Raw genomic sequence first — 56588 nt, 5'->3', positions numbered from 1 at the left:
GACTGGGTGGTCCTGCTGCCCTGCGGCCCCCGCACCGCGCTGCGCGTCCTGCTGGAGACCGTACGGCCGCAGGCGCCGCTCGCCTTCCCCACCCCCGAGTGGGGCGGCTTCGCCCAGCTGTGCCGCGCCGCCCGCCTCCCGTACCGCGAACTGCCGCTCCCCCTGGGCCCGGACGGCTACCACCTGCCCAACGGCCCCCTCCCGGGCCCCACTTCGGCCGTACTGCTGAGCAGCCCGCACAACCCCTCCGCCCGCGTCTGGCCCGCCGAGGAGCTGCGCGCCCTTTCCCAACGGGCCGCGGAGGCGGGCGCGTTGCTGGTCTCCGACGAGGTGCACGGCGACCTCACCCACCCCGGCCACACCCACCCCGTGGCCGTCACCACCGTCGATCCGGCGCTGCGCCCGCACACCGTCACCCTCAACTCCGTCGGCAAGACCTTCAACTGCTCCGGCCTCCCCAGCGCCTTCGCCCTCGTCCCGGACCCCGCGCTGCGTGCCCGCTTCACCGAGGAGCTCGCCGGCTACGGCCTCTGGGAGGGCGGGCTGCTGGAGCAGACCGTCCAGCGGGCCGCGCTGAGCGAGGGCGGCCCCTGGCTGGACGCCCTGCTCGCCCACCTGAGCGCCGCCCGCGACCGGCTGACCCGCCTGCTCGGCCCGGCCGTGCGCTCCGCGCCGCAGTCCTCCTACCTGCTGTGGCTGGACGCCGCCGCCCTGGGCCTGCCGCCCGGGGGCGCCGAGCGGGCGCTGCTGGAGCGCTGCGCCCTGGAGGCCACCGCCGGGGACGTGTTCGGCCCCGGCGGCGCGGGCTTCCTGCGCCTCAACTACGCCCTCCCCGAGCCCCTGCTGGAGACCGTCCTGGAACGGCTCGCCCGGTTGGGAAGGAGCTGAGGGCGCCCTTCGCGCCCCGCGCACGGAACCCTTCCGAAAGCCGCCCGAAAGGCGACCGAAAGCGCCCCGCGATCCCCTGAGTCACCCGTTCGCACCATCTCTGACCTGCACAGACGAACGTCTACGCGATTTTTGCGGAGCGTCTTCGCATGCTCCGTAGCAGACTGGGCAAGGTAGTCCGGGCCCGCAATTCGTGATCCCGAGGATGGTGAGTCCGGTGATACCCGTCTCCCGCACCACACCCCCCGACCGGCCCAGCGCGCCGCCGCCCCAGAGCGGAGTGACTCCCCTGACGGAGTCCGGCGCGCGGAGCCACGTGTCGGGGGTCTGCTTCAAGATCGGACCGCCCAGGCTGGTGGGCGTCGAGGTCGAGTGGTTCGTCCACGACGACCGATGTCCGGAGCGACCCGTACCTCCGGAACTGATCCACTCCGCACTGGAGTCGCTGCCCCTGGGCGGCCCCGACGGCACTTCCCTCCCCTCCGGTTCGCGGCTCACGCTCGAACCCGGCGGACAGGTCGAGCTCAGCTCCCCGCCCGCCACGGGCCTGATGGCCTGCGTCGAGGACACCCGACGCGATCTGACCGCCCTGCGCGCCGCCTTCGCGGCCCGGGGCCTGCGCCTCACCGGAACCGGGACCGACCCGTTGGCCCGTCCGCGCCAGCTGGTGCTGGACCATCCGCGCTACGTAGCGATGGAACGTTTCTTCGACTCCGCCGGCCCCTGGGGCCGGATCATGATGACGGGCACCGCCTCCGTACAGGTCTGCGTGGACGCCGGCGACGCGGACGGCCCGCAGGCCGTCGCCCGGCGCTGGCGGCTGGTCCACCGGCTCGGCCCGGTGCTGGTCGCCGCCTTCGCCAACTCCCCCGTCCTGGACGGCAAGGCGACCGGCCACCGCTCCACCCGGCAGACCGTCTGGTCCCGGATGGACCCGACCCGCACGCTCGCCCCCGCCCCCGACCACGGCGATCCGGGCGAGGCGTGGGCGCAGTACGTGCTGGACGCCCAAGTGCTGTGTGTACGAAGGCCGGAGGGCCTCCCGTGGACGGCACCGCCCGGCCTCACCTTCCGTGACTGGATCCGCGGCGGCGGCGAACGCCCGCCCACCCTGGCCGACCTGGACTACCACCGCACCACGCTCTTCCCGCCCGTGCGCCCGCACGGCTACCTCGAGCTGCGGATGATCGACGCCCAGCCCGGCGACGGCTGGGTGGTGCCCGCCGCCCTCGTCACCGCGCTGCTGGACGACCCCCTGGCCGCCGAGGCCGCGCTCGCCGCCCTGGAACCGCTCGAGCGCCTGGAGCGCCGAGGGCACCCGGAGCGCCCCGACGGCCGGGAGCACCCGGCCGCCCGCGCCCCGCGCAGCGAAGCCTGGCGCCGCGCCGCCACGCTGGCCGTCGCCGACCCCGAGTTGCGCCGCGCCACCCTGGCCTGCTTCGCCGCCGCCGACGCCGCGCTGGGCCGCCTGCCCGGCGCCGAGCGACTGCGCGCCACCGTCGCCGCATTCGCCGAGCGCTACCCCGCGCGCGGCCGCTGCCCGGCCGACGACCAGCTGGACGCCCTGCGCGCCGGCACCCGACGCACTCCCCCCGAGGAGCCCGCACCATGACCGACGTCAGCCCCCGCACCGACCTCTCCCAGGGCCGTCCCGACGGCCTCCCCGAGAGCACCGAGGCGCTGCGCGACACCATCGCCGCCGAGCTGCTGGCCGCCCGCGCCCGCACCGCCGCCCTCACCGACTGCGTCGACGACCGCGACCTGACGGCCCAGCACTCGCCGCTGATGTCCCCGCTGGTCTGGGACCTCGCGCACATCGGCAACCAGGAGGAACTCTGGCTGCTGCGCAACGTCGGCGGCCGCGACCCGATGCACCCGGAGATCGACCCGCTCTACGACGCCTTCCAGCACCCCCGCGCCGAGCGCCCCACCCTGCCGCTGCTGCCGCCCGCCGAGGCCCGCCGCTACGCGGAGGACGTGCGCGGCCGGGTCCTGGACCTGCTCGCCGCCAGCCCGCTGGAGGGCGCGCCGCTGCTGACCGCGGGCTTCGCCTTCGGGATGATCGCCCAGCACGAGCAGCAGCACGACGAGACGATGCTGATCACCCACCAGCTGCGCCGCGGCGAGCCCGCCCTGGCCGCTCCCCCGCCCCCGCCGGCCCCGGCCGACGCGGTCACCCTGCCCGCCGAAGTCCTCGTCCCCGCAGGCCCGTTCACCATGGGCACGGACACCGAGCCGTGGGCGCTGGACAACGAACGCCCGGCGCACACCGTCGAACTGCCCGCCTACTTCCTGGACACCACCCCCGTCACCAACGCCGCCTACCAGCGCTTCATCGAGGACGGCGGCTACGAGGACCCCCGCTGGTGGACGCCCGAGGGCTGGGAGCACCGCCTGCGCGCCGACCTGAGCGCCCCGCTGTTCTGGCGCCGCGAGGACGGGCAGTGGCTGCGCCGGCGCTTCGGCACCGTCGAGCCCGTACCGGCCGACGAGCCGGTGCTGCACGTCAGTTGGTACGAGGCCGACGCGTACGCCCGCTGGGCGGGGCGCCGCCTGCCGACCGAGGCCGAGTGGGAGAAGGCCGCCAGACACGACCCGGCGACCGGCCGCTCCCGCCGCTACCCCTGGGGCGACGCGGCCCCCGGCCCCGAGCACGCCAACCTCGGCCAGCGCCACCTGCGCCCGGCCCCGGCCGGCAGCTATCCCGAGGGCCAGTCCCCGTACGGCGCACGGCAGTTGATGGGCGACGTGTGGGAGTGGACGGCCAGCGACCTCGACCCCTACCCGGGGTTCAGGGCCTGGCCGTACAAGGAGTACTCGGAGGTGTTCTTCGGGCCCGAGTACAAGGTGCTGCGCGGCGGCTGCTTCGCCGTGGCGCCGGTCGCCTGCCGGGGCACCTTCCGCAACTGGGACTACCCGATCCGGCGGCAGATCTTCTCGGGATTCCGCACCGCCCGCGACGCGGAGCGAGCCTGATGTGCCGTCACCTCGCCTATCTGGGCGAGCCGTTGGCACCTCAGGACCTGCTGGTGACACCGTCGCACGCGCTGTACCGGCAGTCCTGGGCGCCCCGGGAACAGCGGCACGGCACGGTGAACGCGGACGGCTTCGGCCTGGGCTGGTACGCGGACGGCGACGAGGTGCCCGCCCGCTACCGCCGCGCCGGGCCGATCTGGGCGGACGCCGCCTTCGCCGACCTCGCCCGGGTGCTGCGCACCCGGGCACTGGTGGCGGCCGTCCGCTCCGCCACCGCGGGCTGCGCGGCGGGCGAGGCGGCGGCGGCGCCGTTCGCGGCCGGACGCTGGCTGTTCAGCCACAACGGCGCGGTGGCCGACTGGCCCGGCGACCTGGGCGCGCTCGCCGCGCTGCTGCCGCCGGAGGAACTGCTGGCACTGGAGGCGCGCAGCGACTCGGCGCTCCTGTGGGGGCTGACCCTGCACCGGCTGCGCGCGGGCGCCACGCCCGGCGAGGCACTGGCGGGCACCGTGGCGGACGTCGCCGCGCACACCACCGCCCGGCTGAACCTGCTGCTCACCGACGGCCGCTCGATCGCCGCGACCGCCTGGGGCGACACCCTGTACCACCGCACCCTGCCGGGCCTCGGCACCGTGGTGGCCTCCGAGCCGTACGACGACGAGCCGCCCGACGACGAGCTGTACGACGACGGCCCTCGCGCCGACCAGCCGCCCGACGACGAGCTGTACGACGACGGCCCTCGCGCCGACCAGCCGCCCGACCAGCCGCGCGCCGACGGACCGCAGGACGGCGAGCCACAGAACGGCGAGCCACGGGCCGGCGGCCCGCGCTGGCAGCGCACCCCGGACCGCTCGCTGCTGCTGGTGGACTCCGGCGGCGTCACCGTCCGCCCGCTCCCCGGCCGCGACTGATCCCCCCGTTACCTGCCACCCCCCTTCAACCTTCACTTCCTGAACAGAGGACCGCCCCGCCATGGACACGTTCGATCTCATCCGACTGCTGCCCGCCGACCACTTCACCACCGCCCTGCACCACGACGTGCGCCAGGGCCTGAGCGCCGCCCCCAAGTGGCTGCCGCCGAAGTGGTTCTACGACGCCCGGGGCAGCGAGCTGTTCGAGGAGATCACCCGGCTGCCGGAGTACTACCCGACCCGCGCCGAACGGGCCATCCTGACCGCCCGGGCCGACGAGATCGCCGCCGCCACCCACGCCCGCACCCTCGTCGAGCTGGGCTCCGGCTCCTCCGAGAAGACCCGGCTGCTGCTCGACGCCCTGCGCGGGCTCGGCACCCTGGAGACGTACGTCCCGGTGGACGTCAGCGAGAGCGCGCTGACGGCGGCCGGCCTCGCCCTCGCCACCGAGTACCCGGGCCTGGCCGTACACGGCGTGCTGGCCGACTTCACCTCACGCCTCGGCGTGCCGCCCGGCGGCGGCCCGCGCCTGGTCGCCTTCCTCGGCGGGACCCTGGGCAACCTGCTGCCCGCCGAGCGCGCGGAGTTCCTGCGCGGCCTGCGCGCCTCCCTCGAGCCGGGTGACGCCCTGCTGCTGGGCACCGACCTGGTCAAGGACCCGGCCGTACTGGTCGCCGCCTACGACGACTCCGCCGGGGTGACGGCCGCGTTCAACCTCAACGTGCTCAACGTCCTCAACCGGGAGCTGGGCGCCGACTTCGACCCGGACGCCTTCGAGCACGTCGCGCTCTGGGACGCCGAACAGGAGTGGATCGAGATGCGGCTGCGCTCGCTGCGCGCCCAGACGGTGAAGATCCCGGCGCTGGACCTGCCGCTGCACTTCGACCGGGGCGAGGAGCTGCGCACCGAGGTGTCGGCCAAGTTCCGCCGGGAGCGGGTGGCCTCGGAGCTGGCCGCCGCGGGACTGCGGCTGGACCACTGGTGGACGGACGAGGAGGGCCGCTTCGGCCTCTCGCTCGCCTCCCCGGCGTAATTTGCTTGTTCACCTTACGAATTCTCGGAGCGGAAATCGACGAACTGACTTACAAGGGTTGAACGATTAGGGGTTACGATCTCCGCTATCCCGCTCAGCGTTGAGTACAGGAGCAGAGATCGTGAGTGTCAGCCAGCAGCCCTCCGGGGCGGTCGAGGCCCCCGCGCCCGGCCGCCTCGGATTCGTCGTCTTCATCACCGCCGCCGCGGCCCTCGGCGGCTTCCTGTTCGGCTACGACAGCTCGGTGATCAACGGCGCCGTCTCCGGGATCCAGCACAGATTCGGGGTCGGCGACGGCGTGACCGGCCTGATCGTCTCCTCCGCCCTGCTCGGCTCGGCGATCGGCGCGGCGCTGGCCGGCCGCTTCGCCGACCGGTACGGCCGCATCAAGGTGATGAAGGCGGGGGCGCTGCTGTTCGCCGTCAGCGCCGTCGGCTCGATGCTGCCGTTCTCCGCCTGGGACCTCGCCCTGTGGCGCGTCCTCGGCGGCGCCGCCATCGGCATCGCCTCGGTGATCGCCCCGACGTACATCGCCGAGGTCGCGCCGACCCGCTACCGGGGCCGCCTGGCCTCCTTCCAGCAGGCCGCGATCGTGCTCGGCATCGCGATATCCCAGCTGGTCAACTGGCTGCTGGCGCAGTCCGCCGGCGGCGACACCCGCGGCCACCTGCTCGGCCTCGAAGCCTGGCAGTGGATGCTCGGCGTCTGCGTCGTGCCGGCCGCCGTCTACTTCGTGCTCGCCTCGGTCATCCCCGAGTCGCCGCGCTACCTGATCCAGGCCGAACGCCTCGACGAGGCCCGCAAGGTGCTCGCCGACGTGGAGGGCGAGGGCGTGGACGCCGACGCGCGGATCGCCGAGATCCAGGGCCTGATCGCCTCCGACCACCGACCGCGCTTCCGCGACCTGCTCGGCGGGCGCTTCGGCCTGCTGCCGATCGTCTGGGTCGGCATCGGCCTGTCGGTCTTCCAGCAGCTGGTCGGCATCAACGTGATCTTCTACTACTCGTCGATCCTGTGGCAGTCCGTCGGCATCGACCAGAACAACTCGCTGCTGATCAGCTTCATCGGCTCGGTCATCAACATCCTCGGCACCGTGATCGCGATCCTGCTCGTCGACCGGATCGGCCGCAAGCCCCTCGCGCTGATCGGCTCGGCCGGCATGGCCGTCTCGCTGGGCGCGGCCGGCTGGGCGTTCTCCTCCGCCACCGGCAGCGGCGGCGACGTGACCCTTCCCGACCTCCAGGGCACCGTCGCGCTGATCGCCGCCAACGCCTTCGTGCTGTTCTTCGCCATGTCCTGGGGCGTGGTGGTCTGGGTGATGCTCGGCGAGATGTTCCCCAACCGGATCCGCGCCGCCGCGCTCTCCGTCGCCGCCTCGGCGCAGTGGATCGCCAACTGGGCGATCACCGTGTCGTTCCCGTCGATGTCGCGGTGGAACCTGTCGGCGACGTACCTGGTCTACGCAGCCTTCGCGGCCCTGTCCATCGTCTTCGTGGCGAAGTTCATGAAGGAGACCAAGGGCATCCGCCTGGAGGACATGGGCTGATCCGACAGTCCGACCGGCCCCGCACCCTAGCGCGATCCGCGCGGGTGCGGGGCCGAATCGTTCACTCTCTGCGGCGGCCCGGACACCTGGGGTACTCCTGTTCGCCAGGAGGGATGAGTCCTTGATCTTCGACCGGCTTCGCACCCGCAGACCCGCCGCCCCCACTGCCCCCACCGGCGGCTGCCCGTACGCCCACGCCCACCCGAGCGCGCCACCCCCGTTCAGCGAGCCCGAGCCGCGGAGCGTCCCGGAGCCCGCGCCCGCAGCGCCGCCGTTCACCGACCCCGAGCAGGCTTCCGAGTTCGTCCGGCGCTTCCACCGGGAGCAGCCCGCCGCCGGAGCACCCGAGGAGCGGCTGCACGCCGTCCTGGACGAGATCGGGCGCACCGGCACCTACGTCCACACCCCCGCCGAACTCGCCTACGGCGCCAGGCTCGCCTGGCGCAACGCCGCCCGCTGCATCGGCCGGCTGTACTGGCGCAGCCTGGTGGTGCGCGACCTGCGCCACCTCTCCTCCGCCGACGACCTGGCCGCCGAGTGCTTCGAGCACCTGCGGCTCGCGGGCAACGGCGGGCGGATCCGCCCGGTGATCTCGGTGTTCGCCCCGGACCGCCCGGGCCGCCCGGCCCCGCGCATCCTCAACCAGCAGCTCGTCCGCTACGCCGGCCACCACGTCGACGGCGCCGTGGTCGGCGACCCGGCGGGCGCCGCGCTCGCGGCCCGCGCCCGCGACCTGGGCTGGAAGTGCGCCGAGGACCGCTTCGAGGTGCTGCCGCTGCTGGTCCAGGAGCGCCCGGGCGAGCGCCCGTCCTGGTACGAGCTGCCGGACGACGCCGCGCTGGAGGTGCCGCTCACCCACCCCGAGCACGCCTGGTTCGCCGAGCTGGGCCTGCGCTGGTACGCGGTGCCCGCGATCAGCGACATGGCGCTGGAGATCGGCGGCGTGCGCTACCCGACCGCGCCCTTCAACGGCTGGTACATGGGCACCGAGATCGGCGCCCGCAACCTCGCCGACGCCGACCGCTACGACATGCTCGCCACCGTCGCCGAGCGCCTGGGCCTGGACACCTCCCACGACCGCACGCTCTGGCGCGACCGGGCGCTCGTGGAGCTCAACCTCGCGGTGCTGCACTCCTTCCAGGAGGCCGGGGTGACGGTGGCCGACCACCACACCGAGTCGCACCGCTTCCTCAAGCACGTCGCCCAGGAGGCGCGGCTGGGGCGGCCCACCCCGGCGGACTGGAGCTGGATCGTTCCTCCGGTCTCGGGCGGGCTGACGCCGGTCTACCACCGCTACTACGACCCGGTGGACCCGTCGCTGCGGCCGGCCTTCGTGGCCCGCGAGCCATGGTGAGTCAGCTGTGCGGGCGGGCGGCGAGGCGCTCGTAGCGCAGCGTCAGCCCGTCCAGCAGCGCCTCCAGTCCGGTCTCGAAGGCGCCCTCGTCGACCGCCCCCCGGTGCCCGGCCAGCCGGTGGGCCTCGCCCAGGTGCGGGTAGTCGGCGGCGTCGTACACCTCGGCGTCGGCGGGGAAGCCGGCCGCGAAGGAGGCGAGCGCGGAGCCGGTGACGAAGTAGCGCATCAGGGCGCCGATCCGGGTGGCCTGGCCGCGCGGCCACCCGGCGCCGACCAGGTGGCCGAAGACCGCGTCGGCCAGGCGCAGCGCGTTCGGCCGGCGCCCGGGGCCCTGGGCGAGGACCGGGACGATGTTGGGGTGGGCGGCCAGTGCGGCGCGGTAGGAGCGGGCCCAGTCGCGCAGCGCCTGCGCCCAGTCCTCGGGCTGCGGGGCGGGCTCGCCGAACATCGACAGGTCGACTTCCCCGATGACGCTGTCCACGACGGCGTCGAGGAGTTCGTCCTTGGTCGCGAAGTGGTTGTAGAGCGAGGGCCCGGTCACCGACAGCTCGGTGGCGAGGCGGCGGGTGGAGAGGGCGGCGAGGCCCTCCTCGTCGATCAGCCGCAGGGCGGCCGTGACGATGCGCTCGCGGTTGAGCAGCGGGGTGCGCGGGCGGGCCATCGAGAGGTTCCTCCGGTCGGGTGGGGTGGGGCCGATTCTGGCAGGTGCCCCCTTCCGCGCGGGGGCCGCCGGGGCTACAGTCACCGTAAAACTTGCAGCGCTAGTTTATCGACCGTCGAGCCGATCGAGGTGGCCCCGCCGTGAACCTGGAGTTGACCGAGGAGCAGAGCGCCGTCCGGGACGTGGCCGCCGCGTTCGTCGACCGCGAGATCGCTCCGTACGCCGGCGCCTGGGACCGCGCCGAGTCCGTGGACCGGGCGGTCGTCGGCAAGCTCGCGAAGCTCGGCTTCCTCGGCCTGACCCTCCCCGAGGAGTACGGCGGCAGCGGTGGTGACCACCTCGCGTACTGCCTGGTGCTGGAGGAGCTGGGGCGCGGCGACTCGGCGGTGCGCGGGATCGTCTCCGTCACCCTCGGACTCGTCGCCAAGTCGATCAATTCCCACGGCACCGGGGAGCAGAAGCGCCACTGGCTGCCCCGGCTCACCTCCGGCGAGGCGCTCGGCTGCTTCGCCCTCACCGAACCCGGCACCGGCTCCGACGCCGCCAACCTCACCACCCGGGCCGAGCGCGACGGCGACCACTGGCTGATCAGCGGCGCCAAGACGTTCATCACCAACGGCACCTGGGCCGACGTCGCCCTGGTCTTCGCCCGCACCGGCGGCGCCGACCCCGCGCTCAGCGGCCACCGGGGCATCACCGCCTTCCTCGTGCCCACCGACCTGCCCGGCTTCGGCCGCACCGAGATCCACGGCAAGCTCGGCCTGCGCGGCCAGGCCACCGCCGAACTCGCCCTCGACCGCGTCCGGGTGCCCGACTCCGCCCGGCTCGGCGAGGTCGGCAAGGGCTTCTCGGTGGCGATGGGCGCCCTGGCCAAGGGCCGGATGTCGGTGGCCGCCGGCTGCGTGGGCATCGCCCGCGCCTGCCTGGAGGCCGCCGTCCGCTACGCCGGGGAGCGCGAGCAGTTCGGAAAGCCCATCGCCGCGCACCAGCTCGTCCAGGAGCTGCTCGCCGGGATCGCCGTCGACGTGGAGGCGGCCCGGCTGCTCACCTGGAAGGTCGCCGACCACATCGAGCGGGGCCTGCCCTTCGCCACCGAGTCCTCGATGGCCAAGCTGTACGCGAGCGAGGCCGCCGTACGGGCCGCGAACAACGCGCTGCAGGTGTTCGGCGGGTACGGCTTCATCGACGAGTACCCCGTCGGCAAGTACCTGCGCGACGCGCGGGTGATGACCCTCTACGAGGGCACCAGCCAGATCCACCAACTGCTCATCGGGCGCGGGCTCACCGGCGTCAGCGCCTTCTGACCCCGTCCCTCCCCGCCTCTCATCGTCTCTCTTCGTCTCTTCGCCTCTCCGACTCTCCGACTCTCTTCGCTTTCGATTAGGAGCACGACGTGCGTCCTGTCTACTTCGCCGCAGCCCGCCGCACACCCATCGGCCGGCTGCGGGGAGCGCTCGCCACCGTCCGGCCGGACGACCTCTCGGCCACCGTGCTGCGCGCCCTGCTCGCCGACCTCCCCGCCCTGGACCCGGCCCGCATCGACGACGTCTACTGGGGCGCCGCCAACCAGGCCGGCGAGGACAACCGCAACGCCGCCCGGATGGCCGTCCTGCTGGCGGGCCTGCCCGAGACCGTCCCGGGCGCCACCGTCAACCGCCTCTGCGCCTCCGGCCTGGAGGCCGTCACCCTCGCTGCCAGGGCCATCGGCTCCGGCGAGGCCGACGTGGTGCTCGCCGGCGGCTGCGAGTCCATGACCCGCGCCCCGTTCGTGCTGCCCCGCCCGGACGAGGCGCTGCCGCACCGCATCGAGACCTACGACACCAGGCTCGGCTGGCGGCTCACCAACCCGAGGATGGCCGAACTGCACGGCGTCCTCAGCATGGGCGAGACCGCCGAGGAGGTGGCCCGCCGCCACGGCATCACCCGCGAACGGCAGGACGCCTTCGCGCTGCGCAGCCACCAGCGGGCCGCCGCCGCCCGCAAGGACGGGCACTTCGACGCCGAGCTGATCCCGGTCGAGCGCCCGGACGGCGTCACCGTCACGCGGGACGAGGGCATCCGGGAGGACACCAGCCTCGCCAAGCTCGCCTCGCTCAAGCCCGCCTTCCGCGCAGGCGGCACCGTCACCGCAGGCAACGCCTCGCCGATGAACGACGGCGCGGCCGGGCTCGTCCTGGTGAGCGAGGAGGCGCTGAACGACCTCGGGCTCCGGCCGCTCGGACGGTACGTGGCCGGCGCCTCGGCCGGGGTGCACCCGGACGTCATGGGGATCGGGCCCGTCCCGGCGACCCGCAAGGTGCTCGGGCGGGCCGGCTGGTCCTTGGCCGACCTGGACAGCGCCGAGCTAAACGAGGCGTTCGCGGCCCAGGCACTGGCCTCGGCGGACGGCATCGGGTTCAGCCCGGAGCAGGCCGAGGAGCTGGTCAACCCCAGCGGCGGGGCGATCGCCCTGGGCCACCCGCTCGGCGGCTCGGGCGCGCGCATCCTCACCACCCTGCTGCACCGGATGAACCGCACCGGCGCGCGGCGCGGGCTGGCCACGATGTGCGTCGGGGTCGGGCAGGGTACGGCCGTGCTGGTCGAGGGCGTCTGAACACCTGACGGCCCGACGGTGGTCCGAGGGACTCGGCAGTGACGGGCATCGCAGTGATCGAGGAAGCAGTGATCGGAGGAAGTGGCATGGCACGTTTCGAGGGCAGGGTCGCCGTGGTGACCGGCGCCGCGCAGGGGATCGGGGCGGCCACCGCCCGCCGGCTCGCCGAGGAGGGGGCGACGGTCGCCGTCCTCGACCTCACCGCCGAGCGGGCGGCGGGGACGGTCGCCGAGATCACGGCCAAGGGCGGCGCCGCGCGCGCCTACGGCTGCGACGTGGCGGACTACGACGAGGTGGAGCGGGTGTTCGCGCAGGTCGCGCAGGACCTCGGCGGGCTGCACATCCTGGTGAACAACGCCGGGATCACCCGGGACAACCTGTTCTTCAGGATGCCCAAGGCCGACTGGGACGCGGTGCTGACGGTCAACCTGACCAGCGCGTACAACTGCAGCCACGTCGCGCAGAAGTACATGGTGGCGCAGAAGTTCGGGAAGATCGTCTCGCTCAGCTCGCGCTCGGCCCTCGGCAACCGGGGCCAGGCCAACTACGCCGCAGCCAAGGCGGGCATCCAGGGGCTCACCGCGACCCTGGCGATCGAGCTGGGGCCGTTCAACGTCAACGTCAACGCGGTGGCGCCCGGGTACATCGCCACCGCGATGACGGCGGCCACCGCCGAGCGGGTCGGCGCCACGGCCGAGGACCACCAGAGCGAGGTCTCGGCCCGTACGCCGCTGCGGCGGGTCGGGCAGCCGGAGGAGATCGCCTCGGTGGTCGCGTTCCTGGCGAGCGAGGACGCCTCGTACGTCAGCGGGCAGACGCTGTACGTCAACGGGGGCGCGCGCTAGTCGTCCGCGCCGGTCGTCCGCACTGGGATCCTGCGCCGGTCGTCCCCGCCCGTCGTCCGCGTCGGCTGGTGTGTCGACCGGAGCAATATTACTGACGTGTCATCATATGGCCGTCCCTCGCGAGCGGTTACCTTCGCGTGGGGCGGCCTTTACCTTTTCGCGTGGCCGAACATGACCATGGTGCTGATCGAACGACCACACCGAATGACTATGGCATGATCATGCGGCGCTCGATGGGATGGCCCAACCGACCCGACCGACCCCGGTCGGGCCCTGCGTCCCAAGGAGTCCCATGGGCAGCCCCGCCACCCTTCGCCGCGCCCTGGCTCTGCTCGCCGTAGGGGCCACCGCCCTCACGGCCGGCACCGTCGCCGTCCCCGCGGCCGGTATCGCGACCGCCGCCCCCACCACGCACGACTACTCGGGCGTCCACGTGCGCCCGGCCTCCTTCGGCCACCACGACGCCCAGGGGCGCGTCGCCCCGCTGAGCACCACCGAGTGCGTCAGCAAGATCGGCATCCACTGCTACTCGCCGCTGCAGTACCGCACCGCCTACAACCTGAACCCCCTCTACAAGGAGGGCGTGACGGGCAAGGGCCGCACGATCGTCATCGTCGACTCCTTCGGCTCGCCGACCATCCAGCACGACCTGGAGGTCTTCGACAAGCAGTGGGGCATCCAGGACACCCAGGTCGAGGTCGTCAAGTGGGGCAACGTCCCCGTCTTCGACCCGAAGAACCCCGACCACACCGGCTGGGCCGGCGAGACCACGCTGGACGTCGAGTACGCCCACGCCATCGCCCCCGACGCCCACATCGTCCTGGTCGAGACCGGTGTCGCCGAGACCGAGGGCACCACGGGCCTGCCCGAGATGATGGACGCCGAGAAGGACCTCATCAAGAAGGGCCGCGGCGACGTCATCTCGCAGAGCTTCGGCGCCACCGAGAACACCTTCCCGGGTTACGACAAGGGCGACTTCAAGTCGCTGACCGACCTGCGCTACGCCTTCAGGGCCGCCGCCGACCGCGGCGTGACCGTGCTCGCCGCCTCCGGCGACAACGGCGCCACCGACGCGCAGTCCAACGGGTCCGACCTGTACCCGTTCAAGGTCAACTCCTGGCCGTCCTCCGACCCGCTGGTCACCTCCATCGGCGGCACCCAGCTCACCCTGGACGACAGCGGCAAGCGCACCGCGGCCGACAAGGTGTGGCACGACAAGTCGGGTGCGGGCGGCGGCGGCGTCTCCGGCATCTTCTCCCGCCCGTGGTACCAGACCGGCGTCGCCAACGTCACCGGCAACCACCGCGGCACGCCCGACATCAGCATGAGCGCGGCCGTCGACGGCGCCGCCTGGACGTACGAGTCCTACGACCCGACCGCGGTCGGCTGGCACCTCACCGGCGGCACCAGCGAGGCCACCCCGCTGTTCTCGGGCATCGTCGCCCTCGCCGACCAGCTCGCCGGCCACCGCATCGGCCAGATCAACGGTCGCCTGTACGGCCTGAGCATGCTCCCGAGCAAGTGGAGCGGCATCGTGGACGTCAAGGAGGGCGACAACGGCTGGAACGGCGTCACCGGCTACAACGCCACCGCGGGCTACGACCTCGCCAGCGGCCTCGGCACCATCGACGGCACCACCTTCGTCCACGCGCTCGCGGGCGACATCCAGGGTGACGAGAACGAGCAGTAGGCCGCAGCCCGTCGGCTCGATGACGGGTAACGCCTGACAGCGAACGGATGACAGATTTCACCATCTGTCATCCGTTCGCTGTTTGCTGTCTTCTGTCTTCTGTTATTCGTTCGCCGACTTTCGTCCGCTGTTACTTGCCCGCCGCCGGGGTGGCGACCAGCTGGGCGAGGTAGCGCTCGGCGGCGCGCAGCTTGCGGCCGTCGGGGCCCGGGAGGTGGGCGCGCAGTTCGATGATCTCGGGGGCGATGCGGACGGCCTCGTCCCGGTCGGTGATCTTGCGCCAGCAGGCTTCGGCGTTGGTCGCCGCCTGCTGGGTCTCCGGGCTGTCGGCGCCGCGCGAGCGCAGCATGGTCAGCGCCACCTCGCGGTAGATGATCGCGGCCTCGCCGAGGCGGCCCGCCAGGCGGCTCACATGGGCCCGGACCTGACGCACCTGCAGGACGGGTTCGGAGACGGCGCCGTGTTCGGCGATCGCCTCCAGCTCGAGGGCGAAGGCGAGGTCGGTGGCGGCCGCGTGGTCGCCGGCGTCGGCGCTGCGGACGATCCGTCCGATCACCTCGCGGTAGTCCTCGCGCGGCTCGGCAGCCGCCGGGGCGGGTGCCTCCTCGGCAGGCGTCTCGTCAGCGGGGACCTCGTCGGAGGGCACCTCGTCAGCGGGCGTCTCGTCAGCGGGGACGGCGTCCGACGGCTCCGGCACGGCATCGGCGGGGACGGCGTCCTGCGGCGCCGGCTCCTCCGGAACCTCGAGCTCCGCCTCCATCTCGGGTGCGGGCTCCGGGAGTTCGGGCTGCTCCTCCGGTTCGGGGCCCGGCTTCGCGAGGGTGACGCCGGCCGTGGGCGCGGCGTCCTCGGGGATCGCGTCGGCCGGGACGGGCTTGTCCAGGGACACCGACTCCGGCGCCCGCACGTCCTCCACCGGGCCCGCCTTCGCGAGGCTGACCGGACGCGACGGCCGGGGCGGGGTCGGCGGCACATGCGCCTTGACCAGGCTCACCGCTTCACCCACAACGCGCGGCCGGGGCGGCAGTGCGACCGGGGCAGGAGCCGAAGCCGGAACGGGTTCAACGACCGCGTCCCGGGGCTCCTCCTGACGTGGCGCCGGGAACGGCGGGGGCGTGAAGGGGACGGGCGCGGGCACCGGCGCCGGGACGGCGTCCGCCACCGGGGCGTCCGCCCGCCGGGCGGTGTTGCGGAACACCGGCCGGTCCTTGGCGTGGGTGGCGAGGATGACCACGTCCGGCCGCAGCACCGAGTACACCTGCTGGCGAAGCTCCTCCGGCGCCAGCACCTCCCCCGCGCCCGGGCGTCCGCCGTGCAGGGCCTCGATCAGGGCCCGGGTGAAGGTGCCGATCTGCTCCGGGTCCGGGCTGACGACCGCCCACAGCGGGATGCCCTCGCTCAACGGCGAGACGGTGCCCTGGAGGTAGGGCCAGGCGTTCTGGTCGGCGCTCAGGTCGGCGATGACGAGGGTCTGCCAGTCGGCGGGTCGGCCGCTCAGCTCGGCGGCGATCGCCTGCCAGGGCAGGCCCTCCTGCCGGGCGTCGCGCAGGGTGAGCTGGAGCTGTCCGCCGCGCTTGTCGGCGACGACGTGCCCGCCCAGGTGCACCAGCAGCGGCCCGGGGTGCAGGGCGGCGGCGCGCAGGTGGGCGAGGACGGTCTGCGGGTCGACGGCGCCGGGCAGGTGGACGGCGTCCACCCCGTCCGCGGCGAGCAGCACCTGCGGGGAGACGGCCGCCAGCATCGCCGACAGCACCGGCGCGTGACCGGCGCCGCCGCGCCCGCCCCAGGTCCGGCGGCCGGAGACGCCGTAGCCGCCCTCGACCACCAGCACGCGCCCGCGCGGCGCGGCCCCGAACCCGCCCGTCACCGTGGCGGTGGGAATCGGCGCGGGGGCCGGGCCCGCGGCGGGCATCCCCGTGAGGGTCCACCCGGTGGGCGGGGCGGTGGGCGGAACGGGGAGCGCGGGCGGCGGCTCGTACAGGGCAGCGGGCCCGGGCGGGTGCTCCTCGGCGAAGGGCGGCGGTACGGCGTCCCAGGGGCCCGAGTCCGAAGCCGGGTCGGGACCTCCGGAAACAGCAGTCGTCTCCGCCATTTTCTGGTCACCGCCCCGCCCCGCCGCTGTCGCGGCGTCTGATGCCCTTGCTGCGTGGTGCCTGCCACCACATTCCCGTTCTCGCCACCCTACGAGATCCCGGCGCGGGGGTTCCAGGCCGGGTGGCCGATCGGCGCGCCGCGCCGCGCTATCGTGCCGTCATGTCCGCCGCCGACGAGCCACTGCTGTTCCTCGACGTCGACGGCCCCCTGATCCCCTTCGGCCCGCCCCCGCCGGGCGGCCGCCCCGACTACCGGGGAGCGCACGGACGTCGGCCGCAGCCGGATGACAACCCCCTGCTCTCGCGGGCGAATCCGGCGCTCGGGCCCCGACTGCTGGGCCTGCCCTGCACCCTGGTCTGGGCGACCACCTGGGAGGACGAGGCCAACGACCGCCTCGCGCCCTGGCTGGGGCTGCCCCGACTGCCCTTCGTCGCCTGGCCGGTGGAGGACGAGGAGGGCCCTGCGGACCTGCACTGGAAGACCCGCCCGCTGCTCGCGTGGGCGGCCGGCCGGCCCTTCGTCTGGGTGGACGACGAGATCACGGACGCCGACCGGCGCTGGGTCCGCGCCCACTCCCCCGCCCGGGCACTGCTCCACCGCGTCGACCCCCAACGCGGCCTCGGGGATGCCGACTTCGCCGACATCGAGGCGTGGCTGCGCTGACCGGGGCCGCCGGTGTCAGTGGTACGGGTGATACTCGGGCGGCGGCGCCGCAGGGGTGTCGCGATACGAGCGGTACGAGGGGAGCGACATGGCCGAGGTGCTGGTCTTCCACCACGCGTACGGGCTGACCGAGGGCGTCCGCGGGTTCGCCGGGCGGCTGCGCGCGGCCGGGCACACCGTGCACACGCCCGACCTGTTCGAGGGGCGGGTGTTCGACGGCCTGGAGGAGGGCGTCGGCTACGCCCAGCAGGCCGGGTTCGCCACGATCGTCGAGCGCGGGAGCGCCGCCGCCCGGGAGTTGCCCGCAGGGCTCGTCTATCTGGGCTTCTCCCTCGGCGTCCTCCCGGCGCAGAAGCTGGCCCAGACCCGGCCCGGCGCCAGGGGCGCGCTGCTGCTCGAAGCCTGCCTCCCCGTCGCGGAGTTCGGCTCGGAGTTCGGTCCGGAACTCGGCGCCTCCTGGCCCGTGGGCGTCCCGGTCCAGGTCCACGGCATGGACGCGGACCCGTTCTTCGCCGGTGAGGGCGACCTGGACGCGGCCCGCGCGCTCGTCGAGGCGGCGCCCGCCGCCGAACTGTTCCTCTACCCGGGCGACCGGCACCTGTTCACCGACCCCGGCCTCCCCTCCTACGAGGAGCGGGCCGCGGCGCAGGTGACCGAGCGGGTGCTCGACTTCCTCGACCGCCTCGATCAGGTCGGGTAGTCGGGCACCCGCCCGGCTCAGGAGCCGGCGAGCAGGTCGCGCAGGAGGGCCACCGTGTCGGCGTCGAGCTCGCGGCCCGTGCGGCGGCTCAGTGCGTCCAGGCGGTTGACGGCGCGCAGGAGTTGGTCCCGCGCGCCGGCCGAGGCGTAGGCGTAGAACAGGTCGCGGTGCAGCAGTTCGACGTCCGGGGCCACGGCCAGGCCCCGGAAGACGGCGGCCTCGGCGCTGCGGTGGTCGCCGTACTGCAGGCGGCGGGCGGCCAGTTCGTGCGCGGTGTCGACGATCGCCGCGATCATGTCCTGGCGCTCCGACTCCGCCCAGCCGTACGCGGCGGGCGGGGCCTCGGCGAACGGGGCGCCGCGCACCAGGGCCAGGGCGTGGGCGAGGGCCGCGTCGGCGGTGGCGCTGGTGCTGCGCATGCCGCGCCGGTAGAGGCTGCGGAACTCGTCCCAGTCGCAGGTGACGGCCGGGCTGAAGGCGTAGCCCTCGGTGGAGTCCATCGGCAGGAAGGGCAGGCCCTCGGGCGAGGTGCCGAACCAGCCTGCCAGGTCGGCGAGTTTGGCCGGCAGCGGGCTTCCGGCCCCCGCGACGGTGGTGGGGTGCGGGTCGAGGTGGGCGGCGCCGGGGTGGAGGTCGTGGTCCAGGCCGACGTGGTCGGCGCCGGGGCGCAGCGCCAGGTAGACGGCGAGTTCGGTGAGCGAGAGGAGCGCTCCCGGCTCGGCGCTGCCCCGCAGGCCGGACACGTCGACGGGGCCGAGCAGGCGGATGCGCGGGGCGTTGCGGGTGGCGTGCGCCTCCGGGGAGCGGAGTATGGCCAGCAGGTCGTCGCTGTCGCTGCGTCCGGGGGTGGTGCGGGCGACGGGGGCGACGGCGGCAGGGCCGGGCTCCGGGCCGAGCTCCGGACCGGGCTCCGGTTCGAGGGAAGGGGAGACGGCGGGAACGGGCTCGGCGGGCCGCACCGGCTGAACGACGGGCACGGCCGCCGGGGCAGCGGCGGCGACGGGCTCCTCGACCGGGGACTCGACCGCCTCCGCCGCCTCGGGCGCCGACGGGGCCTCGGGCAGCCGCAGGCCCAGGGTGGTCTCGTCGGCCTCCGTCGCGGCCTGGCGGCCCTGGCCGTTGACGGCGTAGCGGGCGGGCCCGGCGGGAGTCGCCTCGGGCGCCGGCGGCGCGGGCACTCCCACAGCTGCTCCGGGAACCCCAGGTGCACCGGCCGCGCCAGGCGCCCCGCCCACTCCGGGCACCCCGGCCGCCCCGGGCGCGACCTGCGTGGACGCCTTCGTCAGCACCGGGGCGGGCGCGAGCGGGTCGGTGCCGGCGAACGGGCTGGCGCCGGTGCCGATGACCCGGGCGAGCATCCTCGGCCCGGCGGCCGGGCCCGACTCCCCGTCGATCGCCGAGACCGCCGCACCGGCCGGGCCCGCCCCGACGGCCGCCAGCACCGGTACGGCCCGTGGCAGTTCGGCGGTGTCGGTGTCCTGGTCGAGCCCTGGTCCGTCCAGGGTCCAGGCCGGGGCCGGGTACTGGGTGGTGTCCTCGGCGACCCTGAGCAGCTCGGCGACCTGCTCGTACTGGTGCCCGTCGAGCCGCTGGAGCTCGACGGTCAGGTGCAGTCCGGGGATGGTGGCCTGGCCGGTGGTCGGCAGGGTCCAGCGGGCGACCGGACCCGTGCCGCGCTCGGGGGCGCGGGTGATGACGGCCACGCAGGTGCGCGGGCGGGCGTCGAGGAGGCGGCCGAGCTCGGCGGGCAGCTCGCCGCCGGGCTGGTGGGCGCACAGGACGATCTCCGGCGTCCACGCCTCGTCGGCCTGGCCCCGACTGCGGGCCTCGCGCGGGCTTGCGGCGTCGGCGGCGACGAGGGTCGCCCGGGCCTTGGCGGTGCGCGGGCCGAGGGCGGCGAGCGCGGCCTCCAGGGTGGGGTGGCGGTGGACGCGTTCGGCGGCGGGGCCGCTGATCGGCACCTCCTCGGCGAGGTCGACGAGATGCAGGTGCAGCCGGTCGGCGAGCGGGCTGTGGGCCAGCTCGATGGCGAGGGTGCGCAGCACGTCCCGGGCGTCGTCGGGGTGGCCGGACAGGTGGAGCAGGCGGACGGCCTCCAGGTCGGCGAGCACCACCGAGCCGTCCGGCGCGGCGCCGAGGGTGACCAGCGCGGGGTAGGGCGCGGCGGTCTTGCGGGCCTGGGCGGCGCTGAGCAGGTCGGGCGCGTCGTCGCCGCACCACCAGACGTTGGCGGCGTGGGCGGCGCGGAACGGCGCGATGGGGGTGGCGGGGCCGGACAGGTGCAGTTCGACGGTGCCGGCGGGGGTGATCCGGGCGGCGACGATGGCGGGCAGGCGCTTGCCGCCGCGCACGGTGTTGCGGGCGAGGGTGCGCAGGGCGCGGTCGAGGAGGTCGAGGCTGACGCCGTCCTGGCGGGCACGCAGCTCGTTCTCGAAGGCGGCGGCCTCGGCCTCGGGCATGGCGATCCGGTGCCGGGGGCGGCGGGCGCGCAGCTGGGTGCCGCGCTTGTAGGCGACGGTGCCGATCATCATGGCGGCCAGCAGCACGCCGACGGTGGAGGCGGCGAGGGCGACGGTGTAGTCGTCGCTGGGCGCGGTCTCGGCGTGCGCGGCGGGCGCGGGGGCGGGCTTGTGCGCCGGTGCGGGCTGGGCGGGCGCGGCCTGCGAGGGCGCGGGGGCCGGGGCCTGCGTGGCGGGCGGCTGGGGCGCCTGCTGTTCCTGCGACGGCGCGGGCGCGGGCGTGGCCGGAGGCGCGGGCGCGGGCGTGGCCGGAGGCGCGGGCGTCGCCGGAGGGGCTGGCGTGGCGGCCCCCGGGACGGCGAGCACCATGCCCGGCGCCAGCACGTCCGGGTCGGTGAGCCGTTCCCCATCGGGCGCCTGCACGCCCTTGTTGGCCTCGTACAGCTTCGGCCACGCCTCCGCGTCCCCCAACTCCCGCTGGGCGATGGCGGAGAGGCTGTCGCCCTCCCGGACGGTCACCGTGGCGTGCCCGGCCGCCGCACCGCCCTCCGAGGGCGCGGGGGCCTGGGCGGGCGCGGGGGCCTGAGCGGGGTCGGCGGGCGCGGGCTGCGCGGGTGCTGGTGCCTTCGCCGCGTCCGGCTTGGCGTCCGCCGGCATCAGCAGCTCCCAGCCGGGCTGGATCGGCCGGTCCGCGTCGAAGCGGATTCCCGAACCGTCCATCACCCGGCCGTCGTTGAGCTTGGCGATCTCCACCCACCGCTCGCCCGAGCCGAGTTGGTGCTCGGCGATGGACCAGAGGCTGTCGGCGGGCCGGCTGTCGCGCACGGTGTAGGTGGGCTGCTGCTCGGCGGCGGGCGCCAGCGCGGGCGCCGAGTGGACGGCGGCGGGCAGTGCGGCGCGCGGCGCGGAGGCCGTCAACTGGGCCGGGGCGGCGGCGGAGTGGCCGAGCTCGGGGACGGCGGCGAACGCGGAGCCGGCCACCGGCAGCAGGGCGAGCACGGAGCCGACCAGCCCGGCGGCGATCCGCTGGCTCCAGCCGAAGGCGGGAATCCGCCGGGCGATCCGGCCGCGCAGCTGGGCGGGGATCTCCAGCAGGACGGACAGCGCGAAGCAGGCCCAGGCGAGCCAGCCGACGCCGACCAGCACCCACAGGAACAGCTGCCCGTCGTCGGCGCTGGTGAGCGCCTGGCCGACGCCGTTCGGCGCGACCTCGCCCATCCCGGCGACGGCCTGGGTGCCGTAGACCAGGAGTGCGGGCAGCCCGATCAGCAGGGCGAGCAGGGCGACCAGCGCGGCGAGCGCCGTCACCACCCCGGCGCCGCGCCCGCCGCCCGCCCGGCCCCGGCGGGCACCGCGATGGCCGGCGGGCGCCGCGGGCCCGCCCCTCGCGGTCCGGGCCCGGTCGTTGACACGCTGGTCGTCGACGCGCCGGTCATCGACGCGCTGGTCGTTGGCACGCCGGTCCCTGGCGCGCTGGTCCTTGGCACGTGGCGCGGCCATCAGTCGGTCTCCGCTTTCTCGACTCCGTGGACGAGGGTCGCACTGCCCTTGCCCGTTACCATCCGCTTTCCGAGCCCGGCCAGCAGCACCGGCTGGAAGGGCGCCTGCACCGTGACGGTGACGATCCTGCCGTCGTCCGAGAACGCGATGTCCCCGGCGCTGAGGCCCCCGCACACCGTCAGATAGGCGTTGGCCGCCTGGCGTACGTACTCCTGCTTGACCTTGACGCCCCGGCCCTGCAGCACCGCGGCCTGGTCCAGCTGTTGGCCGCCGACGCGGGCGGCCTCCTGGGCGCAGGCGTCCGTCCGTTCGGCGACGCGCAGCCGGCCGCCGACGTCGATCACCAGGGCGATGACGACCACCAGGCCGCCGGCGCACAGCGCCACGAACAGGGACACCGCGCCCCGGTCGCCCCGGCGGCGCCGCCGCAGCCGGGCGCGTGGGCGCCCCGCGCCGATCCCCACGGTCATCATGGTCATCCCGTCGACCCCATCCCGATCCCGCCCGCCACACCACGCCGTACCGTCCCACCGGCCCCCGCCGGCCCCCGCCGCGCGCCGCCCGGCACCGTTCCCGCCGTCCCCCGGGCGCTCTCCGCTTGCGTCTCCCCCGCCCGGGCGGTCCCCAATCCCCCCGCGCGGCCCGCGATCCGTCGCTCCACCGACGCCCCGCGCACCGTCACTGCCCCCGGTAGCGGTCCACCACGGAGGTGAACCGGCCCTCGAGGCGCTTGGTCACGCCCAGCCCGGTCGGCCCGCCGAGCAGATCGCTCAGTTCGACCTCGCACACCACGGTGACCGTCACCGTCGTGACGTTCCCGCCCGGCAGCACCAACTCACCGGTGGTGTAGTGCACTTCGCTGCTGCTGCACACCACGCCCTGCTGACTCAGCGTCGCCAGGGCCGACTCCCGGGCCGGCTTCTCCCGCGCCGCCGGGTCGCGCTGCAGCGAGGCCGTACGGGCGCCGGAGCGGGCCGCCGCCTCGACGGTGCCGGCCGCGGTCTGCACCCGCCCGGCGGCGACGGCCACCAGCACGAGGGCGACCACGCTCGGCGCGATCAGCGCGGCCTCGATCGCCAGCCCGCCGCCGTCCCTGCGCCTCAGCCGCCACCGGGGACGCCGCAGCCCCAGCCGCAGCCCCAGCCTCAGCCGCGCCCACCGCCCGCTCATCGCGTCACCACCGGAGGGATGAACCGCTCGCGCGGCGCCTCGGCGTACTGCCGGATGGTGGGCGCGTGCAGCCCGGGCAGCAGCAGCGGCGGGGTGACCTCCACCGTGACGCGGATGGTGTCGGGCGAACTGCCGTCCGTGAGCACGGAGTAGGAGTGGGCGCCCTGGCGCTCCAGGAAGTCCCCGGCCTGCCGGCGCGCCGCCTCGTTCTTGGCCTCGTCCGTCGCGTTCCCCTGCACCCGCCCGGCGTCCACGCCCTCGCGGGCGGCCGTCAGCGCCAACTGCCGTTCGTACCACCACAGGGACGCCTGGACGATCAGCAGCAGGAGGAAGAGGACGATCGGGAAGACGAAGGCCAGGCTCAGGCTCATCGACCCCCGGTCGCCGCGGCGGCGAGGACGGCGGATCACGACTTGGCGCCGCCTGCTGCGCCGCCCGCGGCGGCGCCACCGCCGCCGGGCATGTTCGGGTCCTGCTCGACCTTCTTGACCACCTTGTCCTTGAGCAGGTAGAGCGCGGCCGCGACGGCGCCCGCCACGAACACCAACGCGATGATGGCGAGGGCGAGTTCGATGCTGATGGCGCCGCGGTCGCCGCGCGCACGGGCGGCGCGCAGCCGGCCGAGGCGGAAGGTGAACAGCAGCAGCGCGAACTGCACCGGCAGCAGCAGCGGCCACAGGACGCTGCGCAGCGTCCTGGCGGCGGCCTGGTGGACGGTTCGGACGGTCATCGGGTCACTCCGGGGTCAGTTGAGCATCTGGTGGAGGGCGGGGAAGACGATCAGCACGGTCATCAGCAGGGTCAGCGCGGCCCCGGGGGCCACCATCCGCTCGCTGTCGGCGTTGGCCCGGGCGAGGTCCTCGGCGAGGAGTTCGCCGCGCAGCCCCTTGGCGCGGGCGCGCAGGGTGTCGTAGACGGCGGCGCCGTCGGTGCCGGAGATCCGCATGATGTCGGCCACGTCCTGGAGCGGGCTGAGCCCCAACTCCTCGGCGAGGGCGTCGAGTCCGGCCCAGGGAGGGAGGCGGTCGGTGGCCGCGCGCTCCAGGGCGTCGCGGATGCGCAGGAACACCACGCCCCGCCCGACGGAGGCCGCGCGGCGCAGCGCCTCGGCCGGTCCGCAGTCGGCGGCCCGTTCCATGGCGACGAGTTCGAGGTAGGCGGCGATGCCGTGCAGGTACTCGGTGCGCGCCTGCTTGGCCTCGCCGCGCACGATGGCGTCGGGGACGAACCAGAGCAGCCCGGCCAGCAGCGGGCCGACGACCAGCGGCAGGGCGAGGGAGAGGCCGAAGTCCATCATCGCGCCCAGCGCGCCCAGGTAGGCGGGCAGCACCAGGCCGAGGGCGGCGAACAGCAGCTTGTGCACCATGAACCGGGAGGGGCTGCGGCCGATCAGGGCGAGTTCGCGGCGCGGGACGCTGATCCCGCGGACCTCGAGGGTGCGCTCGCCGATCCGGTCGTACCAGCTCGGGCGGGCGTCCGGGTCCTCCGGCCGGTCGGCGGGGGTGCGGTGCAGCCGGTCCATGGCCTGGCGCAGGTCCGGTGGCGCGGGCCGCAGTTCGGAGATGAGCAGGGCGAGGCCCCCGGCGGCGACGGCGCCGGCCAGTACGGACCAGGGCGAGATCACCGGGCCTCCTCCATGTGCTCGGCGCCGTCCCCGGTGCGCACGCGCAGGCGGCGTCCGCTCTTGCTGCGGCGGTCCGGTACGAGCAGCCGGGGCACGGGCGGGTGGGAGGCCAGCGCCCGCATCCAGGCGATGATCGCGACGAACAGGGCGGCGACGACGGCGAGCACGACCTGGCCGAGGAAGGTGCCGTAGGGCCGGGTGTACTCGGTGTTGAACGAGCCGACCGTGACGACCAGCACGATGATGCCCACCAGCCAGCGGATGGTGGTGCGGTGCTTGGCCCGGTCGGCCTCGATGGCGCGGCGCTGGCGGACCTCCTCGCGCACCGAGTCGGCCATGTCGGACAGCGCCCGCGCCAGGCCGGGGCCGCTGTCCCCTGCGCGCAGCACGAGGGCGGCGAGCACCTTGTCGGCGGTGGCGTCGGCGACGCCGTCCGCGAAGGCGCGCAGCGCCTCCTCGGGCCGCCAGCGGGCCTGGAGGCGGGAGGCGAGTTCGCCGATCTCCTCCTCCAGGGCGGCGGGGGCGGTGCGGCGGCTGGTGACGATGGCCTGGTTGAGGCCGACGCCGAGCAGCAGCACGTCGGCGATGCGCTGGGTCCACTCGGACAGCGCCTCGAGACGCTCGATGCGGTGGGTGTCCGGGCGGGTGGTGTCGAAGAGCCAGGGCAGGCCGAAGACGCCGAGCGGCACCAGCAGCGCGGTCAGCGGGATGCCGGTGAACAGCCAGGCCAGCGGGGCGCCGACGAGGGCGACCGGCAGCTGGAGGCGGCGCAGCCGCACCATCCTGGGGTTGGCCGCGCCGGGGGCGCCGTACCAGAGGACGTGCAGGCGGGTCGCGAGCGGGTTGCGGTCCTCCTGCTCCTCGGGGACGGGCTCGCTGCCGCGGGCCCAGACGACGAGCGCGACGATCCCGGCCGTGACGGCGAGCCCGCACAGGGCGTAGAGCAGCATCATCGGGGGCCACCGCCGATCCGCAGCTGCAGCGGGGCGGCCCAACTGCCGTACCGGGAGCCGAGGAGCGAGGCGTCGAAGCCGGCGCGGCGCAGGTCGTCCAGGCACTGCGGCGGGGTGTGCGGGACGGCCCGGGGCTCGCCGTACTCGGGCCTGGGGCCGAAGACGGTGTTCAGCGCGGGGCGGCCGCTCTCGCCGAGGCCCGTGACCTCGAGGACGTGGGAGACGAAGCGGTGGCGACGGCCGCCTACGGCGGTCTCGTCGACCATGGTGACGTGCACGATGAGGTCCAGGGCGTTGGCGGTGAGCCGGTAGGCGAGGGCGTCGGTCATGTGCGAGCCGTACTCCAGGCAGAGTTCGGCGATGCGGTCGACGACCATGTGCGGCCCGCGGGCGTGCAGGGTGCACATCGAGCCGCCCTCGCCGTTGGTCATGACGCGCAGCATGGGGACGACCTCGCCGGAGCGGACCTCTCCGACGATGATCCGCGAGAGCGTCATCCGCAGGGCGGCGGGGATGAGGTCGCCGAGCGTCAACTCCCCTGCCAGGCGCCCGTCGACGCGTTCGCCGTTGCCCTCGCGGGCCTCCATGGGGACGACCTGGCGCAGGTGGCCGAGGGTGTGCAGCCAGAGCTCGAACTCCGACTCGAGGGTGCCGATCCGCTCGTCCGGCGGGATCTCGGCGGCCATGGCGCGCAGCAGGCTGGTCTTGCCGACGCCCTGGGTGCCGGTGATCATGACGTTCTTGCGGGCCCGGATGGCGGAGGCCAGGAAGGCGGCCAACGTGGCGTCCAGGGTGCCGAGTTCGACCATCTCGGGCAGGGTCGCGGAGGCGACCCGGTGGCGGCGGATGGCCACGTACGGGCGGGGCGTGACCTCGGTGAGCGCCTGGAGGCGCATGCCGCCCTCGAGGCGCAGGGCGAGGGTGGGGCTGGCGGTGGACAGGCTGCGTTCGCCGCCGCCGTGCTGGCGGGCGAGGTCCTGGAGGAGCTCGACGAGTTCGGCGTCGCTGTCGGCCACCGGCGGGACCTGGCGCAGGGGTTGGTGGACCTTGGAGACCCAGACGTCGTCGCAGCCGTTGATGAGGATGTTCTCGATCTCCGGGTCGTCCAGGTAGGGCTGGAGGCGGCCGGCCCGGAAGAGCAGGTCGAAGACGGCCTCGGAGAGGGCGCGGTCCTGGTCGCGGGTGGGCGGGATGCCGTGGGTCTGCGCGTAGGCGTCGGACCAGCGGGCGACGGCCTCCTCGATGAGGGCGCGGCCGCGCTGGCGGCGGGTGGCGCGGTCGGGTTCGGAGCCGGAGGCGGTGGTCAACCGGGCGATTTGCTGGTGGAGTTCGGCGGCGACCTGGCGCTTCAGCTCGCGGGCGACCTGCGGGTCGACGGCCGGTCGGGTGCCGGCGCCGCGCAGGTCGAGCGAGGGCAGCTGGGAGGGGACGGCCTCGGGTCGGCCCACGGCGGACGGGCTCACGGCCTGCTGGTTCACGGCCTGCTGGTTCACGACGGGCTGCGGCGCGGCGGGCTGCGGAGCCACCGGGCCCGGCCGGTACGGCTGTTGCGCGGCGGGCGCGGGCGCGGCGGCCGAGGCGGGCGCCGCCCAGGGCAGCGCGGCCGGGTCGGCGGAGGGGTGCTGGTGCAGGGGGCTACCGCGCACGGAGCACCTCCTCGGGGTCGTACGGCGGGTACTGCCCGTTCACGGAGTCCTGACGGCTCGTCACGACTGGTTGCTGGAACGGGTCGCGGCCCTCGGGGCCGCCCTGACCGGACTGGACGTGCGCCGGGAACGGCGCGGGCGCGGCCGGCTGCGGGGCCAGCCCGGCGAGTGGCGCCACCGGGCCGGTGGTGATCACCGGCGGGGTGTAGGAGGGCGGGCCGTAGGAATGCTGGGCGTAGGAGGGCTGGGCATAGGAGGGCGGTTCAGCCTGGCCGCCCGTCCCGTACGGCGACACCGGACCCGGCACGGGCACCGGCGACACAGGCATGGGCGAGGGCGGCGCGGGGGCGGGCGGCACGGGCATCGGCGCGGCGACCGGCCCGGGTATCGGCCCCGGCGCGGGGGCGGGGGCGGGGGCGGTGGCGGGCGAGCCCGCCGGCAGCGCCGCCGCGGTGGGCGCGAGCCGCTGGCGCCGACGGCGCACGAGCAGGTGCACCTCGTCCGCCGCCGAGCGAGCGGTGCGCATCAGCTCCGAGCGGACGAAGCGCCGGTCGGCGGTGTCCCCGCCGTCCGAGAGCACCCGGGCCGTCCGGACGGCGTGCGGCAGCACCCCGAGCACCGGCAGTCCGAACTCGCGGGAGACCTCCGCCCCCGGGTAGGGCCCCTCGGCGACCAGCAGCAGCCCGAGCGCGTCCGCCCCGGTGCCTCCCGCGGCGAGGTCCTCGGCGAGGGCGGCGAGCCGGGGCCGGGCCGAGCTGAGCCCGCGCAGGGTGGTACGCACGACGGCCGCCACCGCGTCGGCGCGGCGGGCCAGGACGGCGCTCGCCCCGGTGGTGCCGGAGCGCCCGAGGTCGACGATGACGTCGTAGCCCTGCGCCTCCAGCCCGTGCAGCAGTTCGGCGAGCGGCTCCCAGGTGTAGGCGAGGCCGGGGGCCTGGGCGGGGTCGGTGAGGCCGGGCAGCAGCAGGCGCCGGGCGTCGCCCTCGGGCGAGAGGTCGATCAGCTGCTCCCAGATGGTCTGGGCGAGCAGTCCGCGCCGGTCGGCGACGGCGAGGTTGCGCAGCCCGTACACGGCCTCGACGCGGCCCTCGAGGGCGCCGGCGAGCACCGCGCCGCCGTCCGGGTCGGCCTCGACCAGCAGGACGCGGCGGCCGGGCGGGAGCGGCCAGGCCAGCAGCAGGGCCAGGGCGGTGGTGGTCGCCCCGGGGGCGCCCGGGCCGCCGGCCACCGCGATCACGGCCATCAGGGGCCGCCCGTCGCGGCCGGGGGCTTCTGGGTCGCGGACGTCCCGGGCGCGGCGGTGCCGGTCGGGGCGGCACCGGTCGGGGCGGTGCCCGTGGGCGCAGCGGCAGGAGCGGTGGCGGCCCCGGTGGCGGCCGCGTCGCCCGTACCGGCCGCGCCCGCCCCGCCGGCCGTGGTGGCGCGCGGGGCCAGCAGCACCTGGATGCGTCCGGCGGCGACCCACTGGGCCAGCCGGGGCCCGTCCGCCGTGCCGACCGCGACGTCGATCACCTGGCTGCCGTCGGTGTCCACCCGCCCGACCGTGATGATCGTGGCGGGCAGCGAGTCGGCCCGCCCGGCGTCCGGGGTGTAGACCACGACGACCTGCATGCCGGGCTGGAGCCGGCCGGCGGGCAGCTGGGTGCGCTTGGCGGAGACGCCGACCACGATCTGCCCGGGCTGCACGCTGAGCCCCTGGGCGAGGTCGGCGCCGGTGAGCATGGCGCCGCGCTTGAGGTCGGTGGCCGCGCGCATGCCGACCACCCGGCCGCGGTCCTGGGCGGACAGCGGGTGCAGGGCCGGGTCCCCGGCGATGCGGGCGACCACCAGGTCGTCCTCGCTGATCACCTGCCCCCAGGGCACGTCCCGGGCGAGCGCGAGCACGGCCACGCGCTGGCCGGTGCTGTTGTAGAGGGCCGCGCCGCCGAGCCCGCCGGCGGCTATCAGCGCCACGGCCATCGCCAGCACCGCCGGTCGCCTGCGCCGGGCGCCCATCGCCCGGCCGGGGGCGTGGGGCGCGGTGCGGCCCTTGCGCCCACTGCCCTGCTCCTGCTGCTCGGGCACGGCCACGGACGCCGCGGCGCCCGCGGGTGCGCCGGTTCCCGGCGTCGCGAACGTACGGTTCTCCACCGGGTTCCGCCCCCTTCTTTCGTCGTCGCTGTTCGTCGTCGTTCGTCGTCGCTGGTCATCGCTGCTGGTCATCGCAGCTGGTTGATCGTCTGGTCCGGGTCGTCGCGGCCGCCTCCGGGCGGTCGTGGTCGAACCGCCCGGGCCGCCGGGTCAGTTGAGGACCTGCACCTCGGCCACCCTGAAGGTGAAGGCCCCGCTGTCCCGGTACAGGCCCCCGATGGTGAACTTCCTGGCCCCGGGCCCGGAGACGACCACGTCGGCCACCCAGGAGGTCCGCACCGAGGCGGCGAAGACCCCGTTCTTCCGGGCCCCCGAGCCGGTCTTGAACTCGGTCGGGCAGTCGGGGGACTTGGAGGCGCCGTACTTCGGGTCGTACGGCGTGCCGACGCCGTCGCACTCGACCTTCTGCCCGTCGAAGTCCCAGGTGACCTTCGCCAGGCGGGGCGTGACGGTGACGGAGGAGGCCCCGGCGCTGGCGGTCTTCGGCGCGGGCGTGCCCGAGTTCTCGACCCAGAGCCAGACCGGGCTGTTCACCACGGCCGTCTCCTTGGGCGCGAGGCCGGGGACGGGGTCGGGGAAGTGGATCTTGTGATAGACGAGGTCGCGGGCGACGTCCTCCGGGGAGACGACCTTCGGCGCCTTGGCCGCGTCCACGAACCTGACCGCCGGGTCCTGGTAGCCGCCGTTCTCGCCGAGGCAGATGACGGTGTAGACCGAGCCGTCGGCGTTGGTGTGCCCGTCCCAGACCCGGTCGCTCGGCGACGGCTGGGTGTCCAGCACCCGGTAGTAGCAGCCGTCGCCGCTGTCGAACCAGCCCCGTTCGGGGTCGTGGCACGGCCACTCGACGTTGTGGTAGCTGCACACCGGCACGCCGCCGCCCCCTCCCCCTCCGCCGCCACCCGGCTGGGTGGAGCCGGGGCCCGGGGTCCTGGTGCCGCCGTCGGCCCATTCGCAGATCAGATTCGGAAAGCACCTGTCGGCGCCGGCGTCCCCCGGGTCGTCCGCCATCGCCGGGACCGCCTGGGAGATCAGCAGTCCGGCGGACAGCGATGCGACGACCACCAACCGTGCGCCGGGTTTGCGTGAATTCAGCATGTCCGGCCCGCCTCTCGCTTGAAGTCGTAGATCAGCCAGTGCTCCTGGAACCTGTGCAGGGACGCCGTCGCGACGTACCGGCGCAGCGCTCCACTCGGTTCCCGTACGGCCTTGCTCGCGGCGTCGACCCGATGCCAGCCCGAAACGTCGACGCAGTCCTCGATCACGGCGGTCTGCGGATCGGATTTCAGGTCGACGGAGGTGACCACCGGGGAATTGCGCGGCGTTCCGGTCATGACCATTTTGGCGTCGCGGAGTTGACGCAGTCCCACCAGTGTGTCCGTCAGCGCCCGTCCGGAGGAGTACGCCTCCAGGGCGATCCCGTCCGAATCCGTGCTGCCGAAGGCGTCGGCCTGAGCCTTCCACCAGTCCTGATAGGTGCTCAGGGCAAGTCTGGACATGGCGCCTTCCGGACCGTCGGTGGGCGCCGTGGTGCCGGGCCGCGAACCACCCGAAGGAGTGAGCGGGTTCACGCCCGCAACGGTCGGCGCACCCGTCCCGAGACGATCGGCCGACCCTTCGGAACCACCGCTCGCGCACGCACCGAGCAGTAACACCAGAATCGCCCCACCGACCCCAATCGCCCCAGGGCGCAACACATTTCCGCGCTGCCGCATCGCCCCACCTCGTCGCGACCGAACCGATCCGTGAGTCACGGCCGCCTCAGGAATTCCGTCGTCCCGCCGGAGTTTCCGCCGGGGATCGATTCTTCGCCAACCCACCCCGACACGGCAACACCTCAGGCCCCCTGACCTTACGCGGAAGGCGGTTCGGTCGGGGCACTTTCCCGCCACAGGACGGCCAACAGTTCTTCGGAAAGCGACAATCCGGCCAATGCGCCCCGAACGGCGGCCCGATTGCGCATCAACAGGCGCCCGCCGTGCGGCGGAACGAGCAGGCGTGCGCCGGGCGCGGCGGAGGGCCGGGAGCCGTCGAGCAGGGCGGCCACGGCGGGCTGGAGGTCCAGCGGGGCGACGGCGGCGGGGGCGCCCGGGACGCCGTGGCGAAGGACGGTGGCCAGGGAGTGGCTGAACGAGCCCTCGTCGCCCGGGAGTACGGCGTCCCGGCCGCGTCTGCCGGGGGTGAAGCGGCCGACTCTGCCCCACAGCGGCACCCTCGGGTAGCTGAGCAGTTCGCCCGCGCCGTCCTCACCGCCGCCGCGTTCCAGCGCCGCCCAGGTGTCCTTGTCGACGACGGCGTCGACGATCAGCAGCGTCTCCTCGTGGTCGCCGTGCACCATCGCGCTGACCACCCAGTCCCAGGCCAGGCCCCGCCGGTAGGCGTTGTCGCCGGTGCTGCCGGCGGTGACGAGGGCGAGGCGGCGCCCGCGCGGGTCGGCGACCAACTGCCCGACCAGGCACACCACCAGCCAGCGGCCGGGGTGTTGGGCGGTGTCGCGCACGGCGGTGAGCATCGCGTTGGCGTCCGCGTCGGGCGCGACGGTGCCGACGCGGCAGCCGGCCGCGCCGGTGTCGAAGAACATCCCGGGCAGCACCTCGGCGAGCTGCCGCGCGCCCTGCGGCGCGTGCGCCGAGCCCCCGAAGGCCCGGTCGGGCCCGCCGTCCGCCCCGATCACCACCAGATCGACCCCGCCCGCCATGCGTCCGCCCCCTCCTGCTCGTGCTCCGTACCGCGCCGGCTGCGCGGCCCCGGGGCCCGTACGTCCGCCGCCGGGCAGGCTACCGCCCACGGGCCCGGTCCGGGCGGCCGCCGGCGGGGCTCACGGCCCTTCCGCTCAGGGACCATGGGCCCTATCGGCGCGCCCGCCGCCCGGAGGACGATCGGACGCATGGAGCGTGAGGACCGCGTGGAGACCCTGAGCGAGGCGGAGTGCCTGCGGCTGCTCAGCACCGTGCCCGTAGGGCGCGTGGTGTACACCGAGCACGCGCTGCCGGCCGTGCTGCCGGTCTCGTTCGAGGTGCTGGACGGGCGGCTGGTGCTGGCCCTGCGCCGGGACTGCGGCACCGCGCGGGGCCTGGACGGCACGGTGGTGGCCTTCCAGGCCGACCTGCTGGACCCGGTCACCCGGACGGGCTGGAGCGTGCTGGTGCACGGGCGCGCCGACGTGCTGCGGGGCGCCGAGCAGGTGGAGCGGGTGCGGCGCAGCGGGCTGCGGCCGTGGGTGGGCGGGTCTTCGCCGGTGTTCGTCTCCCTGGTGCCGGAACTGGTCAGCGGCCGGCGGCTGTTCCCGGCCGGGCGCGGCGCCTCGGGGTGGACCGCGCTGCGGCCCTGAGCTGTCGCCCTGAACTGCGGCCCTGAGCTGCCGTTTTCCGTCCGCTCCTGACAGATACCGGCGGGTAGGCATACGCTTCCGGCGTCCTGGCCCCGCCCCGGGGCCCCTCCCCCTCCAGGAGCGCACCGTGACGAGCTTCGCCTCCCTCGCCGAGCTGACCGCCGCCGTCGGCACCGAACTGGGCACCAGCCGGTGGCACACGATCGAGCAGCGGCAGATCGACCTGTTCGCCGAGGCCACCGGGGACCACCAGTGGATCCACGTGGACCCCGAGCGGGCGAAGGAGAGCACCTTCGGCTCGACCATCGCGCACGGCTACCTGACCCAGTCGATGATCCCGGTGCTGGCGAAGGAGTGCTACAGCGTCGAGGGCGTGCGGATGGCGCTGAACTACGGCTCGGACAAGGTGCGCTTCCCCTCGCCGGTGCCGGTGGGCACGGCGATCCGGGCCACGGCCGAGCTGGTGTCGGCCACCGAGGTGCCGGGCGGGGTCCAGGCGGTGGTGCGCTTCACCATCACCAGCGAGGCGGGGGCCAAGCCGCACTGCGTCGCGGAGACGATCACCCGGTTCTACGCCTGAGCGCCTGAACTCCTGAGCGCCTGAGCTCCTCCTGCGGGCCCGCGTACGCCGTTCGGCCCGCGCCCGGGCCTCCACCGGGTCCGAACGGCGCACGGCGAGTAACCTCCGACGAGATGGTTGTCGTACCGCAGTGACCCGCTGGTCACCGCGGTACGCGCCCCGGCACGCCCGGTAGCCGTGACCGTCCTTGGAGGAGCCGTGCCCCGCCCCGCCCCCTGGTTCTCCCGCCTCGCCGGTCTGTCCGCCCTCTTCGTCCCCCCGGCCACCCCCGCCGCCGCCCGCGCCGTCCCCGGCCTCGCCGGACTGCCCCGCGCGGCCTGGCACCGCGTGCGCACCGACGCCTTCGGCGCCGAGCCCCGGGGCGAGCGACTGGCCCGCATCCGCCGCTCCCCCCAGTTTGCCGACGGCGCCTTCCGCAACCCGCTGCCCACCCGGCGCCTCGTGTACGAGCGCAGCCCGCTGGAGATCACCCGGGCCCAGCTGACCGGCGACAAGACCCGCCGCTCGCCCGCCGCCGCCGTGCCGGTGCACCGCCTCCTGCCCGCCGACCTCGCCGCCCCGCCCGCCTCCGGCCTGCGGCTGACCTGGCTCGGCCACGCCACCGTCCTCGCCGAGATCGGCGGGCGGCGGGTGCTGATCGACCCGGTCTGGGGCGAGCGCTGCTCCCCGTTCTCCTGGACGGGCCCCAAGCGGCTGCACCCGGTACCGCTGCCGCTGTCCGAACTCGGGCCGGTGGACGTGGTGGTGGTCTCCCACGACCACTACGACCACCTCGACATGGCGACGGTGAGGGCCCTGACCGCGACGGAGGCGGTGTTCGCCGTGCCGCTGGGGGTCGGGGCGCACCTGGAGCACTGGGGGGTGCCGGCCTCGCGGATCGTCGAGCTGGACTGGTGGGAGAGCGCCGAGGTCGCCGGGCTGACCCTCACCGCCACCCCGGCCCGCCACTACTGCTCGCGCGGGCCCCGCACCAGCCCGCTGTTCCTGTGGGCCTCCTGGGTGGTGGCCGGCGGCGGGCACCGGATCTTCCACAGCGGGGACACCGGGTACTTCCCCGGGTTCGCCGAGATCGGGCGGCGGCTGGGCCCCTTCGACGCGACGATGATGCAGGTCGGCGCGTACAGCCGGTTCTGGCCCGAGGTGCACATGACCCCGGAGGAGGGCGTCCGGGCCCACCTGGACGTGGGCGGCGACCTCCTGATGCCCATCCACTGGTGCACCTTCAACCTCGCCATGCACCCCTGGGAGGAGCCCGCGGAACGCGTGGTCGCCGCCGCCCAGGCGCTCGGCGCCCGCCTCGCCGTGCCCCGCCCCGGCAAGCCCTTCGAACCCGCCGCCCCGCCGGCCCTGCGCCTCTGGTGGCGCTCCGTCGCGGCGGCCGCCCCGGGCGGCGCCACGCCGGAGCCCGTGGCGGGCGGACAACAAACAGACGTCAGCGAACAGATTTCATCCTCTGCCCACTGACATCTGTTCGGTGTCTTCTGTTCGCTGGTTTCTGTTCGCTGGTTTCTGTTTGCTGTTATCTGTTCGCTGAACCCCGTCAGCTGTCCCCGAGGACGTCCCGGAGCGTACGGGCCGCCTTGACCGTCCGGCTGGAGCCCGCGCGGGCGGCGAGGGCCGTCACCTGCGCGATCGGCTCGCGGTCGGGGGTGCGGCGGGCGGTGTCGGCGGCGACGGCGAGGAGGTCGCCGAGGCCCCGGGGCGCCGGGTCGGCCGAGGCGAGCACGGCGGCAAGCTGGACGGGGAGGAACGCGGCGAGGACCGACCAGACCGTGCGGTGGGCCCCGGTCTCGGCGGCCAGGGCGAGGGAGACCGCGAGCCGGTTGGTCTTGACCGTCCCCAGCGCCGTCAGCTCGCCCAGTTCCCTCCCGAGCAGGCCCGCGTCCAGGTCCCCGCGGGCGGCGAGGACCAGCAGGGCGTCGACGGCGCCGGTGCGGTCCTCGGCCGTGGCCGAGCCCAGGCAGTACGCCAGCGCCAGGTGCACGGCCAGCCCGGCCGGGCCGCCCGCCTCGGCGAGCTGCGGCAGCAGCCGGCCGGGGCCGCGCTCGTCGCGGTCGGCTGCCGCGGCGAAGTGGTCGAGCCAACGGGCCGCCAGCTCCTCCCGGTGCCAGGGCAGCATCGCGGCCCAGTGGGCGACGGGCCGCCACGCCCAGTCGTAGTTCCGCTTGGCCCGGGCGACGCTGGGTTCGGTGGCCGCGAGCAGCTCCCGGAACTCGGCGGCGAGGCGCTTGGCCGCGCCCGCGCCGATCCCGGGCTGGGCGACGGCCACCCGCCGTACGTCCTCGAACCAGTGCTCGCCCGGGCGCAGGCTGCGCCCGGCCGCCCTGGCCGGCTCGAACAGCACCCGCTCGGACGGCTGGGCGGGCAGGCCCCCGCCGCGCAGCCACTGCGCGAGCTCCTGCCCGGCCGGGGAGGTGAGCGCCCCGGCCGCCCGCAGCACGGCCTCGTCGGCCGGCAGCGGACCGACCCTCAGCAGGGCGGCGCTCAGGTCGGCATGGCCCGGCGCCATGCCCGCCGACTCGTACCCGGCGAGCCGGGCGACCAGCGCGGCGGGGTCGAGCGCCCCGGAGGCGTCGGTCGGGGTGGCGAGCAGGTAGGGCGGCCGGGTGGCCGTGACCTGCCAGGCAGCCTCCTCCAGCCGGGCCGCCAGCGCGCTGCCGTGCACGGTGGCGTACGCCGTGCGCAGCGGGGAGCGCTTCCTGCCGCGCAGGGCGTCCCAGAGCCGGTGCGGCGGCGTCTCCCCCGCGATCGAGGCGACGACGTACAGCACGTCGCGGGGCGTGCAGTCGCCCCAGTGGCCGCCGCCGTTCCACGGGTGGGCGCGGCGGACGGGCTCCAGCGCGGCGAGCAGCCCCTCCCGGTCCAGGTGGGTCCGGCGGATCAGCCCGTCCAGCACCCGCTCGAAGACGGCCACCTCCGGCCGCTCCAGCGCGAGCAGTGCGGACAGCTCCTCGGCGAGCTCGGCCGCCGAGGCGACGGGCTCCCCGAGCGGGAGCGGCACGGGGACGGGCGGGAGCACCTCCTCGGTGTCCGCCGCGACGCCGCCGCCGACCGGGGCGCCGAACAGCTCGCCGGCCCGCGCGTGGTACGCGGGGCCGAGCAGTTCGGCGGCCTGCCGCAGCTCGGGCAGCACCGCCTCGCCGGCCGCCCTGAGCAGGCGGGCGACCAGGTTGAGCGCCCGCTCCTGCACACCCGCGTCCGGGTGCCCGAAGGCTTCGGCCGCGGCCAGCGCCGCGGGCCCGGCCCGTTCGGGCGAGCGCCGGGCGGCCTTCTCCAGCCAGCCCAGCTGGGCGCGCACCAGCTTCTTCTCCGTGCGGAACAGCACCACGGCGGAGGCTTCGACCAGCGCCTCGGGCTCGATCAGCCCGGCCTCGTCCAGCCCGATCAGCACCTCCTGGGCGTGCCCGGCGAGCACCGAGGGCCCGTCCAGCAGCGCCAGGACGTCCCGCACCCGCGCCGCGTACTCCTCGGGCGTGGGGGCGAGCGCGCTCAGCACGTCCAGGAACGCCTTCTGGTCGGGCGTCTTCCCGCCGCGCAGCAGCCGGGCCAGGCAGCGGTCGATCAGGGCGGCGCGGTCCAGGTCACCGCCGGCGGCCAGGCCGGCGATCGCCGTCGCCCAGGAGTCGCCCGGGCCCCCGTTCCGGTTGCGGGACAACTCGTGGGAGACGTCGGAGAGTTCGAACAGCTGCGGGACGAGGACCGGGGTGTACGGGTCGGCCCGCAGCCGCTCCGCGAGCGCCGTGCCCCGGCGGCACTCCTGGAAGCCCTGCTCCAGCCAGGCGCGGACGAAGGTCTCGCTCGTCGGCACCGGGCAGCCGGTGCGCTTCACCACGGAGTCGACGAGCGGGTAGTAGAGCCACCAGCCCCAGCGCGGGGAGGGCCGCTCGGCGAGCCGGGTGGCCACCTCGATCTGCCACTCGACGGGCTGCGCCTCCACCAGTTGCGCCAGCTCGCGGCTGCGCGCCCAGTCGCGGCCCGTGAAGTCGCTGCCGGACATCCAGGTGGCGGCGCCCGCCGGGCCGGTGTGGCAGCCGGCGCCGGCCACCAGCAGCGCGCCCGGGACGGCGATGTCCTCGCGGGACCACTGGTCGCGCAGTTCCTTGCGCAGCGCCTTGAGCCCGGGCAGGGCGGCGCGGCGCTGGGCCGCGTCCATCTTGCCGACCAGGACGGGTATCCAGGATGTCCGCCCGGCCCTGACGGCCGCGAGCAGCCGCTCGGCGCCCTCCTCGGCCTCCATCACGGACAGCACCGCCCCCGTCTCCCTGCCACCGCTCATGCCCGTGCGCCCTGCCCGTTCTTCTCGCTCTGCCCGATCGTGCCGTGCACGTTCTTCTCGTCCTGCCGCACCATCGCGACCGCCAGCGCGTGCTTGCACGGCCCGCGCCCGCCGCGGTACTTGGCCCACCACAGGCAGGTGCAGCCCACCCGCCCGTCCGCGCCCGTGCGCACCCGCTGGATGTGGTCGTCCACGGTGACCACGGCCGTGGCCCCGCCGTCCTCGAGGCGCACCGCGCCCGCCTCGACCAGGGCCCGGGCGGCCCGCAGCCGGGGGTTGGCCGCCTCGGCCCGCCCGGCCTCGTAGGGGAGCCGGCGGTGGAAGTAGGCGGCCTCGGCGGTGTCGTAGCCGATCTGCCCGGCGGTGCCGAGCCGGGTGAGGGCGGCCCGCACCCGGTCGACGCCGATCCCGCACTGCTCGGCGAGTTCGGCGATCTCGATCCTCGGCTCCCAGGCGAGCAGCACCGCGACCAGCTCGGCGTCCTGCTCGACGGTGTCCTTCGCCAGTGCGCCGAGCACCCCGCCCTCGCCGGAGAAGCCGCGGGAGGCGTCCGGGGAGAGGGTCAGGGTGAGCCGCATCCCGGGCAGCACCACCTCCCAGGCCGAGGCGGCGGGTGCGGAGGAGGCCGCCGGCCCGTACACCCGCAGGGCGAGCGCGTGCCGCAGCACCCGTTGCAGCGCCACCAGCCGCTCCGGGCCGGGCAGGCAGACGGCGCCGGGCACCGGGCGGGTGGTGGGCCGCAGCGTCCGCCCGGCCGGGACGACCCAGCTCGCGCCGGCCCGCCCGCCGCGCGGCAGCGAGCGCAGGAAGCGCACGGCCTCGGCGGCGGGCAGTTCGGCGCGCAGGTCGAAGCCGGAGGCGATCACCTGCGTCTCGGCGAAGCCGCGCAGCCAGCGCTCGGGCAGCGGCACCTTCTTCTCGACCAGCGGCCCGTCGAAGGTGGAGACCTCCAGCGCGTCCGGCCCGACGGCCAGGTGCAGGGGGTCGGAGGGGCCGATCCTGGTCAGCGCCTCGCGCAGCGGGTTGTTGACGTCCACGTTGGTGGTGCCGTGGCCGATCTCGTCGCCGTCGAGGCCCGCCCGGAGGACGTCGAGGCGGGCGTAGACGCCGCAGCAGCCGGAGAAGGACTCGAAGCGCAGCCGGTCCCCGTTGGCGGTGACCACCGGGTCGAGCGAGGCGCGCAGCTGCGGCTGGTAGTACCGGGCGGCGGCGACGTCCGCGACCGCGAGCAGCGCGGCCGCCGCCGGCGCGGGGTCGGCCAGGAAGCCCGCGAAGAACCGCGGATTGGCCGCCGCCCCGAGGGGGGTGGCGCCACCGGAGGTGGCCAGGTCGAGCCGCCGGCCGCCGGCGCCGTCCAGGACGGCCGACGGGCGCAGGTAGGCGTACGCGTGTGCGGATTGCGTCATGGCGAGCACGTTAGGTGAGGGGGCCGACATCCCACCCTGCCGACCCTTCGACTGAAACAGGTTCTACCGTCCGGAGGTGCCCCGATCGTTACCCAGGTCACACCGCCCCGCCGCCCCCTTCTGTCACTATGAGCGGGTGACCGACCTGACCCACGACGGCATCCGGACCGCCGGCCCCACCGGATCGTTCGCCGGGCTGCTGGAGATCGAGCCGCTGGACAAGAACACGTTCCGGGGCCGCTGCCACGCCGGCGCCCCGATGCGGGCCTTCGGCGGCCAGGTCGCCGCGCAGGCCCTCACCGCCGCCGGGCGCACCTGCGGCGGGGACCGCGCCGTCCACTCCCTGCACGGCTACTTCCTGCTGCCCGGCGACCCGACCCAGCCGATCGACTACGAGGTCGAGCGCGTGCGCGAGGGCCTCTCGTACACCACCCGGCGCGTCACCGCAGTGCAGAACGGCGCGGCGATCTTCACCCTCTCCGCCTCATTCAAGCGCCCCGAGACGGCCGACGACCGCCACCGCGAGATGCCGGAGCTGCCCGGGCCCGAGAGCCTGCCCGACGCCTTCGCCCCCCTGGACGAGGGGCTGCGCGCCGCGATCACCGGCAGTGGGTTCCGTGACCTCGAGCTGCGCTTCGTCCCGTCGGACGCCCCGGGCGTGCCGCCCGCCGTGCCGGGGATGCCGCAGCAGTTCGTCTGGCTGCGCATCGCCTCCCCGCTGCCCGCGGGCGACCCTCTGTTGCACGTCTGCGCCCTCACCTACCTCTCCGACCTCACCCTCGCCTCCACCGCCGGGCTGCACCGCCAACCGAACTTCTTCCAGCGCACCGAGCCGCCCCGGCTGCTGATGGCCTCCCTGGACCACGCGATGTGGTTCCACCGCCCGTTCCGGGCGGACGAGTGGCTGTTGTTCGCCCAGCGCAGCCCCTCCGCCTCCGACGGCCGGGGCCTGTCCCTGGGCGAGTTCTACGACCGCGAGGGCCGGCTGGTCGCCTCCGCCGTCCAGGAGGCACTGATCCGCGAGCGGCGGTAGCGGCTGGCGGCAGCGGGCGAGGCAGCGGGCGGCAGCCAGCCGGCGGTACCGGCCGCCGGACACCGGTGACGGCCGTACGAACGGAAGGAGGCCGGTCGGCGTCATACTCCTGAGCGGCCCCGGCCCGTATCATGGTGCGGGTGACCAAGGTTGACCTGTCACCACGGCCGGTGGAGGCGATGTCTCCGCGCCAGCTCGAACGCCGCGACAGTCTCATCGCGGCCGCGCTCGCCCTGGTGAACGAGATCGGCGTCGAGCGGCTGCAGATGAAGCAGGTCTGCGAGCGCTCCGGAGTCGCCCTGGGGACGGCGTACCGCTACTTCTCCTCCAAGGACCACCTCCTGGCCGCGGCGATCGCCGAATGGCACCGGCTGCTGCTGGCGGACCTGGTGGCCGAGCTGCGCGGCCCGCGCGCCGGGCTCGGCGCCACCGACCGGGCGGTGCGGTTCGTCCGCGGAGGGATGCGCGCCTACCAGCGCCAACCCGAGCTCGCCCGGCTCCGGGTGGCCGTCGCCGCCTCCACCGACCCCTTCGCCAGCGAGGCCCTCCAGGGCATGGCCAGAGCCGACAGCGCCGCCCTCCAGGCGGTGACGGCCGAGGTGCCCGCGGCCGCCAGCGACCTGGTGCGGCACATCGTCGCGCACGCCTGGCAGGGGGAGCTGACGGCCTGGGTGACCGGCCGCACCACCCTGGGCGACGCCCGGCGCAGACTCGAGGACGTGGTGCGGCTGGTGCTGAACCCGTACGAGACGCCGTACCCGGCGCCGTACGACATCCAGCCGGCCCGCCCGTAGCACGGAAGGCGGGGGCGGCGGGGGCGACGGGACGTAAGTCCTCACCCGCCGCCTCTCCGGCGCGCCCTCCCGCCGCTCCCGGGAGGAACTGGACATAGTGCGACATGCCCTCTGAAAGCCCGCATGTCGAGAGGTCCGTCCGATGAGCAGCCAGCCCCCGCAGACCGAGCAGCGCGCGAAGGAGCCCGACGAACCCGCCGAGACCCTCCCGACCGACCGGTGGGTGTTCGGCGTCAGCGCCGTGCTGGTGCTCGGGGTCGTCGCCTGGGGCGTCTTCGCCCAGGACTCGCTCGGCAGCGCCTCCGGCACCGCGCTGGGCTGGGTGCTGCACAACTTCGGCTGGCTGTTCGTCGTCGCCGCCGACGTGTTCCTCGTCGTCACCGTGCTGCTCGCCTTCAGCCGCTTCGGCCGCATCCGCCTCGGGCGCGACGACGACGAGCCGGAGTTCTCCACCCTCGCCTGGGTCGCCATGATGTTCAGCGCCGGCATGGGCATCGGCCTGATGTTCTACGGCGTGGGCGAACCGCTCCAGCTCTTCGCGGCCCCGCAGCCCGGCTCCGGCCTCGAGCCGCAGAGCGCGGCGGCCGCCCAGCAGGCGCTGGAGTTCTCCCTCTTCCACTGGACGCTGCACCCGTGGGCGATCTACGCCGTCGGGGGCCTGGCGCTGGCCTACACCACCTTCCGCAAGGGCCGCGGCAACCGGATCTCCGCCGCGTTCGTGCCCCTGCTCGGGCAGCGCGGCGCGGACGGCTGGCCGGGGCGGGCCATCGACCTGCTGGCCGTCTTCGCCACCGTCTTCGGCTCCGCGACCAGCCTCGGCCTCGGCGCGCTGCAGGTCGCCGACGGGCTCGGCTACATCTCCTCCGTCCGCAGCACCCAGAACGTCCAGATGGTCATCATCGGGTCACTCACGGCCGCGTTCGTGCTCTCCGCCTTCTCCGGCGTCCACAAGGGCGTCAAGTGGCTCTCCACGGCGAACGTCGTCCTCGCCTCGCTGATCATGCTGTTCGTCTTCGTCTTCGGGCCCAGTGTCTTCGTGCTGGACTCCGTCCCCGCCACCGTCGGCGGCTACCTCTCCGACCTGCTCGCCATGTCCACCCAGACCGGGGCGCTGACCGACGAGAACTGGCTCGGCTCCTGGACGATCTTCTACTGGGCCTGGTGGCTCTCCTGGGCCCCCTTCGTCGGCACCTTCATCGCCCGCATCTCCCGAGGCCGCACCATCCGCCAGTTCCTGCTCGGCGTGCTGCTGGTGCCCAGCGGAGCCACCGTCATCTGGTTCTGCGTCATGGGCGGCACCGCCATCCGGCTCGTCACCACCGGCACCGCCGACCTCGTCGCCACCATCCCCCGGGGCGCGGAGGCGTCGCTGTTCGAGATGCTGGACGCGCTGCCGCTCGGCTCGTTCACCAGCGTCGTCGCGGTGCTGCTCGTCATGACCTTCTTCATCACCAGCGCCGACTCCGCCTCCCTGGTGCTCGGCTCCCTCTCCAGCCGGGGCTCCCTGCACCCGCGCACCTGGCTGGTGGTCGTCTGGGGCGTGCTGATGGGCGGGGTCGCCGCCGCCCTCCTGCTCGCCGGAGGGCTCACCGCACTGCAGAACGCCACGATCCTGGTCGCACTGCCCTTCGTCGTGGTGATGCTGCTGCTGTGCGTGTCCCTGGTCAAGGAACTGCGGGAGGACCCGGCCGCCGGCCCCTCCCGGTTCCACCCCGCGCACGGCCTGCGCGACGCCGTACGGGTGGCCGTCGGCGAGGCCCTCGCCGAGCGCCGGAGCCGCCCCTGACCTGCGTGTACGCCCCGCCCGGCACCGGGTTGGGGCGTACGCGGCCAACCGACGCCCAACCCCCGTCCGGACTTCACCCGCGCGTACCGACCGTTCACACCGCCCTGGAACCCTCCCTGACATGACCGCCAACCCTCCGGCGCCCTACGAGGAACAGCGCTTCCCGCTCCCCCAGCGCCACCGCCGCCTGCTCGCCTGCTCCGCCGTGCTCGCCTCGATCCTTCTGGGCACGCTCGGCGTCGGCGCCACCGTGGAGACCGTCCAGCACGGGATCACCACGACCGCCACCGGCAGCACGGGCAAGTAGGACCCCAGTACCGTCTTCAAGCACCGCTGGCCCCGACGGGGCGGCGGTGCTTTCGCCTTTCCCCGGGTGCTTCAGGCGTGGGGGCGGGAGTGGCGGCCGTTGCCGGGGGCGGGGCGGAGGTCGGGGGCCGGGGCGTAGCGGGCGGCCGGGGGGCGCAGGCGCCAGGTGGTGCGGGGGGTGGGGGTGATCAGGCCCAGGCGGTGGAGGAGGTCCAGGGCGTCGCGGCGCAGGGCGGTGCGGTCGGCGAGGTAGCGGGCCGGGAGGGCGTGGTCGTCGGCGATGTCCCCGAGGACGCCGTCTATCAGCGCGTCGGCGACGGGCACGTCCCCCTCCACCGCCTCCCCGGGCAGCGGCCGGACCTCCTCGACCAGGCGCTCCACCAGCAGCAGCGCCGCCCGGGCCAGGGTGCCGGTGCCGGGCAGGGCGAGGTCGGTGAGCTCCTCGGCGGGGTCGAGCAGTGCGACGCCCTCGGCCCGCAGTTCGGTCTCCAGGCCCAGGAACTCGGCCAGCGCCGCCGGTCCGCTCAGCCGGTGCTCGTGCAGCCAGGTGCGGCGGTCCTCGGGCAGGTCGGCGGCGAGCACGGCGGGGGTCTCGGCGAGCAACCGCCGTACGGCGGTGGCTGGTTCGGCCTCGCAGGCGCGGCGGATGAGGTCGGCGGGGCCGTCCGCGAGGGCGGGCGGACCGGCGGGCACGGCGCGGGCGAGTTCGCGGTCGACGGTGAGGACGAAGGCGCCGTCCGCCGGGTCCTCGGGCAGGTCGCCGAGGACCTGCCAGCTGGAGAGCGCGGCCAACGCCGCCGTGGTGTCGGCGGGCGCGGCCGCGAGTTCGGGGGCGGCGGCGCGCATCGCGTCGAGCAGGCGCCGGTAGGGCAGTTGCTCGGGCGCGTCCACCAACAGGGCCAGGGCGAGGGCGAGTTGGCCGTACGCGGCCGGGGTGAACGGCGTGCCGGTGGCGGGGTTCTCGAGGCGGCGGGCGCCGCCGGGCCCCAGGCCCGCCTTGCACAGGCGGGCGTGCCAGGGGCCGACGACCAGCCGGTAGCCGAGCAGGGTGTCGAACCGCTCGGTGAGCCAGTCGCGGTGACGGCGGATCAGCGGGAAACCGTCCGCGTGCGGGCCGGAGGCGGTGACGAGCGGGTGGGCGAGCAGCAGCCGCGCGGCGATCCGCCGTTCGGCCCCCGGAAGCTCGGCGGCGTTCTGGGCGACCCCCTCGGGGACGGAACGGTCCTGCGCGAGGCGCACGCCCGGCTGCGCCCGTTCGGGCCGGCGGTGCCGACCGGGGCGGCCCGGCTTGGCGCCCGAGCGGACGACGGGCAGCGCCGCCTCGTCGAGCCGGGCCCGCCTCAGGGCGCCCTCGCCCCGGGAGTCCTGGGCCTCACGGGTGCGGCGGCTGGCGCTGGCGTGGGCCGTCGGGCCGTGCCACCAGCTGACGTCGGGATCGGCGGGCGCTCCGGCGGCCGGGTCCGCCGGGGCCCCGAAGTGCCGGGCCGGGTACAGCCCGAAGGAGGCGGCGCACAGGTCGTCGGCGGTGCCGGGCGTGGCGGCGGCGAACCAGTGGGCCAGGCGCAGCAGGCCCGGGTCCGGCGAGAGCTCGGGGTCCAGGGCCTGCCCGGCGTCAGCGCGGGTCGGGGGCACGGCATCGGGTGCACCGTCAGCGGCGCCGCCCGGGCGGGCCGCTTCGCGTACGGCGACGGCGGCGTCGGTGGCCCCCACCCCGCCCTTGCGCCCGTCCGTCCGGCCGGCGGCCACCCGGGTGGCGCCGATCGCGTACTCCTGCTGCTCCATGTCGGGGACCAGACTAGACGCTGCCCGCGTCACCCGGTGGCACCAACGGAGGCCGTGGCGAAATGCGCACCCGGCCCTCACCGCCCGCCCCGGGCCACGCCGGGGTTACGCACCGGTAACCCCGGCTTTCGGCGGCCGGATCCGCTCCCCTAGGCTTTCGTTCCTCCCCCACCGTCCGGACTCGAAGGCGACCCGCATGACTCCTCGCACGACCACCCGTGCCGTCCTCGGCGCGCGGCTCCGTTCGGCCTCAAGCCTGCTGGGCGGGTACGCCGCCGCCTCCGCGACGCACCTGGGCGCGATCCTGTCCGGGTCCTCCGTGCTGCGCAACGCGACCAAGCCCGCCCTGATGCCGCTGCTGGCCGCGCACAGCGTGACGGCCGCCGCCCAGGAGGGGCGCAAGGCGCCGGAACTGCTGGCTCCGGCGCTGCTGCTGAGCGCGGGCGGGGACGTGCTGCTCCAGCTCAAGGACGACACCGCGTTCCTGGCCGGAATGGGCTCCTTCGCGGCGGCGCACGTCTGCTACGTGGCGATGTTCGTGCGGCGCGGCGCGCTGACGGACCGCCGCCGGGCGTTCGTGGTGGCGGCCGCGTACGCGACGGCCTGGGCGGCCGTGGTCGGGCGGCTGTGGCCGGATCTGGGGGACCTGCGCGTGCCGGTGGCCGGTTACAGCCTGCTGCTGGCCTCGACGGCGGTCGCCTCGGCCGGCCTGGGCCGGCGTACGGGCCTGGGCGGGGCGCTGTTCCTGCTCTCCGACACGCTGATCGCCACTCAGCTGGCGAAGTGGCGGGAGCTGCCGGGGCATCAGTTCTGGATCATGGCGACGTACGTGCTGGCGCAGTACCTGCTGGCCACCGGCATCCTGCGCCACGACGAGGAGGCGTCCGCGTAGGAGCGCCCGCACAGCGTCCGCCGCGCCGCCGGAGCCCGTGAGGGGACCGGCAGCGCGGCGGATGCGGCGCGGCGGGGGCGTCGGGCATCAGGCACCGCGCCGCCGGAGCAGCCAGAAGCCGCCGACGCCGCCCGCCACCAGGGCGAGCCCTCCGGCCAGCTCCGCCGGGTCCGCTGCGACGGAGCCGCCGAGGCCCGTCTGGACGGCGCCGTGCGGGGCGACCTGCTGGCTCCCGGCGCCGGACTGGCCGAGCGAGCCGGCCCACTCCCCGGCCGCCTTGCCCCAGTCGCCCAGGCCCTTGTCGCCCAGCCCCTTGTCGGGCGAGGAGAGGCTGCTGACCGTGACGGTGACGCTGGTCGAGAAGGCGCCGCCGTCCGGGCAGGTCCCGTCCACCTTGCTGTCCCCGGCGTGCTCGCCGGCCAGCCGGGCGGAGCCGGTGTGCTTGCCGTCCGCGCCGAGGGTGAGGGTGGCGGGGCCGCCCTCGAAGGCGGCGGAGCGGGCGGTGATGGTCTTGGCGTCGGGCTTGTCCGACTTCTCGCAGGAGACCGTGACCGTCACGGTCTGGCCCGGTGCGGCCTGGGACGGGCTGACCGAGGCCGAGCCGTCCCTGGCCGATGCGAGGGGGGCCGTCAGACCGGTCAGCACCGCGGCGCCGATCAGAGCGGCGGCGGCCGTACGCGTGGGGCGCATGCCGGAACCTCCGGGATTCTCGGGCACGGCCGGGGACTCCCATGTCTCCGTAGTCGAACAACCGTGCCCGGTCACTCCCTGAAGGTAGGCAGCCACCGGGGGTGCGGCCACCGCTCAGGACCGTTCGGGTTACCGCCCGTCACCCCGCGTGACATCGGGGCCCGCGGCTCACAGGTCCAGGTCGACGACGACCGGAGCGTGGTCCGAGGTGCCCTTGCCCTTGCGCGCCTCCCGGTCGACGTAGCTGTCGGTGACGGCGTCGGCGAAGGGCTTGTTGGCGTAGGTGAGGTCGATCCTTATCCCGCGGTTCTTGGGGAAGGCCAGCTGGCGGTAGTCCCAGTACGTGTACGGGTGGTCGTACTTGAGCGGGCGGGGCATCACGTCGTGCAGACCGATCCCGTCCAGGGCGGCCAGGGCGGCGCGCTCGACCGGGGTAACGTGGGTGAGGCCCTCGAAGGCGGCCACGTCGTAGACGTCCTCGTCGGTGGGGGCGATGTTGAAGTCCCCGAGGACGGCGAAGGGCCGCTCCCCCGCCGCGTCCTCGACGCTCGCCGCGCGCAGGGCCTCCAGCCACTCCAGCTTGTAGTGGTAGTGCGCGTGGTCGACCTCGCGGCCGTTGGGCACGTAGACCGACCAGACCCGCACCGGGCCGCAGGTGGCGGCGATGGCGCGGGGCTCGACGTCGGGCAGCAGGGCGCCGTCCGCGAGGTACCCGGGCTGGCCGGGCAGGCCGCGCACGACGTCCTCGAGGCCCAGCCGGGAGACGATGGCCACGCCGTTCCACCGGCCGGTGCCGTGCGCGGCCGTCTCGTACCCGAGGGCGCGCACCTCCTCGTACGGGAAGGCGTCGGCCGCGCACTTGAGCTCCTGGAGGCAGAGCACGTCGGGCTTGGCGCTCTCCAGCCACTCCAGGAGCTTGGGCAGCCGTGCGGTGACGGAGTTGATGTTCCAGGTGGCAATGCGGACGGTCACTGCGGGCGGCCTTCCCGGTGGTTCGACGCGGACGGGGTGGGCCTCCCCTGCGGGAGGACCACCCCGAACATACCGCCCAGGACCGACAGGTCCGGCGGCCCCGGCGATCCGGTCCGGGAATCCAGCGGCGCTCGGCCGGCGCTCGGGGGCGCGGGCGGCCGTCAGCGCGCGGGCGTGACCACCGCCGCGGAGCCGCCCCCGCGCCGCACCGGCTCGGCGGCGGCGACCCAGCGGCCGTCCGGCAGCCGCTCGACGCCGGTGGCGGCGCCGATCTCGGGCGTGGAGGCGAACGTGTGCCCCAACGCCTCCAGCCGGGCCCGCTCGGGCAACGCCAGGAAGCCCGGCTCGGCCTGGGTGGCCGCACTGTTGCGCTGGCTGGCGCGCGGCGCGGCGATGGCCTGCTCCAGGCTCAGCCCCCGGTCGAGGCGGCCCAGCAGCACCTGCAGGGTGGTGGTGATGATGGTCGCGCCGCCCGGGCTGCCGGTGGCGAGCAGCGGCTCGCCGTCGCGCAGCACGACGGTCGGCGACATCGAGGAGCGCGGCCGCTTGCCGGGGCCGGGCAGGTTGGGGTCGGGGACGCCGGGGGCGAGCGGGGCGAAGTCGAAGTCGGTGAGCTCGTTGTTGAGCAGGAAGCCGCGGCCGGGGACGGTGATGCCGCTGCCGCCGGTCTGCTCGATGGTGAGGGTGTACGAGACGACGTTGCCCCAGCGGTCGGCGACCGTCAGGTGGGTGGTGTTGGGGCCCTCGTACGGCTCGGGGACGGCCTGGCCGGTGTCGGCGCAGTCGGCGGGGTGGCGTGGGTCCCCGGGGGCGAGCGGGCTGGTGAGGGCGCGGTCGGGGCTGATCAGGCAGGCCCGGGAGGCGGCGTAGCGCTCGGAGAGCAGTTCCCTGGTCGGGACGTCGTTGAAGGCCGGGTCGCCGACCCAGCGGTTGCGGTCGGCGAAGGAGATCCGGGACGCCTCGAGGAAGTGGTGGTAGTACTGCGTGGCGCTGTAGTCCGACAGTTCGCCGTCCTCCAGGATGTGCAGCGCCTCGCCGACGGTGGTGCCGCCGGAGCTGGAGGGGGCCATCGAGTAGACGTCGTAGTCGCGGTAGGCGACGTGGGTCGGGGCCTGGCGGCGCACCTGGTAGGCGGCGAGGTCGGCGGCGTCCACCTTGCCGGGGCGGGCCTTGCGGCCCGAGGCCGGGTCGACCGGCGGGTGCTGCACGGTGGCGGCGATGTCCTCGGCCAACTGGCCCCGGTAGAAGGCGTTCACGCCGTCCTTGCCGAGCAGCCGGTAGGTGGCGGCGAGGTCGGGGTTGCGCAGGAGGCTGCCGGTCTCGGGGGGCTTGCCGCCGGGGAGGAAGAGCTTGGCGGTGGCGGGGAAGTCCTTGAACCGGGCGAGGTTGTCGGCGGTCTGGCCGCGGAAGGTGTCGTCGACGACGAAGCCGTTGTCGGCGATCCGCTCGGCGGGGCGCAGGTTGTCGGCGAGCGAGCGCCTGCCCCACTGGCGCAGCGCCGCGTCCCAGGTGGCGGGGGTGCCGGGGACTCCGACGGACAGGCCGCTGGTGACGGCGTCGGCGAAGGGCAGCGGCTTGCCGTCCTCCAGGAACAGCCCGGAGTCGGCGGTGCGGCCGGCGACCTCGCGGCCGTCGATGGTGTGCACCCGGCCGGTGGCGTGGTCGTAGTAGACGAAGTACCCGCCGCCGCCGATGCCGGAGGAGTACGGCTCGGTGACCCCGAGGGCGGCGGCCGCGGCCACCGCCGCGTCCACGGCGTTGCCGCCCTGGCGCAGCACCTCGATGCCGGCGGCCGTGGCGTCCGCGTCGACGGTGGACACCGCGCCGCCCCAGCCCACCGCCTCGGGGGCCTTGGGCGGTGGCGAGGCCGCGCCGGCGGGGCCGGTGGTGGCCCAGACCAGGGCCGTGGCGGCTAACAACGACGGTACGAGACGGGCCAGAGCCCTCATGCGAGTCCTCCTGAGTCGACGTCACCTCCGTTGTTACCCCGGGTCCGTCGATGCGACAAGCGCCTCGTGTGACGAACAGATGACAGTGGACCGGAAACAGATGTCAGCGAACAGATGTCGGCGAACAGAGAACGTTCTCTGTTCGCCGACATCTGACATCTGTCCGCTGACATCTGTCCGCCGTCGTCCGAAATCCGTCCGCCGCCGCCCGGCCCGCGCCCTACAGCGCGCTGCGCTCCACCCGCCGCCGCTTGATGGTGCGGAAGCGCCGCGCGACCTGCCGGGCGAGGTCGGCCGCGCCGACCAGACCCGCCTCGTTGCCGAGGGCCGCGTGGACGATCGTCGCCTCCGGCCGGAAGCCGCGCCCGGTGAGGGTGCGGCGGAAGGTGTCGCGCGCCGGGCCGAGCAGCAGGTCGCCGGCGTCGGAGACACCGCCGCCGATGACGAAGCGGCCCGGGTCGAGGGCGGCGGCCAGGTTGGCGATGCCGACGCCCAGCCAGGTGCCGACCTCGTAGAGCAGCTCGGTCGCCGTCGGGTCGCCGTCCTGCGCGGCCTCGGTGACCAGCGGGCCGGTGATGCCCTCGACCGTCCCGCCCGCCCGGGCGAGCAGCGGCTGCACCACCGGGGACTCCTCGGCGACCAGCTCCCGGGCGTCGCGCACCAGCGCGTTGCCCGAGGAGTACTGCTCCCAGCAGCCGCGGTTGCCGCAGGGGCAGCGGTGGCCGCCGGGCAGCACCTGCATGTGCCCGAACTCCCCCGCCAGGCCGTACTTACCCCGGTCGACGTACCCGTCGCGCACGACGGCGCCGCCGATGCCGGTGCCGAGGGTGAGCATCACCATGTGGTCCTCGCCCCGGCCGGCGCCGAAGCGCCATTCGGCCCAGGCGGCAGCGTTGGCGTCGTTCTCGACGATCACCGGGAAGCGCAGCCGCTCGCTGAGGGCCTGCTGGAGCGGCTCGTTGCGCCAGTTGAGGTGCGGGGCGAAGAGTACCCGGGAGCGGTCGGCGTCGACCCAGCCGGCCGCGCCGATGCCCACGGCGTGGACGTCGTGGCGGTCGGCGAGCTGGAGCACCAGCTCGACGATGACGTCCTCGACGACCCTGGCGCTCTTGCTCTTGTGGGGGGTGTCGGTGCGCAGCTTCTCCAGCACCTTGCCCTCCCCGTCCACGACCCCGGCGACGACCTTGGTGCCGCCGATGTCGACGCCGATGGTGGGCAGGCGCAGTATCCCGGCGGGCAGGGCGCGGCGGCGGCGCTCGGCGCGCGGGCCGAGGCCCAGCAGGGTGGGCAGGACGGGCGGCCGGGTGCCGCCGTGGGCGCTGGTCACGGCTGCGGACGCTCCTCACGGGGGTCGGTGGCAGAGGGTCGGGCCAGCTCGTGGGAGAGCTCGGCGAGGTCGGAGCCGCCGGCCATCTCGGTGGTGAGCTGTTCGAGGCCGATCTCGGCGCGGGGGTGGCTGCCGGCCATCCTTCCCCGCTTGAGCAGGGTGAAGTGGTCGCCGACCAGGTAGGCGTGGTGCGGGTTGTGGGTGATCAGGACGACCCCGAGCCCGGCGTCGCGGGCGGCGGTGACGTACTTGAGGACCACTCCGGACTGCTTGACGCCCAGCGCCGCCGTCGGCTCGTCGAGGACGAGCACCTTGGCGCCGAAGTGGACGGCCCGGGCGATGGCCACGCACTGGCGCTGCCCGCCGGAGAGGGTGCCGATCGGGCGGTCGACGTCGTGCAGGTCGATGCCCATGGCGGCGAGCGCCTCGCGGGTGGTGGCGCGCATGCCGTCGGCGTCCAGGCGCAGCCCGCCCCAGCGGCGCAGGCCGCGTTCGGAGCCGAGGAAGAAGTTGCGCCACACCGGCATCAGGGGGACGACGGCGAGGTCCTGGTAGACGGTGGCGATGCCGAGGTCCAGGGCCTGGCGCGGGGAGTCGAGGCGGACCTCCTGCCCGGCGACGGTGTAGACGCCCTCGTCGTGCCGGTGCAGCCCCGCGATGATCTTGATCAGGGTGGACTTGCCGGCGCCGTTGTCGCCGAGCACGCAGCTGATCTCGCCGGCGTTCAGGGTCAGCGAGACGTCCTGGAGGGCGCGCACCGTCCCGTAGGACTTGCCGACGCCCTGGAGGGAGAGCAGTTCGGTGCTCATCGCGGCCCCCGTTCGGCCTGGCGCTTGACGAAGGCGTTGAGCAGCGCGGCCAGCAGCAGCATCGCGCCGAGGAAGAACTTGAACCAGTCCGGGTTCCACTGGGCGTAGATGATGCCCTTGCTGGCCATGCCGAAGATCAGCGCGCCGAGCGCGGAGCCCGCCACCGAGCCGTAGCCGCCGGTGATCAGGCAGCCGCCGATGACGGCCGCGACGATGTAGATCAGCTCGTTGCCGACGCCCTCGCCGGACTGCACGGTGTCGAAGGAGAACAGCAGGTGCTGCCCGAGCACCCAGGCGCCGAAGCCGACGCCGAGGTAGAGGACGGTCTTCGTCCGGGCGACGGGCACGCCGACGGCGCGGGCGGCCTCGGCGTCGCCGCCGACGGCGAAGACCCAGTTGCCGAAGCGGGTGCGCAGCAGCACCCAGCTGCCGACGGCGAGCAGGCCCAGCCACCACCAGACGGTGGCCTTGATCGCGAGCCCGCCGATGTTGACCTCGGAGGCGAAGAGCCGGCGGCAGGTCTCGAAGCCCTGCATGTCGGCGATGGACTTGGTGGAGACGGTGCCCGAGATCGCCTTGGTGACGCCGAGGTTGGCGCCGGTGAGCATCAGGAAGGTGCCCAGCGTGACGATGAAGCTGGGCAGCCTGGTGCGGCCGAGCATCCAGCCGTTGAACCAGCCGAACGCCAGGGTGACGGCCAGTGAGACCAGGACGCCGACCCAGGTGACCGCGGTGAACTGGTAGGAGACCATCGAGGAGGTCAGCGCGGCGGTGGTGACCAGCACGCCGGCCGACAGGTCGAACTCGCCGCCGATCATCAGCAGGGCGACGGGCACGGCCATGATGCCGATGGTGGAGGCCGCGTAGAGCACGGTGCCCAGTGAGGAGAGCCGCAGGAAGGGCTCGGCCACGGCGGCGAAGACCGTGAACACCGCGACGGCGGCGATCAGCGAGCCCAGCTCGGGGCGGGCGAGGAGGCGGCGCAGGGCGGCCGGGCGGTCCTGGACGAGCAGGTCGGGGGCGGCGGTGCTCACCTGGTCCCCCTCGCGACGTACTCGGCGAGCTTGTCGGCGTCGTCCTTGGTGAGGATCTGCGGGCCGGTCTCGACGGGCTTGCCGCCGCCGAGCATGTCCAGGTTGGAGCGGTAGAGCCAGAGCAGGTCGACGCCCTCGTAGCCCTGGAGGTAGGGCTGCTGGTCGACGGCGAAGCCGACGGCGCCGGACTTGAGTCCGGAGACGACCTGCGGCCCCAGGTCGAAGGTGTCCAGCTCGACACTGCGGTGGGCGTCCTGGATGGCCTGCAGACCGGTGGCGGCCATGGGGCCGGAGAGGGTGAGGACGGTGTCGAGGGACGGGTCGGCCTGGAGCTTGGCGGAGATCGCGGCCCGCGCGTCGGGCATGTTGACGCCGTTGACGTAGAGCGTCTGGAAGCCGGTGCCGGCCTTGGCCTGGGCCCCGCCGCAGCGCTGCTCCTGGCCGACGTTGCCCTGCTCGTGGATGACGCACAGCACGTTCTTGCGCCCGCGCGCGGCCAGCTGGGTGCCGGCGGCCTGGCCGGCGGTGGACTCGTCCTGGCCGATGTGGGTCAGCGCGCCGAACTTCTGGGAGAACTCCTGGCCGGAGTTCACGGTGATCACGGGGATGCCCGCGGCCCTGGCCTTGCCGAGGACCTCGGCCATGGCGTCGCCCTTGGCGAGGGTGACCAGCAGGCCGTCGACCTTCTGGTCGATGGCGGCCTGGACGAGCTGGACCTGGTTCTGGGTCTGCGCGTCGTTGGAGTACAGGAAGGTGATGTTGTCCTTGGCGGCGGCCTGCTCGGCGCCCTTGCGCACGCTGTCCCAGAAGGCGTCGCCGGCTCCGGCGTGGGTCACCATGGCGACCTTCCAGCGCGGGGTGGTCACGGCGCTGCCGCCGGCGGCCGCGGCCTTGGCGCGGGCCTCCTCGGCGCGTCTGCCTCCGGTACTGCTGCAACCGGCCGCGGTGACCGCGAGGGCCAGGACGGCGCACACGGGCCAGAAGCGGCGGGACGGGCGAAAGCGGGTTGTGCTCATCCCCATAGTCTCTCTGCCCGGGCCGCGCGGGCTCGCACCGCCTCGCCCGGTGGCGCGCGACGCGCCCGGGGTAGGGTTCTCCGGGGACCGATTCTGGAAGTTCGCTGGGCATCCGGTCCGGGCGGCGTCCGTCCGGGTGGCAGACTATGGGCCGACCCGAAAGGGGGACAGCACGGTCACGTGATGTTCCTCTCAGGTTCCGCACAGATTCGGACGGCAACCGATCACCGGTTTCTCACCGTCTGATGAATTGGAGTGCGTTCGGGCGAGTGGGGCCCGGGCGGCCAGCTACCCGGATACGAGAACTTGATGCAACTCACAGGTACGCCATTCTTCATCCTCACCGTCATCCTCGTGCCGGTGTCCATCGCGGTGGCGCTGCTGTACTGGGGCAAGGTCCGCGGCCCGAATCCGGTGCGTATCCTCTCCCGCCTGGTCATGATCATGTTCTGCCAGGTGACCGCCGTGCTGATGGTCTTCGTGATGGTGAACAACGCGAACCTGATCTACGGCAACTGGGACGACCTGCTCGGCACCGGCGACCACGTCCGGGCCGTGCCGTCGGTGGCCCCGCTGGACCCGAACGGGCGCCCGGTCGGCGGCGGCGACGCCAAGCAGCCGAAGGTGACCCAGAAGTTCAGCTCGGTCGACGACCGGCTGGTGCCCAAGGACGTCCAGAAGACCGACCTCAAGGGCCAGGTCTCCGGCGTCGACGGCGAGGTGCTGGTCTGGCTGCCGCCGCAGTACGACGACCCGGCGTTCAAGGACAAGAAGTTCCCGGTCGTCGAGCTGATCCCCGGCTTCCCCGGCTCCTCCTCCACCTGGTACGGCAGCCTCAAGGTCTCCGAGCAGCTCAAGCCGCTGATGCAGCAGGGCAAGGTCGCCCCCTTCATCCTCGTCACCCCGCGCACCGTGCTCCTGGGCAGCAGCCAGGACGCCGGCTGCACCGACATCGCCGGCAAGATCAACGCCGACGCCTGGGTCACCCGGGACGTGCCGCAGATGGTGCTGGACAACTTCCGCGCCGACCCGAACCCGGACCGCTGGGGCATCGCCGGCTACTCCGCGGGCGCCCACTGCGCGCTCAAGCTGGCGGTTGCCCACCCCAACCGCTACCGCGCCGCGATCTCGCTGTCCGGCTACAACGACCCGGCCAACGAGCCGGACTCCCTCGTCGGCAAGGACCCCAAGCTGCGCGAGGCCAACAACCCGGTCAACATCCTCAAGACCGCCCAGACCCCGCCGAAGGTCTCGCTGCTGATCACCGGCAAGAAGGGCGACGGCCTGGAGGACGCCCAGGCGGTCGCCGCGGCGGCCAAGGACCCGACGAAGGTGCAGATCCAGGAGACCAACGGCCCGCACACCACCGACATGTGGAAGACGATGGTGCCGGGCGTCTTCGAGTGGCTGACCGGGGTCATCCCGCCGCAGTAGCGACGGCCGTACGGGAACGGCGACCGTACGGGAACAGGGCCCGCCGCGAGCGATCGCGGCGGGCCCTGCTGCGTGGCGCGCCGTGGGTCAGGCCAGTTCGAGGGCCAGGTAGAAGTCCACCCGGTCCTCCAGCCGGGACAGGTCCCGGCCGGTCAGCTCCTCGATCCGCCCGATGCGGTAGCGCAGCGTGTTGACGTGGACGTGCAGCTGCGCGGCGCAGCGCGTCCAGGAGCCGTCCGAGCGCAGGAACGCCTCGAGGGTGCGCACCAGGTCCGCCTGGTGCTCCAGGTCGTAGGCGATCACCGTGTCCAGCAGCCGGGCGCGGAAGGCCCGGCGGACCTCGTCCGGTACGGCGGCCAGCAGCAGGACGTGCGAGGCCAGTTCCTCGGGGCCGGCCACGCAGACCCGGCCGATCCGGGCGGCGGCGATGCGGCGGGCGTGGCGGGCCTCCTCCAGGGCGCCGCGCAGGCCCCCGGCCTCGGCGGCGGGCGCGGAGACGCCCAGGGTGATGCGGCCCTCGGAGCCGAGCCCGGCCTCCAGCGGGGCGAGCAGGGCGCGCAGCGCGTCGGCGGGCACCGGGCCCTCCGCGGCGGGCAGCACCACGACGGCGCCGCTGCCCGTACCGGCGACCAGGGCGCGGTCGGTGGTGCCGCCGAGCGCCTCCTCCAGGACGGCCCGCACCGTGCCCTCGGGCAGGCCCGTGCCCTCGGCGCTGAGGACCAGCCAGGGGCCCTCCCCCTCGGGGGACTTGGGATCGGCGGCCTCGTAGCGGGCGGCCATCGCGGAGGAGGCGTACAGGGCGCGGCCGATCTCGGCCGGGTCGGCGTCGCGGCGCAGCAGGGCGAGCAGCTCGTCGGCGATGCGGCGGCGCAGCCGGCGGCCCTCGTCGCGGCGGTGGCGCTCGGCGGCGACGAGCCGGGCGAGGTTCTCGGCGAGCTGCTGGCGCTTGGGCGTCCACTCGGTGACGTCGCCGGCGACGACGAGCATCCAGTCCGCCAGCGGGCAGTCGACCGGCGGCCGCTCGTGGTCGGCCGGGGCGGGGGCGGGCAGCAGCGAGTAGAAGCCGTCGGCGAGGCGGGCGCGGTGCGGGGGCCGGCCGCGCCGGCGCTGGGCGCCGAGGTGGGCGCGCACCAGCTGGTCGCGGTCGGCCTCGCTCAGCCGTTCGGCGGGGCCGGCGATGACGGCGCCGGTGGGGGTGAGCACCCAGCAGTCGAGGTCGAGGTCGCCGCCGAGGAGGTCGAGGACGGCGTCGAGCCCGCCGCCCCCGGCGGCGGAGACCAGCTGGCGGTGGCGGTCGACCAGGGCGGCGAGGTCGGCGGCGCGGTCGGCGGAGACCTGGCGGCCGATGAACTCGGTGACGGTGCCGAAGGCGATGTCGTCGGGGACGGCGAGCAGCGGCATCCGGTGGCGGCGGCAGGCGTCGACCAGGTCCTCGGGGACGGGGCCGACCTCGGCCTCCCCGGCGGCGAGGGCGACGGCGCCGCCCGCCGCGAGGGTGCGCACGAAGCGCTCGGAGTCGGCGGGGCCGGTGCGCCAGAGCATGCCGGTGAGCACCAGTTCGCCGCCGTGCAGGTAGCGGCCCGGGTCCTGGAGGTCCGTGGTCATCACGCCGCCGACCTGCCGGTCCAGCTCCTCCTCGGCCGCGAGCAGGCGCAGTCGGGGGGCGCCGGGGGCGAGCAGGTCACGGACGCGCATCCGCGGACTCCTTAGGGACGGGCTGGGGGGTGGGGGTGGGGTG

48 protein-coding genes (1 of these 48 running past the window's edge) are annotated in these 56588 nt (G+C 74.8%); 22 read left to right on the top strand and 26 right to left on the bottom strand.

Features of this window, described 5'->3' with window-relative positions:
- The 7 genes from IH61_RS0107725 to IH61_RS0107695 all read left to right on the top strand — a co-directional run.
- Window positions 1–888: the 3' portion of a MalY/PatB family protein gene (locus tag IH61_RS0107725; protein ID WP_031066930.1), read on the top strand. 264 nt of this gene lie to the left of the window's left edge; only the last 888 of its 1152 coding nucleotides appear in the window; its start codon lies beyond the left edge, outside the window; the stop codon is at window positions 886–888.
- 316 nt (window positions 889–1204) lie between these two features.
- Complete coding sequence (gene egtA / locus IH61_RS0107720) at window positions 1205–2500, top strand: ergothioneine biosynthesis glutamate--cysteine ligase EgtA (protein WP_324607585.1); 1296 nt, start codon at window positions 1205–1207, stop codon at window positions 2498–2500.
- Window positions 2497–3864 carry an ergothioneine biosynthesis protein EgtB gene (gene egtB, locus IH61_RS0107715; RefSeq protein ID WP_031066924.1) on the top strand — a complete coding sequence of 456 codons (1368 nt, stop codon included), beginning with the start codon at window positions 2497–2499 and terminating at the stop codon, window positions 3862–3864. The genes egtA and egtB overlap by 4 nt, the downstream gene beginning before the upstream one ends.
- A complete protein-coding gene (gene egtC, locus IH61_RS0107710; RefSeq protein ID WP_078910916.1) occupies window positions 3864–4775 on the top strand; it encodes an ergothioneine biosynthesis protein EgtC in 912 nt (303 codons plus the stop codon). The genes egtB and egtC overlap by 1 nt, the downstream gene beginning before the upstream one ends.
- A gap of 61 nt (window positions 4776–4836) precedes the next feature.
- Complete coding sequence (gene egtD, locus IH61_RS0107705) at window positions 4837–5808, top strand: L-histidine N(alpha)-methyltransferase (RefSeq protein WP_031066919.1); 972 nt, start codon at window positions 4837–4839, stop codon at window positions 5806–5808.
- 118 nt (window positions 5809–5926) lie between these two features.
- Window positions 5927–7354 carry a sugar porter family MFS transporter gene (locus tag IH61_RS0107700; RefSeq protein ID WP_031066917.1) on the top strand — a complete coding sequence of 476 codons (1428 nt, stop codon included), beginning with the start codon at window positions 5927–5929 and terminating at the stop codon, window positions 7352–7354.
- Window positions 7355–7475: 121 nt separating this feature from the next.
- Window positions 7476–8708: a nitric oxide synthase oxygenase gene (locus IH61_RS0107695; protein WP_234327071.1), complete on the top strand. Its 1233-nt coding sequence runs from the start codon at window positions 7476–7478 to the stop codon at window positions 8706–8708.
- 1 nt (window position 8709) lies between these two features.
- On the opposite strand, the gene IH61_RS0107690 is transcribed toward IH61_RS0107695, so the two are convergent.
- Complete coding sequence (locus IH61_RS0107690) at window positions 8710–9369, bottom strand: TetR/AcrR family transcriptional regulator (protein WP_031066912.1); 660 nt, start codon at window positions 9367–9369, stop codon at window positions 8710–8712.
- A gap of 140 nt (window positions 9370–9509) precedes the next feature.
- Between IH61_RS0107690 and IH61_RS0107685 the strand changes: the two genes are divergently transcribed.
- The 4 genes from IH61_RS0107685 to IH61_RS0107670 all read left to right on the top strand — a co-directional run bounded on the left by IH61_RS0107685 (window position 9510) and on the right by IH61_RS0107670 (window position 14497).
- Window positions 9510–10673 carry an acyl-CoA dehydrogenase family protein gene (locus tag IH61_RS0107685; RefSeq protein WP_031066910.1) on the top strand — a complete coding sequence of 388 codons (1164 nt, stop codon included), beginning with the start codon at window positions 9510–9512 and terminating at the stop codon, window positions 10671–10673.
- 89 nt (window positions 10674–10762) lie between these two features.
- Complete coding sequence (locus tag IH61_RS0107680) at window positions 10763–11962, top strand: thiolase family protein (protein WP_031066908.1); 1200 nt, start codon at window positions 10763–10765, stop codon at window positions 11960–11962.
- An 86-nt stretch (window positions 11963–12048) separates the two neighbouring features.
- Window positions 12049–12807 (top strand): 3-oxoacyl-ACP reductase FabG, encoded by a 759-nt coding sequence (gene fabG / locus IH61_RS0107675; RefSeq protein ID WP_031066906.1) that lies wholly within the window; start codon window positions 12049–12051, stop codon window positions 12805–12807.
- A gap of 292 nt (window positions 12808–13099) precedes the next feature.
- Window positions 13100–14497 carry a S53 family peptidase gene (locus IH61_RS0107670; protein ID WP_037971894.1) on the top strand — a complete coding sequence of 466 codons (1398 nt, stop codon included), beginning with the start codon at window positions 13100–13102 and terminating at the stop codon, window positions 14495–14497.
- Between the two features lie 130 nt (window positions 14498–14627).
- On the opposite strand, the gene IH61_RS46800 is transcribed toward IH61_RS0107670, so the two are convergent.
- Window positions 14628–16589 (bottom strand): hypothetical protein, encoded by a 1962-nt coding sequence (locus IH61_RS46800; protein WP_158844768.1) that lies wholly within the window; start codon window positions 16587–16589, stop codon window positions 14628–14630.
- A 161-nt stretch (window positions 16590–16750) separates the two neighbouring features.
- Between IH61_RS46800 and IH61_RS0107660 the strand changes: the two genes are divergently transcribed.
- Together IH61_RS0107660 and IH61_RS0107655 are read left to right on the top strand one after the other, a co-directional pair.
- Window positions 16751–17254: an HAD domain-containing protein gene (locus tag IH61_RS0107660; protein ID WP_031066895.1), complete on the top strand. Its 504-nt coding sequence runs from the start codon at window positions 16751–16753 to the stop codon at window positions 17252–17254.
- Between the two features lie 88 nt (window positions 17255–17342).
- Window positions 17343–17954: a dienelactone hydrolase family protein gene (locus IH61_RS0107655; RefSeq protein ID WP_031066892.1), complete on the top strand. Its 612-nt coding sequence runs from the start codon at window positions 17343–17345 to the stop codon at window positions 17952–17954.
- A gap of 17 nt (window positions 17955–17971) precedes the next feature.
- On the opposite strand, the gene IH61_RS42660 is transcribed toward IH61_RS0107655, so the two are convergent.
- The 13 genes from IH61_RS42660 to IH61_RS0107595 all read right to left on the bottom strand — a co-directional run bounded on the left by IH61_RS42660 (window position 17972) and on the right by IH61_RS0107595 (window position 32131).
- Window positions 17972–21913: a LysM peptidoglycan-binding domain-containing protein gene (locus tag IH61_RS42660; RefSeq protein WP_051836495.1), complete on the bottom strand. Its 3942-nt coding sequence runs from the start codon at window positions 21911–21913 to the stop codon at window positions 17972–17974.
- The gene (locus IH61_RS0107645) at window positions 21913–22392 is read right to left on the bottom strand and encodes a hypothetical protein (protein WP_051836493.1); all 480 of its coding nucleotides are present in this window, start codon (window positions 22390–22392) and stop codon (window positions 21913–21915) included. The genes IH61_RS42660 and IH61_RS0107645 overlap by 1 nt, the downstream gene beginning before the upstream one ends.
- Window positions 22393–22591: 199 nt before the next feature.
- Complete coding sequence (locus tag IH61_RS0107640; protein WP_051836491.1) at window positions 22592–23083, bottom strand: TadE/TadG family type IV pilus assembly protein; 492 nt, start codon at window positions 23081–23083, stop codon at window positions 22592–22594.
- A complete protein-coding gene (locus tag IH61_RS0107635; RefSeq protein ID WP_051836489.1) occupies window positions 23080–23454 on the bottom strand; it encodes a TadE/TadG family type IV pilus assembly protein in 375 nt (124 codons plus the stop codon). The genes IH61_RS0107640 and IH61_RS0107635 overlap by 4 nt, the downstream gene beginning before the upstream one ends.
- 35 nt (window positions 23455–23489) lie before the next feature.
- Complete coding sequence (locus tag IH61_RS40495; protein ID WP_037971892.1) at window positions 23490–23813, bottom strand: hypothetical protein; 324 nt, start codon at window positions 23811–23813, stop codon at window positions 23490–23492.
- 15 nt (window positions 23814–23828) lie between these two features.
- Window positions 23829–24707, bottom strand: a complete 879-nt coding sequence (locus IH61_RS0107630; RefSeq protein ID WP_031066879.1) for a hypothetical protein — start codon at window positions 24705–24707, stop codon at window positions 23829–23831.
- Window positions 24704–25660 carry a type II secretion system F family protein gene (locus tag IH61_RS0107625; protein WP_031066876.1) on the bottom strand — a complete coding sequence of 319 codons (957 nt, stop codon included), beginning with the start codon at window positions 25658–25660 and terminating at the stop codon, window positions 24704–24706. Before IH61_RS0107625 ends, IH61_RS0107630 begins: the two co-directional genes overlap by 4 nt.
- Window positions 25657–27306, bottom strand: a complete 1650-nt coding sequence (locus tag IH61_RS0107620; protein WP_031066874.1) for a CpaF family protein — start codon at window positions 27304–27306, stop codon at window positions 25657–25659. Before IH61_RS0107620 ends, IH61_RS0107625 begins: the two co-directional genes overlap by 4 nt.
- Complete coding sequence (locus tag IH61_RS47655) at window positions 27296–28549, bottom strand: hypothetical protein (RefSeq protein WP_063763157.1); 1254 nt, start codon at window positions 28547–28549, stop codon at window positions 27296–27298. Before IH61_RS47655 ends, IH61_RS0107620 begins: the two co-directional genes overlap by 11 nt.
- On the bottom strand, window positions 28549–29436 hold the full coding sequence (locus IH61_RS42655) for an SAF domain-containing protein (protein ID WP_051836488.1): 888 nt from the start codon (window positions 29434–29436) through the stop codon (window positions 28549–28551). The genes IH61_RS47655 and IH61_RS42655 overlap by 1 nt, the downstream gene beginning before the upstream one ends.
- Window positions 29437–29586: 150 nt before the next feature.
- Window positions 29587–30531: a hypothetical protein gene (locus IH61_RS42650; protein ID WP_158844766.1), complete on the bottom strand. Its 945-nt coding sequence runs from the start codon at window positions 30529–30531 to the stop codon at window positions 29587–29589.
- Entirely contained in the window at window positions 30525–30932 is a 408-nt protein-coding gene (locus IH61_RS42645; protein WP_051836485.1) for a hypothetical protein, read from the bottom strand. The genes IH61_RS42650 and IH61_RS42645 overlap by 7 nt, the downstream gene beginning before the upstream one ends.
- Window positions 30933–31285: 353 nt before the next feature.
- Window positions 31286–32131: a hypothetical protein gene (locus tag IH61_RS0107595; RefSeq protein ID WP_031066859.1), complete on the bottom strand. Its 846-nt coding sequence runs from the start codon at window positions 32129–32131 to the stop codon at window positions 31286–31288.
- 189 nt (window positions 32132–32320) lie between these two features.
- On the opposite strand from IH61_RS0107595, the gene IH61_RS0107590 reads away from it, so the two are divergent.
- From IH61_RS0107590 to IH61_RS0107580, 3 genes are all read left to right on the top strand, one after another.
- Entirely contained in the window at window positions 32321–32764 is a 444-nt protein-coding gene (locus IH61_RS0107590; protein ID WP_031066857.1) for a pyridoxamine 5'-phosphate oxidase family protein, read from the top strand.
- Window positions 32765–32891: 127 nt separating this feature from the next.
- Window positions 32892–33344 carry a MaoC family dehydratase gene (locus tag IH61_RS0107585; protein WP_031066854.1) on the top strand — a complete coding sequence of 151 codons (453 nt, stop codon included), beginning with the start codon at window positions 32892–32894 and terminating at the stop codon, window positions 33342–33344.
- 303 nt (window positions 33345–33647) lie between these two features.
- On the top strand, window positions 33648–34808 hold the full coding sequence (locus tag IH61_RS0107580) for an MBL fold metallo-hydrolase (protein ID WP_199823285.1): 1161 nt from the start codon (window positions 33648–33650) through the stop codon (window positions 34806–34808).
- Between the two features lie 76 nt (window positions 34809–34884).
- Here the strand turns inward: IH61_RS0107580 and IH61_RS0107575 are convergent, their stop codons facing one another.
- A complete protein-coding gene (locus tag IH61_RS0107575) occupies window positions 34885–37620 on the bottom strand; it encodes a DUF6493 family protein (protein ID WP_158844763.1) in 2736 nt (911 codons plus the stop codon).
- Window positions 37617–39026 carry an SWIM zinc finger family protein gene (locus tag IH61_RS0107570; protein ID WP_031066835.1) on the bottom strand — a complete coding sequence of 470 codons (1410 nt, stop codon included), beginning with the start codon at window positions 39024–39026 and terminating at the stop codon, window positions 37617–37619. Before IH61_RS0107570 ends, IH61_RS0107575 begins: the two co-directional genes overlap by 4 nt.
- A gap of 136 nt (window positions 39027–39162) precedes the next feature.
- On the opposite strand from IH61_RS0107570, the gene IH61_RS0107565 reads away from it, so the two are divergent.
- From IH61_RS0107565 to IH61_RS0107550, 4 genes are all read left to right on the top strand, one after another.
- Complete coding sequence (locus tag IH61_RS0107565) at window positions 39163–40059, top strand: acyl-CoA thioesterase (protein ID WP_234327070.1); 897 nt, start codon at window positions 39163–39165, stop codon at window positions 40057–40059.
- Between the two features lie 140 nt (window positions 40060–40199).
- A complete protein-coding gene (locus IH61_RS0107560) occupies window positions 40200–40853 on the top strand; it encodes a TetR/AcrR family transcriptional regulator (protein WP_031066828.1) in 654 nt (217 codons plus the stop codon).
- Window positions 40854–40995: 142 nt separating this feature from the next.
- Window positions 40996–42639, top strand: a complete 1644-nt coding sequence (locus tag IH61_RS0107555) for a BCCT family transporter (RefSeq protein WP_031066824.1) — start codon at window positions 40996–40998, stop codon at window positions 42637–42639.
- A gap of 121 nt (window positions 42640–42760) precedes the next feature.
- The gene (locus IH61_RS0107550; RefSeq protein WP_031066821.1) at window positions 42761–42946 is read left to right on the top strand and encodes a hypothetical protein; all 186 of its coding nucleotides are present in this window, start codon (window positions 42761–42763) and stop codon (window positions 42944–42946) included.
- Between the two features lie 71 nt (window positions 42947–43017).
- On the opposite strand, the gene IH61_RS42640 is transcribed toward IH61_RS0107550, so the two are convergent.
- Window positions 43018–44727 carry a DUF2398 family protein gene (locus tag IH61_RS42640; RefSeq protein ID WP_051836480.1) on the bottom strand — a complete coding sequence of 570 codons (1710 nt, stop codon included), beginning with the start codon at window positions 44725–44727 and terminating at the stop codon, window positions 43018–43020.
- Window positions 44728–44923: 196 nt separating this feature from the next.
- On the opposite strand from IH61_RS42640, the gene IH61_RS0107540 reads away from it, so the two are divergent.
- Window positions 44924–45619 carry a lysoplasmalogenase gene (locus IH61_RS0107540; RefSeq protein ID WP_051836478.1) on the top strand — a complete coding sequence of 232 codons (696 nt, stop codon included), beginning with the start codon at window positions 44924–44926 and terminating at the stop codon, window positions 45617–45619.
- Window positions 45620–45706: 87 nt separating this feature from the next.
- Here the strand turns inward: IH61_RS0107540 and IH61_RS0107535 are convergent, their stop codons facing one another.
- The 7 genes from IH61_RS0107535 to IH61_RS0107505 form a co-directional block, all read right to left on the bottom strand.
- The gene (locus IH61_RS0107535; protein WP_031066813.1) at window positions 45707–46309 is read right to left on the bottom strand and encodes a hypothetical protein; all 603 of its coding nucleotides are present in this window, start codon (window positions 46307–46309) and stop codon (window positions 45707–45709) included.
- Window positions 46310–46477: 168 nt separating this feature from the next.
- Window positions 46478–47281: an exodeoxyribonuclease III gene (locus IH61_RS0107530; RefSeq protein ID WP_031066811.1), complete on the bottom strand. Its 804-nt coding sequence runs from the start codon at window positions 47279–47281 to the stop codon at window positions 46478–46480.
- Between the two features lie 161 nt (window positions 47282–47442).
- Window positions 47443–49230 carry a gamma-glutamyltransferase gene (gene ggt / locus IH61_RS0107525; RefSeq protein ID WP_031066808.1) on the bottom strand — a complete coding sequence of 596 codons (1788 nt, stop codon included), beginning with the start codon at window positions 49228–49230 and terminating at the stop codon, window positions 47443–47445.
- Window positions 49231–49450: 220 nt separating this feature from the next.
- Entirely contained in the window at window positions 49451–50557 is a 1107-nt protein-coding gene (locus IH61_RS0107520; RefSeq protein ID WP_031066805.1) for an ROK family glucokinase, read from the bottom strand.
- The gene (locus IH61_RS0107515) at window positions 50554–51366 is read right to left on the bottom strand and encodes an ATP-binding cassette domain-containing protein (protein WP_031066803.1); all 813 of its coding nucleotides are present in this window, start codon (window positions 51364–51366) and stop codon (window positions 50554–50556) included. Before IH61_RS0107515 ends, IH61_RS0107520 begins: the two co-directional genes overlap by 4 nt.
- On the bottom strand, window positions 51363–52400 hold the full coding sequence (locus IH61_RS0107510) for an ABC transporter permease (protein WP_031066800.1): 1038 nt from the start codon (window positions 52398–52400) through the stop codon (window positions 51363–51365). The genes IH61_RS0107515 and IH61_RS0107510 overlap by 4 nt, the downstream gene beginning before the upstream one ends.
- Complete coding sequence (locus IH61_RS0107505; protein ID WP_051836476.1) at window positions 52397–53416, bottom strand: substrate-binding domain-containing protein; 1020 nt, start codon at window positions 53414–53416, stop codon at window positions 52397–52399. The genes IH61_RS0107510 and IH61_RS0107505 overlap by 4 nt, the downstream gene beginning before the upstream one ends.
- A gap of 309 nt (window positions 53417–53725) precedes the next feature.
- On the opposite strand from IH61_RS0107505, the gene IH61_RS0107500 reads away from it, so the two are divergent.
- Window positions 53726–54850 (top strand): alpha/beta hydrolase, encoded by a 1125-nt coding sequence (locus IH61_RS0107500; protein WP_031066795.1) that lies wholly within the window; start codon window positions 53726–53728, stop codon window positions 54848–54850.
- A gap of 87 nt (window positions 54851–54937) precedes the next feature.
- On the opposite strand, the gene IH61_RS0107495 is transcribed toward IH61_RS0107500, so the two are convergent.
- Window positions 54938–56545: a PucR family transcriptional regulator gene (locus IH61_RS0107495; protein WP_031066792.1), complete on the bottom strand. Its 1608-nt coding sequence runs from the start codon at window positions 56543–56545 to the stop codon at window positions 54938–54940.
- Between the last annotated feature and the right edge of the window lie 43 nt (window positions 56546–56588).

Source organism: Streptomyces sp. NRRL WC-3742 (genome assembly GCF_000720635.1).
GTDB lineage: Bacteria > Actinomycetota > Actinomycetes > Streptomycetales > Streptomycetaceae > Kitasatospora.
This window is presented reverse-complemented; position numbering and strand designations above follow the sequence as displayed.

What these genes read in the sequence shown, in the direction of transcription:
- fabG (WP_031066906.1), top strand. Translation starts at nt 12,049, where the DNA reads ATGGCACGTTTCGAGGGCAGGGTCGCCGTGGTGACCGGCGCCGCGCAG.
- egtD (WP_031066919.1), top strand. Translation starts at nt 4,837, where the DNA reads ATGGACACGTTCGATCTCATCCGACTGCTGCCCGCCGACCACTTCACC.
- IH61_RS0107655 (WP_031066892.1), top strand. Translation starts at nt 17,343, where the DNA reads ATGGCCGAGGTGCTGGTCTTCCACCACGCGTACGGGCTGACCGAGGGC.
- IH61_RS40495 (WP_037971892.1), bottom strand. Translation starts at nt 23,813, where the DNA reads ATGACCGTCCGAACCGTCCACCAGGCCGCCGCCAGGACGCTGCGCAGC.
- IH61_RS0107495 (WP_031066792.1), bottom strand. Translation starts at nt 56,545, where the DNA reads ATGCGCGTCCGTGACCTGCTCGCCCCCGGCGCCCCCCGACTGCGCCTG.
- IH61_RS0107570 (WP_031066835.1), bottom strand. Translation starts at nt 39,026, where the DNA reads ATGACGCAATCCGCACACGCGTACGCCTACCTGCGCCCGTCGGCCGTC.
- IH61_RS0107555 (WP_031066824.1), top strand. Translation starts at nt 40,996, where the DNA reads ATGAGCAGCCAGCCCCCGCAGACCGAGCAGCGCGCGAAGGAGCCCGAC.
- IH61_RS0107575 (WP_158844763.1), bottom strand. Translation starts at nt 37,620, where the DNA reads ATGAGCGGTGGCAGGGAGACGGGGGCGGTGCTGTCCGTGATGGAGGCC.
- egtC (WP_078910916.1), top strand. Translation starts at nt 3,864, where the DNA reads ATGTGCCGTCACCTCGCCTATCTGGGCGAGCCGTTGGCACCTCAGGAC.
- IH61_RS46800 (WP_158844768.1), bottom strand. Translation starts at nt 16,589, where the DNA reads ATGGCGGAGACGACTGCTGTTTCCGGAGGTCCCGACCCGGCTTCGGAC.
- IH61_RS0107550 (WP_031066821.1), top strand. Translation starts at nt 42,761, where the DNA reads ATGACCGCCAACCCTCCGGCGCCCTACGAGGAACAGCGCTTCCCGCTC.
- IH61_RS42645 (WP_051836485.1), bottom strand. Translation starts at nt 30,932, where the DNA reads ATGTCCAGACTTGCCCTGAGCACCTATCAGGACTGGTGGAAGGCTCAG.
- IH61_RS0107540 (WP_051836478.1), top strand. Translation starts at nt 44,924, where the DNA reads ATGACTCCTCGCACGACCACCCGTGCCGTCCTCGGCGCGCGGCTCCGT.
- IH61_RS0107500 (WP_031066795.1), top strand. Translation starts at nt 53,726, where the DNA reads ATGCAACTCACAGGTACGCCATTCTTCATCCTCACCGTCATCCTCGTG.
- IH61_RS42660 (WP_051836495.1), bottom strand. Translation starts at nt 21,913, where the DNA reads ATGGCCGCGCCACGTGCCAAGGACCAGCGCGCCAGGGACCGGCGTGCC.
- IH61_RS0107670 (WP_037971894.1), top strand. Translation starts at nt 13,100, where the DNA reads ATGGGCAGCCCCGCCACCCTTCGCCGCGCCCTGGCTCTGCTCGCCGTA.
- egtB (WP_031066924.1), top strand. Translation starts at nt 2,497, where the DNA reads ATGACCGACGTCAGCCCCCGCACCGACCTCTCCCAGGGCCGTCCCGAC.
- IH61_RS42650 (WP_158844766.1), bottom strand. Translation starts at nt 30,531, where the DNA reads ATGCTGAATTCACGCAAACCCGGCGCACGGTTGGTGGTCGTCGCATCG.
- ggt (WP_031066808.1), bottom strand. Translation starts at nt 49,230, where the DNA reads ATGAGGGCTCTGGCCCGTCTCGTACCGTCGTTGTTAGCCGCCACGGCC.
- IH61_RS0107640 (WP_051836491.1), bottom strand. Translation starts at nt 23,083, where the DNA reads ATGAGCGGGCGGTGGGCGCGGCTGAGGCTGGGGCTGCGGCTGGGGCTG.
- IH61_RS0107590 (WP_031066857.1), top strand. Translation starts at nt 32,321, where the DNA reads ATGGAGCGTGAGGACCGCGTGGAGACCCTGAGCGAGGCGGAGTGCCTG.
- IH61_RS0107515 (WP_031066803.1), bottom strand. Translation starts at nt 51,366, where the DNA reads ATGAGCACCGAACTGCTCTCCCTCCAGGGCGTCGGCAAGTCCTACGGG.
- IH61_RS0107635 (WP_051836489.1), bottom strand. Translation starts at nt 23,454, where the DNA reads ATGAGCCTGAGCCTGGCCTTCGTCTTCCCGATCGTCCTCTTCCTCCTG.
- IH61_RS0107595 (WP_031066859.1), bottom strand. Translation starts at nt 32,131, where the DNA reads ATGGCGGGCGGGGTCGATCTGGTGGTGATCGGGGCGGACGGCGGGCCC.
- IH61_RS0107625 (WP_031066876.1), bottom strand. Translation starts at nt 25,660, where the DNA reads ATGATGCTGCTCTACGCCCTGTGCGGGCTCGCCGTCACGGCCGGGATC.
- IH61_RS0107690 (WP_031066912.1), bottom strand. Translation starts at nt 9,369, where the DNA reads ATGGCCCGCCCGCGCACCCCGCTGCTCAACCGCGAGCGCATCGTCACG.
- IH61_RS0107645 (WP_051836493.1), bottom strand. Translation starts at nt 22,392, where the DNA reads ATGACCATGATGACCGTGGGGATCGGCGCGGGGCGCCCACGCGCCCGG.
- IH61_RS42640 (WP_051836480.1), bottom strand. Translation starts at nt 44,727, where the DNA reads ATGGAGCAGCAGGAGTACGCGATCGGCGCCACCCGGGTGGCCGCCGGC.
- IH61_RS0107660 (WP_031066895.1), top strand. Translation starts at nt 16,751, where the DNA reads ATGTCCGCCGCCGACGAGCCACTGCTGTTCCTCGACGTCGACGGCCCC.
- IH61_RS0107505 (WP_051836476.1), bottom strand. Translation starts at nt 53,416, where the DNA reads ATGAGCACAACCCGCTTTCGCCCGTCCCGCCGCTTCTGGCCCGTGTGC.
- IH61_RS0107535 (WP_031066813.1), bottom strand. Translation starts at nt 46,309, where the DNA reads ATGCGCCCCACGCGTACGGCCGCCGCCGCTCTGATCGGCGCCGCGGTG.
- IH61_RS47655 (WP_063763157.1), bottom strand. Translation starts at nt 28,549, where the DNA reads ATGGCCGTGATCGCGGTGGCCGGCGGCCCGGGCGCCCCCGGGGCGACC.